The organism is Paraburkholderia sp. RL17-373-BIF-A, assembly GCF_046030175.1.
In the GTDB taxonomy this organism is placed as follows: Bacteria; Pseudomonadota; Gammaproteobacteria; order Burkholderiales; family Burkholderiaceae; genus Paraburkholderia.
On the sequence record NZ_JARESO010000020.1, the window covers coordinates 55308 to 112978 of the forward strand.

A 57671-nucleotide genomic window follows, 5' to 3' on the forward strand; every position below is an offset into this window, starting at 1 on the left:
ACGACGACGCGCCCGATGAAATCGCGCAGTTCTTCGTCAGCGAATTGCATCCCGAGCGGTTCTCGGCAGAATTTCAGCAGGCCGTGACCAACGTGATCGGCGCGTCGCGCGATCCGTTGACGCCGCGCGCCATCGGCCAGTTGTGGGAGCTCGAGCGCGACGGCGTGCTGCCGCTCGACGCGGCGTATGAATTGCTGCCGGTGATCGTCGGCGCGTTCGCGCGGCAGCACGACATGCCACGCGAAGCCGATTACGAAGTATTGTTGAAGGAATCGGCGGAGATGGCATGGATCGCCACCGAAGGTAACGCGTTCAATCACGCCACCGATCGCGTCGCCGATGTCTTTCAACTCTCCGACGACGAGAAGGCCAAGGGTCGTCCGATGAAACCGGAAGTGGAGCGTTCGCGCTCGGGCCGCGTGTTTCAGACGGCGTATCGCGCGGACCTCGTTCAGCGCGAGTTCCGCGCGGCTGACGGCGGCATCGTGACGCGTGAAGTGCCGGGCTCGTTTTACGAGTTCATCACGCGCAAGCGGACTTTCGATCAGGACGCGCGTCGTTGGGAAACGGACCTGCGTTTCGACGCGGGCAACGCACAGGGCATCTTCAAGATGACCGCGAGCCAGGCTGCCTGAGCGCGAATCGGCAGCATCGGCACGAGAAACGGGGAGCGCAGTGGGAACGTCATTTGATGAAGAACAAGGCGCAAGCGTCGATGAGTTGGACGGTGCCGGCCGCCGCGCGTTGAAGAAGACACCGCGCATCGCCACGCCTTTTGCGGGCAGCGCCGCTGTGATGCAGGCGCTCGAAGCCGATCTGCGCAGCCACGTGCGTGGCGAAGTGCGCTTCGACCAAGGCTCGAAAGCGCTGTATGCGGCGGACGCGTCGAACTATCGACAAGTGCCGCTCGCCGTCGTCGTGCCGGCGGATGTCGACGATCTGTTGGCCACGCTCGCCGCCTGCCGCCGCAACGACGTGCCGTTTCTGGCGCGTGGCGGCGGCACGTCGCAGAACGGGCAGTGCGTCAACGTCGCGGTAGTCGCCGACGCGAGCAAGTATGTGAACCGTGTCGTGTCGGTCGATCCGGTCGAGCGTGTTGCGATCGTCGAACCTGGTGTGGTCTGCGATACCTTGCGCGATGCGGCGGAGCGGCATGGCCTCACTTTCGCACCCGACCCGGCGACGCATAGCCGCTGCACGCTCGGCGGCATGATCGCCAACAACTCGTGCGGCGCGCATTCGGTGATGGCCGGCAAGACGGTCGAAAACGTCGAAGCGCTGGAAATCGCGACTTTCGACGGCGCGCGTTTCTGGGTCGGTCCGACATCCGATCAGGAACTCGAACGCATCATCGCGGCAGGTGGCCGTCAGGGTGAGATCTACGCCGCGCTGAAGCAACTGCGCGACGCCTACGCCGAGCAGATTCGCGCGAAATTCCCGCAGATCAAGCGGCGTGTGTCGGGCTTCAATCTCGATCAACTGCTGCCGGAAAACGGCTTTAACGTCGCACGTGCATTGGTCGGCACCGAAGGGACCTGCGCGCTCACCTTGCAGGCGAAAGTGCGTCTCGTGAAGAGCCCGGCCGAGCGCGTGATCGTCGTGGTCGGCTTCACGGATATCTACGCGGCCGCAGATGCCGTGCCGCATTTCATGCGCTGCGGGCCGATCGCTATCGAAGGACTCGACCGCGCGATCATTCGCGGCTTGCAGGCGCGCGGTTTGAAAAAGGACGAGATCGCGTTGCTGCCCGAAGGCGATGCGTGGGTCGTGCTCGAATTCGGCGCGGACACGCAAGACGATGTGATGCGCGAAGCGCAAGCCGCCGTCGCTTACTTTGCCTCGGGCGAAGCAGGGCCGAATGTGTCGGCGATGCTCGTCGAAGATCGCGCGTTGCAGGCGAAGGTGTGGTCGATTCGTGAGACCGGCGCGTCGGCGGTGGCGTTATCGGTCGATTCCGGCACGCCGGACCCGGTGGTCGGCTGGGAAGATGCGGCGGTCGATCCGTTGCGTCTCGGCGACTATCTGCGCGCGTTCCAGGCGCTGGTGGATCGCTACGGTTACGAGACGAGTCTCTACGGCCATTTCGGCGATGGCTGCGTGCACGCGCGCATTACCTTCGATCTGCGCAGCGCGGAAGGTGTCGCGACGTGGCGCAAGTTTCTGCGCGAAGCGGCCGAACTGGTGGTCGAATTCGGCGGCTCGCTGTCGGGCGAACACGGCGACGGCCAGGCGAAGGCCGAGTTTCTGCCGATCATGTACGGCCCTGAACTGATGCAGGCGATGGAGCAGTTCAAGGCGATCTGGGATCCGGCCAATCGTCTGAATCCGGGCAAGGTCGTGCACGCATATCGCGTCGACGAGAACCTGCGCATGGGGCCCGCTTACAAGCCGGTCACGCTGCAAACCCGACTGACGTTCGCGAGCCAGGAAGGCGATGGCTTTCAGCGCGAGATCGAGCGATGCATCGGCATGGGCAAATGCCGCTCGCTCGAAGGCGGCACGATGTGCCCGAGTTATCGCGCGACGCGTGAAGAAAAATATTCGACGCGTGGCCGCGCGCATCTGTTCTGGGAAATGCTGCAAGGCGATGTGATCGCGGACGGCTGGCAAAGCCGCGAAGTGAAGGAAGCGCTCGATACGTGCCTCGCGTGCAAGGGCTGCAAATCCGATTGCCCGACGCATACGGACATGGCTTCGTACAAGGCGGAATTTCTTTCGCATTACTACGAGACGAATCGCAGGCCACGGCAGGCGCTGTTCATGGGACGGATCGGCGAATGGGCGCCGTGGGCGGCGCGTTTGCCACGTCTGACGAACTTCATGACGTCGGCGCCGGGTTTGTCTTCGTTCGGTAAGTGGCTGGCCGGCGCCGCGCAAACGCGTGAATTGCCTCGATTCGCGGATGCCACGTACAGGCAGATCGCGCAGCGTTCGCCGCAAACGGCGCGTGATGCTCGCGGCGAGGTGAAGAAAGTCATCCTATGGGTGGATACGTTCAACGATCATTTCACGCCCGAGATCGCGCAGGCCGCTGCCGATGTTTTAAAGCAACTGGGCTGGCACGTCATGTTGCCGAAGAACCGTTTGTGCTGCGGGCGTCCGCTGTATGACTTTGGCCTGCTCGAACGCGCGCGCGAACTGCTCACGCACATTCTCGACGACCTCGCGGACGATATCGCCGCCGGCGTGCCGCTCGTCGGTCTCGAACCCGGTTGTTTGTCGGTGTTTAAGGACGAATTGCTGAAGCAACTGCCCGGCCATCCGCTAGCGAAGAAACTGTCGGCGCAGACTTTCCTGTTCTCCGATTTCGTCGCGCGTCAGCCGTTCGATTGGCCGACGCTTGACGCGGACGTTATCGTGCACGGACATTGTCATCAGAAGGCGCTGTTCGGCATGCAGGGCGATACCGCGTTGCTGAACAAGCTCGGCGTGAAATGGAAGCTGCTCGATACGGGATGCTGCGGCATGGCCGGATCGTTTGGTTTTAACGCGGAGCATCACGCGCTGTCCACGAAGATCGGCGAAGACAAGTTGTTTCCCGCGGTGCGTGCGGCGGACGCGGAGACGATCGTGCTGACCAACGGGTTCAGTTGCCGCGAGCAGATCGAGCAGGGCACGGGGCGTCACGCAATGCATATTGCGCAACTCGTGCAGCGGGCGTTGGCGGCGCGCTAAAGCGCATTCATGCGCACGGAGGTGCTTGCGTTACTTCTTCGTCGATTCAATGGCGACCGGCGCTTGCGGAATGTCGGCGCTGGTCGCCATCCACAACACTTCGGCGTCTTCTTCGCTCGTGGAGACCGCCGCGTGACCGGTGCGGCTGTCGAAGTAGAGGCTGTCGCCGGCGTTCAGATGCGTCGGCGCATACAACTCCGAATAGAGGCACACGCTGCCGCTGATCACATACAGAAATTCCTCGCCTTCGTGACGACCCCAGTCGTCGAATGCGTCGAGTGTGTGCGCGGAGATGCGGATGCGAAACGGCAGCATCGCTTTGTGCGCGAGGTCGGTGGCGAGCAGTTCCATCTGGTAGCCGCGATACGCGTGGCGTTGGCCTTCGTTTTTGCGGGTCAGCGCGCGACGCCCGCTGGCGCTGACTTTCGGTGTCGAGCCGAACAGCTCGCCGATTTCGATCTTCAATCCGAGGACGATTTTCTGCAGGACGTCGAAAGTGGGGGACATCAGGCCGTTTTCGATTTTGGAGAGCGTCGAACGGGACACGCCGCACAGGCGGCTGGCGGTTTCCAGCGTCAGATCCTGCGCCTGGCGGGCGGCGCGGACACGGCGGCCGAGGTCGGTGGTGGACGGATCGGCGGGTTTGGCGAGATGGGTGTCCATGGGGCTTGATGCTTCGAATGCGCGCTTTAGGGGGACGGTGTTGTTTCCGATAATAACATTTGGGGCGAGCCGCAAGTTTCGCAGGGAGGGTTGGGTGTTGGCGGTGGGGCCATCGGTGGCGCTTTGAGCGGTCGCGCTTGGCTTACGCGGCGGAAAGGATCAGCGCGATCGAACCGTGTGGGATTTGCGCGTGTTTTTCTCATTGGAAACTTTAGTCTTTGCGTACGGCCGGCAGCGGCGGTGCTGTGGCTGGACCAACTATTAACTTAGGTTGCAAGTCTCGTTTTATATAGCGGGCTTGATAATCGCGTCGGCTTTGGACGGAAGGCATTAGTTAAGATATTGCGCTACACGCTATGCTGTCATGGCATCCGCTAGCCTTGATAACGTCATTCCCCGGTCGGCGAAGCAATCTCGGTCAACCGATTAAGGAAAGATTAAGAAAAACAGATGCTTGCCAAATATCAATAGACCGCATTGATTTAATCACAAAGCTTGTTATGCGAATGGCATATCAATAAATTATGTTAAATCGCCTTGATGGTGAATTTTTCTTTGTCGCATGCATTACGATGCTGGAATTAAAAGCAGCATCGACAAGATAAACGATCCATGTCTCAGAATCGTAAAAAACGACCAACGGGGAATCAGGCGCGCAGAAAGCCGCTTGGCAAAGCCAAGCTCTTGCCGCATAGCGCGACATACGTGCGAGAACAGTCGTTGCGCTGGCATCTCGCCTTGGCCGCATTTCAGGCGGGCAAGGGCAACGGCGAATTGCTGGCGAAACTGGTGAAGGCGCTTTACCTGGCCTGGTATCTTCAGCAGGCCGGATTCGGTGCGCTGGAGCGTGATTTATATATCGATGCCGAACGTATTCTGGATGCAGCCGCCCGTAGCGCGAGTGAAGACATCTGGCTGATCGCGGCAGCGGACTGCGCGCCGATCACCAGGCTTCTCGATTTGCACGAACAGCAACTGCAAACTGCGCCCGTGTTCGCCGTGGACGAAGCTGAGTCACGCGTCGTGCATTTTGGACGAAGCGACAAGCGATCGCCGTGGTGAGCGGATTTGAAGTGCGGCTGATTTAGCTTCGATCCCGGTCAGGCGTGACCCGAGCGTTCGCTGAATCGCCGCGTTGCAACGTGCAGCGCCGCGCTCGGACTATCGAGTGGCCGTCTTCCCTTCTGGACGAGATCGGCGGCGGGCGCCATCCACGGATGAGCGAACGCGACAACGGTCGCACCCGCCTCATACGCCTCATCCGCAGACAATGCGGTCGCTGCCAGGCATGCTTGAACGTCGCCCGCTCTGAACAGCGCCCAAACGTGGCCAACGTGAACGACCTCCACCGATGCCGCGCTTTTGCTTGCGTGCTCCGCGAAGAGCTTCCTGGTCGATTCGATTGCCGATTCAGCGGCACACAACACGACGATTTTCCCGCCCGCTTCTGCTGCCGCCGCAGCCAAAGCGACGTCCGCTCGGACGATAGGCACACGGGGACTCCTGATATCGGCCACGGCCGGCCCGAGCGTGGCGCAAGTCAGAATGACTGCATCGGAATCGGCTGCCAGCGCGAGAAGGCGCTGGTTTGTCTGGGCTCGCAACTCGTCGGAGAACGTCCCCGCTTGATCGACAGCCTCGCGAAGATCCGCCCTCACTTCATGCTGAAGATCTTCCGCCCGCAGCCCAAGCGTTTTGGCTGCCTGGTCAAACACTTGCCGGTTTCCATCCATCGTGTGCAGAAACGAAATGCGCATGGCCGTATGCCTCGGTATCAGGTGTGTCACGTCGACGCCGCTTCGTGGCTTTCGCGCCGACGGGCGGCCCAATCGGTTCGCCTGCATTGTTGCAACGTCGTTGCGGGCTAACAAGGCAAGCTCTTCTACCGGTATCGCCGCTACCTCTCTTACGCGAGCGATCCGCGACGATATAGCCGCCTTATGGGCCGTTGTTCCGTGCATTCGGGAAGTCCGTTGAGCCCTAATATCATCGGTTCGCATCCTGCTAGCTGTCATTTAGCTTGTATCCCGAACGTCGCCGGACGTCCGCAGACGTAGTAACGTATTGAAAATTTAACCTTTCGCCCCGCTACATTGATTCTTGAGGCGCATATGTCCACGGACACAGACACCATCACCGATGAGCAGATCGCTGCAATCGCCGACCGCATGGTCGAAGAAGGCAGAAGAGTGTCGCCAGTGACAATCTGGAAAGAGGTACGCGGCGGTTCACTAGTGGCGATAGTCGCGGCCTTGCAACGCTGGCGCGAAGCGCGGCAGGCAGAAACGCCGCAAGTGCAGGCCCAGCCCGGATTGCCGGAGGGCCTCGCCGAAACGGTGATCAGCGCCGCGGATCGGATCTGGGCGGCGTCTCAACACGATGCGGAGAAGGCGTTCAACCAACGTCTCGCCACGGTGAACCAGGATCTCGAAGCGGCCCTCGCGGAACGGGACGAGGCGCTCGCCGAATATCAAAAGACGATTGATGAGATCGAAACGGGGCGCAATCGACTCAGCGCGCTGACGGAGGCGCTGAGCGCGTCGGAAAGTGCCGCTCAGCGCCTCGAAGCGGAACTCGCGACCGCCAACGGCCGCGCTGAAGCGGCTGAGACCCATGTGGGCGAACTGGTTCAGCAAGCGTCCGCGCAAGATGCCAAGCTGAAGACGGTGAATGCATCGCTCGACGAGGAACGGCTCACGAGCGAAGGGTTGGCCGCCTCTCTCGCGGACAAAAGCGATGAAGTCGCTCAGATCACACGGGAACGTGATCAGGCGCGGCACGAGATCGCAACGTTGAGCGACGTCTGTCAGGCGAAAACAGAAGAAGTGACGCGATGGTCACATGAGGCGAGCGCGGCCACGTCGCGTGCTGAAGCGGCGGAGGCGCGCATTGAGGAATTCGTGCGGCGTGCGTCGGTGGACCAGGCCAAGATGGAGGAGACAAACGCGTTGCTTCAACAGGAACGCAAGGCGCATGAGGAGTCGGCCGCGCTTGTCTCGAGCAAGAATGATGAAGTAACGCGAGTCACGCAGGAACGTGATCAGACGCAGCAGGAAATCGCCACTTTGCGCGACGCCTTTCAGGTGAAGTCGCAAGAAGCGGCCCAGCTGTCGCAAGAGGCGAGCGCGGCTTCGTCACGTGCGCAAGCCGCAGAGGCGCGCGTGCTAGAACTCGCGCAACGTGTGTCGTTGCAAGATGCTAGCCTGGAAGATGCAAAGGCATCGATTGAAGAAGCACGCCAGGCACGTGAGGAATTGGCTTCGATTGTCTCCGTCACGAACGATGAAATGACGCGAGTCGCTCAAGAGCGTGATTTTGCGCAGCAGGAAATCTCAACCTTGCGCGAAGCCTATGAGGCCAAGTCGCAGGAGGCAAGCGCGGTCTCGTCGCAAGCGCAGGAAGCACAGGCGCGAGTGGACGAACTCACGCAGCGCTTGTCTTTGCAAGATGACAGCCTGAACAAGACGACGGCGCTGCTTGCATTGGAACTCAGGGCACGCGAGGAATTGGCTTCGCTTGTCTCCAGCAAGGACAATGAGTTAACGCGAGTCACTCAGGAGCACGATCAGGCGCTGCAGCAAGTCACAACGTTGGACGCCGCTTATCAGGCGAACTCGCAAGAAGTGGCACGATGGTCGCAGGAAGCGAGCGCGGCGACATCGCGCGCGCAGGCGGCAGAGGCACGTATAGAAGAACTCGAGCAGCGTGCGGCGTTGGCTCACGACAAGCTGACAGCGACGAACGCATCGCTTTCAGAGGAACGCAAAGCACGTGAAGAGTTGACCGCGGTTATCTCGGCCAGGAACGACGATGTAACGCGAGTGACTGGGGAGCACGATCAGACGCGGCAGCAGTTCGCCACTTTGCGCGACGCCCATCAGGCGAAGACTGGAGAAGCGACGCGACTGTCCGAGGAATTAAGCGCGGCTACGTCGCGTGCGCAAGCAGCCGAGGCACGTGTAGTAGAGCTCGCGCAGCACGCAGCGTTGCAAGCTGACGATCAGCAAGCCACGACGGCTTTGCTCGACGAAGAACGCAAGGCACGAGCTGCGTTGGCCGCAGAGATATCAAGCAAGAACGATGAAATAGCGCGAGCCACTGAAGAGCGCGACCGGATCCAGCAGCAGATCGCAAAGTTGAGCAGCGCCATTCAGGCCAGCCAGGAAGAAGCGGCCCGGTTGTCGGCGGAGTTGGAAGCGGCTTCGTCGCAAGCAAAAACTTTCGAGGCGCAGGCAAACGAGAACCATGCGCGGCTCACCGCACTGGAAGCTGAACTGGAGCAAGCCCGCGCTGTGCTGACAGCGGAGCGCGAGGCAGCCGAGGCGCGGGCCGAGGAAACGTCGGCCCAACTCAGCGAGTTCCAGCGCGTCACGCATGAACTGGACGAGGCGCGGGAGCAGATCAGTGCCGTGACAGAGGCGAAGACACTGGTCAGCGCCAACCTCGCTCGGCTATCACAGGATGCGTCCGCTGTGAAGGAACGCGCGGAGGCGGCCGAACAGCATGTCGCGCAGCTGGAGCAGCGCGTCGCGTCGCAAGCCGCCGCTATCGCGCAACACACTCAGCGCGCTCAGCAGTTAGCAGCCCGCGCCGAGGAGAACGACAGCTCGGAGGAAGTCGCGACGTTGCAACGTCAAGTGTCGGCGCAAGCCAAGGCTCATGCAAAGGCCATGAACGAGCTTCGCACCACGGCCGAACAGTGGGTCGTGCACGCAAAGGACCTGAAACAGCGGCTCGGTCTGGCAAGCGAGAAGATCTTGTTCATCGACGCCCGCAGCACCGGCGAAGTGGCACTCGTCCGGCGGCTTTCATCCGAACTGGAGCGGCTTAAGCCGGACCACGAATTGATCTCGAGAGAGATGCAGCAAAAACTGATCGCCGCGACGATGACGCACCAACTTGCGCAGAAGGGCTACCGTTACGATCCGGCGACGGCAGTCATGTCGAAGGTCACGACCTGACGCGTGCCGGCCGCTCGGACGCATGATGAAGAAAGGCGCGCGCCCGCAACGCGCGCCCCATGAGTCCGACGCTTACGGCGCGACCGGCTTGCCCGACGCGTCCTTCACCTTCTGTTTCCACTGCGTGCGGATTTCAGCCGTCACGGATTCGGGCAGCGAGATGTAGTCGAGATCGTCGGCCGCCTTGCCGCCGTTCTTGAATGCCCAATCGAAGAACTTCAGCGTCTCGGCGCCTTGCGGTGCTTTGTCCTGAGTCGTGTGCAACAGCACGAACGTCGCGCCGACCACGGGCCACGCATTCTTGCCCGGCTCGTTCGTCAGGATCTGGTAGAACGACTTCGACCAGTCGGCGCCGGCTGCTGCGGCCTTGAAGGTATCAGTCGCCGGCACGACCACCGTGCCCGCTGCATTTTTCAGCGCGGCATAGGTCATGTGGTTCTGCTTCGCATACGCCCATTCGACGTAGCCGATCGCGCCCGGCAGACGCTGCACGAAAGCGGCAACGCCGTCGTTACCCTTGCCGCCCGTGCCCGTCGGCCAGTTCACCGTCGCGCCTTCGCCCACTTTCGATTTCCACTCCGGGCTCACTTTGGACAGATAGTTGGTCCAGATGAAACTCGTGCCCGACCCATCGGCACGGCGGACCACGGCGATGTCGGTATCCGGCAGCTTGATTTTCGGATTCAGCGCGACGATCGCCGGATCGTTCCACTTCTTGATCTTGCCCAGATAGATGCTGCCGAGCACTTCGCCCGACAGCACCAGTTCGCCAGGCTTCACACCCGGCACGTTGATTGCCGGGACCACGCCGCCGACCACCGTCGGGAACTGGAACAGGCCGTCCTTGGCCAGTTCGTCGTCTTTGAGCGGGGCGTCCGAGCCGGCAAAATCCACGGTCTTCGCAATGATCTGCTTGATGCCGCCCGACGAGCCGATGCCCTGATAGTTGACCTTGCCGCCGCCGGTCTTTTGATAGGCGTCAGCCCATTTCGTATAGATCGGCGCGGCGAAGGTGCTGCCCGCGCCGGTGATGTCGGCGGCGTGCGCGGTGCTGGCACACAGCGCACACACAACCAGCGTAAGTTGCTTGAGATTCATGGTGAGACTCCTCATGGCGACGCGGTCGCCGTCGATGGGCTGCAACTTAAGGGTGAAATATGACGTTCTTGTGACTACTCAAGTTAAATGATCCGCTTGCCTAAGCTTAAGCATTCGCTAAGTCGACGTCGTGAAAACTAGCGGGTTAACCTTCTTTTGATCGGCCGCGATATGCTCAGGCCTTTGATTCCGGTTCAATCTGTGCGGCGCCTGAAGTTGGAATTGCGTGGCGATCGCCACGTTCTGATTTCCGCCGGCAAATTGCTGGATAGGCCAATCCCGCACGGGAAGCAAACGCTGAATGAATGACCTATGAGATCTGATCTGCTACTGCAAACCTACGGCGCGGACTCGTCCGGCATGGTCTGCGGCTTTCTGTTTTCTTCGACTCGCGCCGGACGCTCCGTCGACGCCGACGAAGTCGCCGAATGGCTCCAGGCCCACGACGCGAACGGCCCAGCGAAGGAAGGCAGCGAGTTTCTCTGGCTCCACTTCAATCTGGCGCACAGCGCCAGCGAGCGCTGGATGAGAGCCCAGCTCGACTTGCCCGAGACTTTCTTCGACGCGTTGCGCGAAGGCTCGCACTCCACACGTATCGAGCATGCGGACGGCGCGCTACGCGCAGTCGTGAACGACGTCATGTTCAATCTGGAGTTCATTCCCTCCGAGATTGCGACGCTGTGGATTTACGCGAATCAACGGATCATCGTGACCGCGCGTCTCAAGCCGCTGCGTTCGGTCGACCGATTGCGCGCATCCGTTCGGGAAGGCGAGGTATTCCGGTCTCCAGCGGAATTGCTGGTTCACCTGATGCGTGATCAGGCGGACCTGTTGGTGCAGATCGTCCGGCGAACCAGCGCCGACGTCGATCGGATCGAGGACCGGTTCCTGTCGCAGCGGCCGACGCAGAACCGGATCGATCTGGGCGCCATGCGTCGTATGCTGACGCGCTTGCAGCGCATGCTCGCGCCTGAGCCCGGCGCGATCTTCCGTCTGCTCGCAAGGCCGCCGCGCTGGCTGCATTCGGAGGACGTGCAGGACCTGCGCGAGTCGACGGAAGAGTTCTCCGTGGTGCTCTCGGATGTGGCCGGGTTGATCGAACGGGTCAGGCTGTTGCAGGAGGAGATCATTTCCCGCCTCGAAGAGCAGAACAACCGCACGCTGTTCACGCTCACACTGGTGACGGTTCTGGCGATGCCGATCAATATCGTCGCGGGTTTTTTCGGCATGAATGTGGGCGGTATTCCGCTCGCTGAAAACCGGCATGGCTTCTGGGTGATGGTGTTGCTCGTCGCCGGTTTTACGGGCCTCGCGGGATGGTGGGCATTTCGTCGGCGCAGGGAACGGTAGTGGCGAGGTGTTGCGTCCGACCTCAGCAATAACGGCTGCGCATGCGATACCGTCAGCGCATGCCGGCGTCGGGACACTCGCCGGCAAACGCGTCGCTGAACGCGCGTAACAGTGCGTCGGCACGTTGCATGTGGTCGCCTTTGCGATGCCTCAAATGTGCTATCGCATCTTCTACAACGCCGCGCCCACCAAGCTGAGTTGTATGCTCAAGGAGCAGCGCTTCACTGGAAACGATGTCGTTGAGTTTTCCCAACTCGTCCTGCAATTGCGTGAGCTCTACGACGCCGATCTCGTTCCCGCTTTCGAGTAGAGGCGCGAAAAACTCCAGCAGATAGCGCATCTTTTTCCCTGCGATTCGGACTGCGTGGACCTCTGCGTATACGGCGTCGGGATTCCTAAGCACACGCTCCATCCGTTTTCGCAGCGCGCGCTTCGCCTTCGCAACACGGTTCGCGGCGAATACCGCAAGCGGTTCGTCAAACGAGCAGGCGTCGAGTTGCAGCATCACGCCCGCTATTCGTTGCGCGAGCATGGCTTCGACGTTTGCCGCGGCGATCGTTGCGCGACTGCGCAAAAGCGCTTCGCCGCGCAAGAGATCGACTCTTTCGATGAGCACCGCAAAAGAGTGCGGCGTCGGCGCGTCTTCCGCCAGTAAGTGTTTCAGGATATCCCAGTCACGCGTCTGCCCGGCGGAATCGGCGAGCGCCTTGAATTCGCGCCGCTGCCATCTTGCCTGCGATCTGTCGATAAGCGGATCGTAGGCCCACCACAGCGAACGCAGTCGACGCAGCGCAACACGTAGTTTGTGCAGACTTTCCGGGTCGGCACTGACGCACAGGGTGCCGATGCGTTGCGCCACTTGCGCGACCATTGGCGCGGCCAGCGTCGAGAACGCCACGGCCGGCGACATGTCCGGCGAAGCCGTGCCGGCGCGTTTGCCGGGATTATCCGGGGTCCGCTCTTGTGCAGATGCAGATGCGGTATCACGCGTATGAGGTGTGGAGTTCATCGGCTCGAGTTGCGTGAGTTCCCAAAGCGGACGGAAGTGAGGTGAACGTAAGGTACTGCGTGCCACGTCACTTAGCAAACTGCGATACCCATACTACAACGTAAAAATTTCGAGGGCCATGCCGGCACTGTGCTCGAAGCGAGTTCCACGCGACTATCCAACGAACTTTCGCTTGAACGGAGAGGTTGGGCTGTTCAACATGGCGAATCGGAATGACGAGTCATTTCCATGCCGTGGTGATAGAGCGATTCAATTTGCCTCCTGACCTTCACCGTCCTGTAATGAGGAGAGTTAGTTTTTCAGCGCCGCGGTTGTCCTATTTTCAGTTGGCACACCGCAGCGCGACGACAAACCGGTGGAAATAGAAAGTTTAAAAGAGCCCGCCAGACAATAGTTTCTTCAGGCCACGCGTCGTTACCCGGCGAGCTTCACTTCATGAGCTTTGACAACAATTCCGAGTGAGGTCTTTCGTGAGCTATACACAAACATTGTTGGCCGGTATGGCCGGCGCTTTGTTGACGGTCGCCGCGCACAGCGCCGACATCACCGGCGCCGGCAGCACCTTTGCCGCGCCGATTTATACGACATGGGCCAACGCCTACCAGCGTGCGGGCGGCGGGACGGTGAGCTATCGCGGTGTCGGGTCGACGGAAGGGTTAAAGCAAATCATGGTCAGCCAGGTGGATTTCGCCGGGTCGGACGCACCGTTGAGCGACGACGAGCTGGCGAAGAATGGCCTGCTCCAGTTTCCAACGGTGATCGGCGGTATCGTGCCGGTCATCAATCTGCCTGGTATCAAGCCCGGCGAACTGATTCTCTCCGGGCGTGTGCTGGGAGATATCTATTTGGGCAAAATCATCAGTTGGAATGCTCCGGCCATTGCCGCCATCAATCCCACGATCAAGCTGCCCGACACGCCTATCGCTGTGGTCCGTCGGCTCGACGGTTCAGGTACGACGCTGATCTGGACGCACTTTCTCGCGCAGGTCAGCCCTGAATGGAAGAGCAAAGTCGGCGAGGGGACTTCAGTGCGCTGGCCGCGCGGAATAGGCGGAAGAGGCAACGAAGGAGTGGCCACCTTCGTGCAGCATCTGCCCGGCGCGATCGGCTACGTTGCGTGGGATTTTACGAAGCAGAATCATATGTCGTACGCGGCCATGGAAAATGCCTCGGGTGCCGTGGTTCAGCCTGGACCGGAAACATTCAAGGCCGCCGCCGCGAGTGCCGACTGGTCCAAATCGCTCTTTCCGATCTTGACCAACGAGTCGGGCGCGAACGCGTGGCCTGTCGTCGGCGCGACCTATATATTGGTTCACAGTACGCAGGCCAAACCGGATCGCGGCGAGGAAACACTGAGGTTCCTCAACTGGGCGCTGACGAACGGCAATCAGGCGGCGGAGGACCTGGACTATATTCCGCTGCCGCCGGCGGTCGCGAGCGAGATTCGCACTCAATTGCACGCGAGGGTGAAGAATCCGTCGGGTAAAACCGTCGCGGGCCAATGACGAGGACTGTCTCTTCGCTCAAGCAACCGCTTGCTGACGAGTCCGCGCCCACTGCGCGAGCGCGGCGCACGCCACCAGCAACGAGCCCGTGACGAAGAACACGGAATGCAGCCCGAGATGGACAGCGATCACGCCGCCGATAATCGGACCGACGACCTGTCCGCTGAATTGCGCCGACTGCAGGTAACCGAGCATCTGACCGGTCTTGTGCTCTTCGACCGCATGCCGGGCCAGTTTGGCAATTGCAGGCAGGAGACCGGCCAGCGTCATGCCCATCAGCGCGCGTAATCCCGCCAGTTGCCACCACGCGTGAACGAACGCTTGCGGAATCATCACCAGACCGGTCAACACCAGGCAAGCGACGATCACGTTCCAGCTGCCGATCCGATCGGCCAAGGCGCCGAGGCGCGCCGCCGTGAGCATGCTGCCGAACGCCGAACAGGCCATCACGATACCCGCCACGCGCGCCAGATGAAGCGACGGCACGCCGAGACTGCCGACATAGACCGTGATGACGGGCTCGATCGACATGTTGGCGAGCAGCACCATCATCGCAGTGACGAGCAACGCGGCGATCACCGGATAGTTGCTGCGATGCGTGCTCGCCGGTGCGTGCTCGGCGGGACGTCGGCTGGAATGAGTGGCCGGGTCGAAATCTTCCTTGACGACGAAAATCGTGAGCAACGCGGCCACCGCGATCATGGCGCCGCCGGCGAAGAACGTGCCGCGAATGCCGAGCCAGCCCGGCAAGAATCCGCCGACGAGCGGCCCGATCAGATTACCGGCCAGCGCGCCCGTCGACAGCACGCCCAGCGCCCAGCCCGCGCGTTCCTTCGGCGCCTGTGTGCCGACCATCACCGTCGACGCCGACGAGTAGCCGCCTACCAGGCCCGCGAGCAAGCGCAGGGCGACGAGCTGATGCACGTTGTGCGCAATGCCGATCAAGGACATCACCACCGCCATGCCGACGGCCGCGCGCACCAGCATCGGCTTGCGGCCATAACGATCGGCAAGCCGTCCCCATACGGGCGCGGTGATCGCAGTTCCAAAAAACGTGGCGCCGAACGCGATTCCCGACCACTGGATGACGGCGGACTGCGACTGCACACCGAGTTGCTGGACGTAGATGGGCAAGAACGGCAGCAGCATGCTCAGGCTGACGAGCGTGGTGAACGAGCCGAATACGCACACGGCCAGATTGCGGCGCCAGTAACGCTCATGTCGCGCGGAATAATCGAGACCGCGCGTTGCCTGAGCGGACGGCAGGGAAGCTTGTTGAGGGGTGTTCATATCGTCGTCCCGGCAAATGACTGCGAGCGTGACCGGCCCTCTGCTTCGGCAAGTTCGCTCACCAATGTGGCAACCAGCTCCGCCGCAGGCAATGCTCTTGCGAGCGGCGCGCCCTGGCCGGCCCATTGGACGGCAAATTCGGTGCTGCCCTTTGCGCGGGCCGCGGCGTTCAGCGCCTTGGCGGCGTCATATGCAATCGGATAGTCCGGCAGCGGCGGCGCGTCCGGCGAGTCGACGTCGGTAAACAACCGGTTGCTCAGCCCACGTGCCGGGCGGCCGGAGATCGCGGCCGTCACGGCCGTCCGGTACGCGCGTTGGGTGGTCAGTGCGCTCCGGTAGGCGGCATCCGCGCCCGATTCGGGACACAGCACGAACGCGGTGCCCATCTGCACTGCGCGAGCGCCGAGGAGCAGTGCGCCGGCAATGCTTTGACCGTCCATGATGCCGCCCGCGGCGATGACCGGCAGCGTCGACTGTTTTGCGATCAGCCTGACCAGTGCCAGGGTGCCGATCATCGCGTCATCGTCCGGATTGAAAACGCCGCGGTGACCGCCTGCTTCCGCACCTTGTGCGACGATCGCATCGAGTCCGGCTTGCTCGATCTGCATGGCCTCGTGCGGCGTGGTCGCGCAACCGAACAGCAGAATGCCGGCGCGATGCAGTTCATTGATCCATTCGCGCGATGGCAGCCCGAAATGGAAACTGACGATAGCGGGACGCTCTTCGATCAGCACTTGCAGCAGCGCCTCGTCGACTACAAAGCTCGTGTAAATCTCCTTGAGCGCAGCGGGTGTTCTGGCGCCGAACTCGGCGAACAGCGGCTGCAAATGCGCAAGCCAGGTCGCTTCGCGAAGCGGATCGCTGTACGCCGGCCGATGGCAGAACACGTTGACATTGAACGGCTTGCTCGTGAGCGCGCGTGTCGCGACGATCAGTTCACGCGCTTGCTGCGCGGTGCTCGCACCCACGGCGATCGAGCCGAGCGCGCCGGCATTGGAAACCGCGGCGGCCAGTGCGGGCGTCGAGATGCCTGCCATCGGCGCCTGAATGATGGGATGTTGCACGCCAAGTGCTTGCAGAAAGCGGATATCGGAGGTCATGGGGTTCTCACAGTTCGAGTAGTGGATAGAAACGCCTGGAGCGGAGTGGCTAGGCTTGCTTCGAACCGAAGCGAAGCGCCGCGAACAGATCCACCGCCAGAGCAAGCGCCAAAGACGCCGCGCCGATCACGAACAGCGTCGCGTAGTTGCCGCCGTCGTGCGCGAACAGAAACGACAAGCCGTACGCCGCGACGGCCTGCAAGACGGCGAAACTGGTGGTCGCCGCGCTCCAGGCGCCTTTCTGGGCAGCCGGATGATGCGCGAGCAATTCATTGACCCTGCCGAGCACGAGCGCGACGATGCCCGGCACGAACGCGCCGACTACGACGCTCGACACGATCAGTGCCGCAGGTCCGCGCACGACGGCCGGCAGCGCGACCGCGACGATCTGCAGGAGATAGGCCACGCGCAGCGCCGGACCGAACCCGGTACGGTCAGCCAGATGACCACTCAGCAACGGGCCCACAATCGCGCCGAGTCCAAACAGCACCCAATATTGCGCGCCGGCATCGAGGCCCTTGCCGAGGCCGCGTGCCACGAAATCGACCAGAAAGATCATGTGCGGAACGAGCCCCACGGCGTTCAACGCATACTCGGTGTAGAGCGCGCGCATCGATGCAGCCGGATAAGACCGGCCATGCCCTCGGTGATGCGCCGTGTGCTGCACGGCGGATTCGCCTCGTCCGGGCCACCCGTTCCACGCGACGGCCGTCAGCGCGAGGGAGATCGCGGCAAGTCCCAGCCACGTTTGAATCAAGCCCTGACGCAGCAGTATCGGCACGATCGTCCCGGATGCCGCGATGCCAAGACCAATGCCGCTGAAGATCGCACCGCTCGCAAAGCCCTTGCGCGATGGGGTGACGTGCGCGAGGACCGTCGGCGCGGCCAGCACCATCAGCGCGCCGCCCGCCAGGCCGGATGCGAAGCGCCAGCCGAAGAACCAGAGAAACGAAACCGGAAACGCGCAGGCGACGAACGCGGCGGTCACGAGCAGCATCATCGCGCGCAGAACGAACGTGGCGTCGAAACGCCGTGCCAGCCAACCGCCTGCGAGCGCGCCCGCCAGATAGCCGCCGAGATTGGCTGCGCCGAGATAGGCAGCGGTCGACGCCGGAAACCAATGCGCGCTGACGATCGCCGGCAATAACGGGGTATAAGCAAAGCGCGCGAGGCCGATACCGACAAGGCTCGCGCTGGCTCCTGCCAGCGTGCCGCGCCAGACATTGAATGCCGGCGGGATCGGTTCGTTGACGACTGCACGTTGCATCACTGCCTCCACTGTTCGGTTGCGTGCCGACTCGTCTTGCTGGCGGGCTCGACACGATAGGTACGAAGGTCACGGCTCGCAATGCCTCTCATGAGGATTGCAAACTGAATGCGGGATGCCTCGCAATGGGACGAGCGATGCCTGGAGCGCCGGCGCTGTGGCCGCCGTCCGCGTGTGGGATGTTTGCCCGTTGCGAAGATTGCCGATTCGAGTCGAGCGTGGCGTCGGTCGCGTCAGTGAACTGGCCGGGACGGCCGACCGCTTGCGCTAGGTGATCTCGATGGGACTAAGTCTAGATTGAACCGATTGAAGAGAGAATCCACGCGGCACGGTAGACATTCTTCCGCGAAACGATTCAATTTCGCGTGGTAATCCGCTGGGATTGGGTGAAATGCTGGCGCAGGCGCGGCGCAGCGAAGTCGACGAACGCGCGCACCTTGGGCACGGCAAGGCGCCCGTGCGGCGTCAGCAGGTGGACCGGCAGCGGAGCGGGCTCGTTGTCGCTCAGGACGATCTTGAGCGAGCCGTCCTTGACCTGTTCGGCGACGTGATAGGAAAACATGCGAGTGACGCCGTGTCCCGCGACCGCCGAGGCCACGGCCGCCTGAATACTGTTGACGATAAAGCGGGGCGTGAATTGCACGACGCGCGGAATCGTCGAGCCGTTCGGCGGCGGAAAGCTCCACGAATCCAGGCCGAAGTGGGTCATGGAGATGATCTGATGCTGGGCCAGATCGGCAGGTTCGGTGATTGGCGGGTGCTTCGCCAGGTAGCGAGGCGACGCGGCAACGACCCGCCGCACTTCGCCGACGGGGATCGCCACCAGCGTCGAATCGGGCAGATGGGCGATGCGCAACGCCAGATCCATCCCTTCGTCAATCAGGCTCACCGGGCGGTCGAGCATATTCAGGCGCACCGAGACCGCCGGATAGCGGTCGACGAATTCGTCGATGATCGGCTGCAGCATGTCCTGGCCGGCGGCCACCGGTGCGGTGATCGTGAGCAGCCCGCGCGGCGCGGAGCGCTCGCCGGCGATCAGCAGATCGGCCTCTTCGAGATCGGTGAGAATGCGCCGGCAGGCGGCGGCATATCGCTCGCCGGCTTCGCTCAGTTTGATGGTCCGCGTCGTGCGATGCAGCAGGGCCGTGCCGACATGTTCTTCCAGGAACGCAATGGCGCGGCTAACCGCGGCGGGCGAGCGGCCGAGCCGACGGCTCGCGCCGGCCAGGCTCCCTTCGTCGAGCGTGGCGACGAACACCTTCATTGCGTCGATGCGGTCCATGTTGCCTGATCCGGTGTGATTGAAAACGCGATCTGGCAGAGTCTACAGCGACGGACGGCAAGACGACGGCGGGAACGGCGAAGGACCGGGGCAACAACGCGCTCACGCGCCGGCGGATGCCTCCAGTTCGGCAAGCCGCTTGCGCAGCAGGCGATCCTCCTGGAAGCGGCTGGTTTCGTCGCGGATCACTGCGACGATGCCGGTGAGTTCGTTTGTGGGCGAGTGCAGCAAGGCGACCGTGAAGGCAATCGACAGCGAGCGCCCGTCCTTGTGCACGGCGGGGACGCGCAGCACTTCGTTGCCATAGCGGGTCTCGCCTGTTGCCATGGTCTTCTGATAGCCGTCCCAATGGCGGCCGCGCAGACGTTCCGGGATGATCAGGTCCAGCGAGTTGCCGAGCGCCTCGCTTTGCGTGAAGCCGAACATGCGTTCAGCCGCGGGGTTCCAGAATGTGATGCTGCCGCGGGCGTCTGAAATGATGATCGCGTCGCCGATTGCGTTGGCAAGTTGCTGGAAGTCGATGGCTTGCTGCATGGCGCTCCCCCAATGTGAAAACACGAATGCTCAATAGAATACGGCGCCGCCAGGGACGCCGCATCGGCAAGGCCGGGCTTATACCCGGCCTTGCATAGCACCATTTAAACCGCTTTTACTTCGCGCAGGTTGAAAATGTCCTGCTTGCTGTAGCCGAGGCTCGCGAGCACTTCTTCCGTGTGTTCGCCCAGCAGCGGCGAGGCGGTGATTTCCGGCTTCATATCCGAAAACTTGATCGGGCTGCCGACAGTCAGATACGAGCCGCGTTTCTTGTGCGGCACTTCGACAATCGTGCCGCTCGCGCGCAGCGACGGATCGTTGGCCAGTTCCTTCATCGTCAGCACCGGTGCGCACGGAATGTCGAACTTGCGCAGGATGTCGACCGCTTCGAACTTGGTCTTGTCGGCAAGCCAGCCTTCGATCGTTTTGAAGATGTCGAAGATATGCGGTTGACGTGCTTCCGCCGTCTTATAGGCCGGGTCATCGATCCACTCGGGCTTGCCGAGCGCTTTGCAGATCGGTTCCCACGCGTGGCCCTGGATCGTGAAGTAGATGTAAGCGTTCGGATCCGTTTCCCAGCCCTTGCACTTGAGCACCCAACCCGGCTGGCCGCCTCCGCCCGCATTGCCGCCGCGCGGCACGACATCGCTGAATTCGCCGTGCGGATACTGCGGATATTCCTCGAGGTAACCAACGCGTTCCAGCCGCTGCTGATCGCGCAGTTTCACGCGGCACAGGTTGAGCACGCTGTCCTGCATCGACACGGCGACTTTCTGGCCCTTGCCGGTTTTGTCGCGTCCCAGCAATGCAGTCAGAATGCCGATGGCCAGATGCATGCCGGTGTTGCTATCGCCGAGCGCCGCCGCGCTGATGGTCGGCGGGCCGTCCCAGAAGCCGGTGGTGGAGGCCGCGCCGCCTGCGCATTGCGCGACGTTTTCGTAGACCTTCAGGTCGTCGTAGTGGTGGCCGTCGCTGAAGCCCTTCACCGAGGCGACGATCATCTTCGGGTTGAGTTCGTTGAGCCGTTCCCACGAAAAACCCATCCGGTCCAACGCGCCCGGGCCGAAATTCTCGACCAGCACATCCGATTCGCGGATCAGCTTTTCGAGCACCTCTTTGCCTTCGGGTTTTTTCGTGTCCAGCGTGAGCGACTTCTTGTTGCTGTTGAGCATCGTGAAGTACAGCGCGTCCGCATCGGGGATATCGCGTAACTGATTGCGCGTCACGTCGCCGGAACCCGGCCGTTCAACCTTGATGACGTCCGCGCCGAACCAGGCGAGCAACTGCGTGCATGCGGGGCCCGCCTGAACGTGCGTGAAGTCGATGATCCTGATGCCTTCGAGAGGTTTGCTCATGTTGAAATCTCCGTGGTTGCCCAGACTACTTTTTCATTGCCGCGCTTTGCGGATTCAAATTGGTCAGTCGGCCGCTTTCGGTGCCGGCCGCTTCGTCGATGACGGCATTGATCAGGCTCGGCTTGCCCGAAGCGATCGATTCGAGCAGCGCCTTCGTCAACTCTTCGGGCGTGGTCGCGTGATAGCCGATGCCGCCGAATGCCTCGATCATCTTGTCGTAGCGCGCACCCTTCACGAACACGGTCGGCGCGACGTCCTTGCCGCCGGTCGGGTTCACGTCGGTGCCGCGATACACGCCGTTGTTGTTGAAGACGATCGTGCAGACCGGCAGGTCGTATCGGCAGATGGTTTCGAGTTCCATGCCGCTGAAGCCGAACGCGCTGTCGCCTTCGATCGCTACAACCGGTTTGCCGCTCGTCACCGCCGCGCCGATCGCGAAGCCCATGCCGATGCCCATGATTCCCCACGTGCCCGAATCGAAGCGCTTGCGCGGCTCGTACATGTCGATGATGCTGCGCGCGTAGTCGAGCGTGTTCGCGCCTTCATTGACGACGTTGATGTCCGGGCGCGTCTTCAGCACGTCGCGGATCGCACGCAACGCGCTGTGGAAATTCATCGGCGACGGATTCTTGTCGAGCGTCGCGGCCATCTTGGCGAGGTTCTTGTTCTTGCGCTCGGCGATCGCGCCGGTCCACTCGGCGCTCGGCTTCGTGTAGCTCGCATCGATGCCTTCGCGCAGCGCCGCCACGCACGAGCCGATATCGCCGATCACCGGCGCGGCAATCGCGACGTTGCTGTCGATTTCCGTCGGCGAGATGTCGATCTGGACGAACTTCTTCGGCTCGGCGCCCCACGTTTTGCCCTTGCCATGCGAGAGCAACCAGTTCAGACGCGCGCCGATCAACACGACGACATCGGCTTCCTGCAGCACGAACGAACGAGCCGCCGACGCCGACTGCTCGTGCGTATCGGGCAGCAGGCCCTTGGCCATCGACATCGGCAGATACGGAATGCCGCTTTGTTCGACGAACGCGCGAATCTCCGCGTCGGCCTGCGCGTACGCCGCGCCCTTGCCAAGCAGGATCAGCGGACGCTTGGCGCTCTTCAGCACATCGATTGCGCGCTTGACCGAATCCGGTGCGGGCAACTGACGCGGCGCGGCGTCGATCACGCGCACCAGCGATTGCTGCGCTTTCACGGCGTCCAGCGTTTGCGCGAGCAGCTTGGCAGGCAAGTCCAGATACACGCCGCCCGGGCGGCCCGACACCGCAGCCCGGATTGCCCGCGCCACGCCGATACCGATATCTTCCGCATGCAGCACGCGATACGCGGCCTTCGCGTACGGCTTGGCCGCATTCAACTGATCCATCTCTTCGTAGTCGCCCTGCTGCAGGTCGACGATTTCGCGCTCGCTCGAACCGCTGATCAGGATCATCGGGAAGCAGTTGGTGGTCGCGTTGGCGAGTGCGGTCAGTCCATTCAGAAAGCCGGGTGCCGACACCGTCAGGCAGATGCCCGGCTTCTTCGTCATGTAACCGGAAACGGCCGCCGCATTGCCCGCGTGCTGCTCATGGCGAAAGCCGATGAAACGCATGCCTTCGGCTTGGGCAAGCCGCGCCAGGTCGGTGATCGGGATGCCGACCAGGCCAAAGATGGTGTTGATGTCGTTCAGTTTCAGCGCGTCGATGACGAGATGGAATCCGTCGGTCGTCTCGGTCGCCTGTTGTGTCGACGTTTCGTCTGTTGTGGGCTGGTCGGCTTCTGCCATGACATCTCTCCTTGGTGGCGGGGCGTTGTGTGGTTTGTTGCGAGCGGTGCGCTCACGTGGTCAGTCAATCAGGCGTGCCGCCGGACGACGGCTGCAGCCTTGCCTCAGCGATGACCACGCTGGTCGGCGCGCCTGAGTTTTCGATCCAGCGCTTTCTCATGGGGGCGAGGATGAACTTTGCGGACACGGCTGCCGCGATCGACACCACGGCGGCCGAGATGAACACCGTGCTCCATCCGCCGTTCACCGACAGCACCGATGCAAGCGGTACCAGCATCGATGCCGTGCCCTTCGCGGTGTAAAGCGTTCCCGCGTTGGCTGCGGCGTATTTGCTGCCGAACGTGTCCGCGCAGGTCGCGGGGAAGATCGAGAAGATTTCGCCCCAGCACAGGAACACGGCGGCCGCGAAGAACATGAAGGCGTACGGGTTATGGCCGAACTGCATGAGTCCTAGCAGTGCGACGCCTTCGCCGAGAAAGATCATGAACATCGTGTTTTCCCGGCCGATGCGGTCCGACAGAAAGCCGCACAAGGGACGGGTGAAGCCGTTGCACAGGTTGTCGATAGACAGTGTCATCGTGAGGAGCGGCAGCGTGATGCCCATCAGATTCACAGGCAGCTTGGCAAAGCCGTATTCCTTCGCAATCGGCCCGAGCTGCGCGGTCGCGATGATGCCGCCGGCCGCGACGAATACGAACATCAGATACAGCACCCAGAAGAGCGGCGAACGGATCATCTCGCCTGGCGTGTAGTCGATCTTGCTAGCGACGATGCGTTTAGCGGCCACAGCGGTTGCGGGCGGCTTCGGCCGGATCAGCATGGTGGCGAGCAGGAGAATGCAGACGCCCTGGAAAATGCCGAAGAACATGAACGTGTGCTGGTAGCCGGAACGCTGGATCATGTCGGCGATCGGAATCACGGTGACGGCCGCGCCGGCGCCAAAACCCGCTGCGGTCAAACCAGCCGCGAGACCGCGCTTGTCCGGAAACCATTTGAGCGCCGTGCCGACGCAGGTGCCGTACACGCAGCCCGCGCCGATCCCGGCGATGACTGCCGCGACATACAGCGCGGCGAGACTGCTCGCATGCGCGTCGATGATCCAGCCGAGCGCCGCGCACAGCGAGCCGCCGATTACGACCGGGCGCGGCCCGAACTTATCGACGAGCCAGCCTTCGACGGGCACGAGCCAGGTTTCGGTGACGATGAAGATCGTGAACGCGGTCTGGATCGCCGCTTGTCCCCAATGGTGGGCGTTGTCCATCGGTACGACGAACAGCGTCCACGCATATTGCAGGTTCGCGACGAGTCCCATGCACACAATGCCGATCGCGAGTTGCACCCAGCGGTGATGCGTGAATGCAGTACGGCCTCTTTCCGATGCACTGGAATAGCCCATGTCTCCGTCTCCTGTATATTCCGTCGCGCTCAAGCGGCGCGTTGGACCTACGTGATCGAACCGCTCCATCGCCGCTAAGTTTGCGGGCAACGAGGCGCCAATGGTCGGCCAGAGGGAGCTGCACTAACGAAAACCCTTACCCGTCAAACGCAAAACCGCCGGATGAGAGGCAATAGGTCGTGCAGCGCGTCTGAGGGGATGCTGCGCGAGAACAGTAATAAGTAAAAGTTAAAACATTTTATGGTTTGCATTAGGTATTCCTAATGGATCGACTGCCGCCCTTAGCCATGGCTTGATTGAGGGCGACGCCCCACTGTTTAAGTGCGCAGATCTGGCTCCTGAGGCTACTTGGGGTAAACCAATATATAAACAAAACACTATCGTTTTTCGAAAAAACTTTAACTATTGTTTATTCATGGGCTCTTCTACTCTTTGGTCATGCCAACTGCCTGATGGAGACGACCATGAACCCCTTGCAATTCGACGCTGGCGACAGCGTGCACCATGCCGAAATCCAGGCGCAGTTGTGCGCCTATAACGCCGCTTTCGACGAACTCGGCCTGCGCTTTCGTTGGGATGCGCAGACGCTGGCGTTACTGGCCATGATCGAAGGCGAACAGGCGCAGATTGCCGCTTATATCGAAGCGCATCATGCGCACTTGTTGAATGCCTACAGCGCTGAGTTTTTGAGCCAGGCCATTCTGGAGAAGAAACGTGCGCGTTATCCGGCGCCATTGCCGAGACGTGTCGAAAGCGCGCCGCGTCAGAGTCGCGTGGTTCATCAGCCAGAGATGAGTAGCTGGCGCGAACGCGTTTCGTATGAGGTGGATCTGCCGGCGCTGGCTGGTGTGTAGATGCGGTGGACGGCATGCGCGAGAGCTTGCGCATGCCGCCGAGCCTTGTTGACGTTCATTGATCCGAGTCGGGCCGCAGCGGTGCAGAAGAAACGACCGTTTCGATATGGTCTGTCTTTACATCGTAGACGAGGCCGGTGACCGAGCCACCCGTCTGGCGGGCCGCGCATTTGTCGACTTCATCGCGGCTGAACTGCAAAAGGAGCCGCTGGACTTTGTTGCCGCGACCTAGGCCCGGCGTATGCGGAGGCGCAGTTTCGGAAGATCGGAGCGGGCGTGACAGCCGTCCGGTGCACTGCCGTCAGCCTATTAGCGTCCTATAGCGGGGCCGATTGGTCAATAGAGAGGTGTGCTCTGTTGATCAATAACAACTCCCATCAGATACTCGAAGCATCGTCCCTACGCTCGCGGATCATGGCCACGTCGGCGGTGCGAGCGGACCGATTCTTCGCCGCCCACGTCCGCTTCGTGCGTGGGACGGTTTAAAAAATCGAGCGGGGCCGCCGTATTCTGATAGATGGCGTGCCGGCATGGTCCAGCAAATGGCGGGCGAGGCACGCGCGAGACTAGAGGAGGCCTGAAATGGCGCATGCGGATCTGGCGATACTTGGGGGCGTCGGGATTCTCGCGGTGGCCTGCCTGGTCGTGTGCGGTATTTACCTGTACTGGAGCAGCGACAGATACCGCGACCGGCAGCAGCGTTTGGAGACGCCAATCAGCGGGACCCAGGCGGCGGAGCAAAACGACGAACAGTTTTCGGAACCGGGGGCAACCATGGGCACGCAACTGAGCCATCGCTGCAAAACCTCGCTGTATCGGGCGGTATTCAACAACGCGCACGACGAAAGCATCGTGTTCCTGTTTGCCGGTGGCCGCGACGATGCTCGAAAGCGGGCGACCGGCGCGCTGGGTGCTATCCACGGCATTGCGGCCCATGAGGTGTCGCTGTCCAACCTCGCCTCGTTCGGCGAACTGGTCGACGTCGGCGTCAGCGAGGATGAGGAGTTGCGGATATTCGAAATGGCCTGGAAAGGTGCGGATGTCAGCGCCTGGGCCGAACACCCGCTTTTCCTGACCGATGATCCCAGTTTGATAGGCAAGTGGGCCGAACTGTACGCGGACCTTGCGCGGGAGTTGGCTGTCAGCGCGATCGACAGGGCGCGAGACTAACGAGCGGATCGGCTGTCACGGCTCGCCAATCGAAGACGGCCGCTTGGCCGTCCAAGATTGGCTCGTGCCGCGCACCCCCGTCAAAACGTGCCGGAGAACGCCTGTTGGACTTTGGCGGGATTGGTTGTACCGTTCGCGATCAGCAACTGGGTGAGCAAGCGCGCCTTTTGTGGATTCAGATCGAGCGAGACGACGAAACCACGCTTGTCGTCCTCGACTTCCACGTTTCTGTTGACGAACCCCGACATCACGCGCGTCGAGCGGACAACCACGATGCCCTTTTTCGCCGCCCGGTCGAGAGCAGCCAGCGCCTCCTTGGATGCATCGCCATCGCCTTCGCCCGCCAGCACGATACCTTTGGCTCCATCGGCAATAGCGTGATCGATCTGCGCTCCGTCCATGTTGCTGTGCGCATAGACGATTTCCACACGCGGTAGACGGCCATTTGCCGGCAAGCCAAGGGTATCGCGTGTCGAGGCAAGAGCAGGCGCGGGCGCGACGAAACGAATGCTGGCCGGATCTACATAGCCGATTACACCCGCGTTCGGCGAAGCAAAAGTCTGCACGGCTGTCGTGTTGGTCTTGGTAATCCAGCGCGGCCCGTGGATCTGATCATTCATGACCACCATCACACCTCGACCTCGCGCTTTCGGACTCGCTGCTACTTCCACGGCTTCGTAGAGATTGTTGGGGCCATCCGCGCTCGTCGATCCGCCGGGCCGCATCGACCCCACCAGAATCACCGGCTTATCCGAGCGCACGACGTTTTGCAGGAAGAATGCCGTTTCTTCCATCGTATCCGTGCCGTGGGTGATCACGATCCCATCCGCTTCATTTCGATCGAAGGCCTCCTGGATGCGGCGCGCGAGCCGGAACCAGATCTCGTCGTTCATATCCTGCGATCCGACATTGGATATCTGCTCAGAGGTGATGCTCCCGAGTTTCTCAATGCCTGGAACCGCCTGAACCAGTTCCTGACCTTTGACGTTGCCCGAGTTGTAACCAATGGCCGAACGCGGGTCGGCTGTGCCGGCAATCGTGCCGCCGGTCGCCAAAACGAGAATCCGCGGCGAGGCGGCGGCCGGGCTTGCCGCATCGGTAGCGGCCGCGTTTTCAGAGGTGGTGTCCGCAGCCCAAACGCTGGTGCCGTACAAGGAACCGGCGCATACCAGAAGCACAGCGGCTAGCGTTGTGCTCGACTTACGCAGACAGGCAGCCTGTTGAAGGGTAGTCTTGGTGTTCATGTCCAGTGTCCTATAAGGATTTAACAGCGCAAAGAAAGACGTCGCATGTCGACGTCATCAGGCAGTACTACTGTGTTCGTTGGTATGTCGCGTTAGTCAGCGAATTTGACCGGGTTGGTGTTCCGATCGGGTAGTGGGCCGTTCCGCGGCCGCCGTTGCCAGGGCCACGCATTGCTGTGCCAGGACATCGGTCGGGTCGACCAGACTGACGCGCATGCCGGTCGTGCCGACGAAACTCTTCTGCGGCAATAAAAGCGGCAACTCGGTGCATCCCAGGATGATCACTTCGACGCCTTCCGCAATGAGCCCGTCAATGGCGGCGCAGACATCGTCCAGGCACTGTCCGGTGGTAAATCCCGCCTTCACGCCTTCCTTGCCGTAGATCGCTTCCATCACCCGCGCCTGCAAATCCGCGCGAGGCACGATTTGCTGCAATCCTCCTGATTCAAGAGCCTTCTCGTAGACGCCGCTTGCGATCGTGCCCGAAGTTGCCAGCACGCCGACGGAACGAAGCAGCGGAAACGTCTCGCGGAGATGGCGGACCGTCACCGTCAACATATTGACGATTGGTATGCCGAGATACGGCTGAATGCGTTCGACAAATGCATGCGCGGTGTTACACGGAATAGCGATGAGGTCCGCGTCGCCCGACTCGAGCTTCTTGCAGGTCGCGTAAAGCGAAATAGTCGGGTCGGGCCCGTCACCGATCAGGTTTTCCGTGCGATCGGGAATCTGGGGATTCTGTTCAATCAGAAGCCTGATATGGTCCTGGTCGCGATTCGCCGGCGTGTTGCGTACGATCTTCTGCATGAAGTCCACCGTAGCCGCGGGCCCAACCCCACCCACCACTCCCACCTTGAAGATTGATTCGGGCGAACCGTAATCGCCCGCTATCACGTACTGCGCATAGGCAAGATTCGAATCGATCAGTGGCACTCGGAAAGCACCCATTTCCTCGGCCACGAGTGCGATCTCGGTCATGCCCGGCACAATGATATTGGCGCCTTGCGCAATGAGGTCCTCGCACGCCTCGCGCAGAAGCGCAACGGGCCGGCCGGACAGGTTTCCGCTCTTGACGCCGTTCGCGCCGTAGACCGCTTCGGTGATGAGGTCGACGCCGTCACGTGGACGGGGATGAATGATTTCAAATTCCGGTGCCGCGAAATACTTCTCAAACAATCCTTTTCGACGGGTGTAGTCCGAGGTCAGCACGCCGATTCGCCGCGCAGTCGGAAATTTTCTGCGAACATGGCTGCGCACGGCTTCGACCATGTCGACAATCTGCAGGGGCGAGTTAGCCTTCAACTCATCGATGAACGTATGACTGAGAAAGCACGGGAGTACGACGGTCGTCACGCCTCGCTTCTCGAAACTGCTGATCATGTCGAAGATGTACAGCTTGCGCTGAGTCGTCGCTTCGCTACCCGTGACCGCGCCGCCGAAGGGATGCTGTTCGAAAATGACGTCGACGTGTTCCGCATCGCTCGACGCGGGCGTCGATTTGACGAGCTTGAAAAAGACGTCGGCACTCGCCAGTGGACCCAGGCCGCCCACCACGCCGAACTTCTTCCCGCTCAGCACGCTTGCGCTGATCATTTCGTCTCGCCTTGCAGTTGGCCCAAGGCAACGCTGTCACCATCGGCGAACTGCTTGACGGCCCGCTTCGCTTCCCACTTCGCAATAACGGCCGTCGCGATGCTGTTGCCAATCACGTTCGTGGCGGTTCGCCCCATATCGAGAATCTGATCGATAGCGAGGATCAGCACCACGCCGGACGGGGGCAGGTGAAACATCGGCGCAACAGCGGCGACCACCACCACGGAACCTCTTGCGACGCCGGCCATTCCCTTGCTGCTCAACATCAGGACCAGCAACATCATGATTTGCGCGCTGAGCGGCATGTCGATGCCGAACGCCTGCGCAATGAAAATCGCGGCAAACGCCTGGTACATCATCGAGCCATCGAGATTGAACGCATAGCCAAGCGGCAACGTAAAGCCGACGACTTTCTTGTCGATACCGAACGCTTCGAGCTTCTCGGTCAGACGCGGATAAGCGGCCTCGCTGCTCGCAGTCGAGAAGGCGAGCATGGCGGGTTCCCGGACGGCTTTTAGCAACTTCCAGATCGACTTGCCCAGAAAGACATGACCGACGAGGATGAGGACGATCCACAGCGTGACAAGACCGAGATAGAAGCTGCCGACGAGCTTGCCGTACGTGGCCAGCACATCCAGGCCGTTCACCGTAATCGCGGATGCCAGGGCGCCGAAAACACCGATGGGTGCGAGCCGCATCACATAGTCGGTCAACTTCAGCATGGTAGGTACGAGCGCATCGATGGCGGCGATCAGCGGTGTGACACGCGGGTCCTTTTTGATGGCGCTCAGGACGACGCCGAACAGGACCGAAAAGACGAGGATTTGCAGGATGTCATTTCGAGCCATCGCATCGATGATGCTGGAGGGAAACGCATGCGTGACGAAGTCCTTGAAGTTCAGACCCGCGGTGTTGAGGCCCGTGGCCACATCGGAACTGGTCTGCGTCATATGCAGTCCCGCGCCGGGTTGCAGCGCGTTCGCAAGGACGAGGCCGAGCGCGAGCGAGAACAGTGAGGCGCACACGAACCATCCCACCGACCTGAGCCCGATTCTGCGCACGTCGCTCGTCCCTTCCATGCCGGCGAGACCGGACACCAGCGTGGCGAAGACGAGCGGCGCGATGATCATCTTCACGAGCCGCAAGAAGATATCGGTGATGATCGAGAAGTAACCGGCGATGGTCTTCGCTTCCGCAGCACCGGCGGCGCTCCGGTGGCACACGTAGCCGACAATCACGCCGAGCGCCATGCCGACCACAATATAGAAAGTTAGGCGGTTTTTCATTTCCATCAGTCCGAGGGATGCGCACAAGGGTCAGACGTGACCGCAGTACGCTGGCAGGAGGCAAAAACGTCGTTAGCGACGCGGCGTTTCTGTGTATTGACGGATGATAGAGATGATCGAAAAAGACTCGATGCGGGTCCTGCATGGGGATATGCGAAACTCGCATAACGCGGGATAACCCCTAATCGACCGCAGGTGACGCGGCGCGAAGGTGGCGCCAGAGCGTGTCGAGAAACTCATTGCGATTCGACGCATCACGGTAGGCGCGAAGTTCGACTTCAAGATTCCATGTGTCGCGGCCCGCGAGCACCAGCTCGCCCGAGTCGAGTTCGGTGACGATCGAGCTTTTGGGAAGCCACGCGACTCCTTCGCCTTCCAGGACCAGTTTCTTGAGGACCTCCGCCATATCGGACTCGTAGTGAGGCCGCAATGCCGGCGTCGTGTCGACCCGGCTCAAAAGCAGTGCAAGGCAGCGGCCGAAATAGCTGGTTTCTGTATACGAAATCAACGGCAATGGACGGGCCGCTGTTCCCGGCAACCGGAAGACGGGCGCACCACGTGGATTTGGCCGGCAGACTGGCAGCAGTACATCGACGCCGACGGTGACATGCTCATACCTGATCGGGTCGAGATGAAGGGGAAGCTCCGGGTGATGATAGGCGAACATCAGTTCGCAGTTGCCGTTCACGAGCATCAGAATGGAGTCGTGGACATTAGTGGGTATCACGCGGGCACGGACCTCACCGAAACGTGCCGTCAGCGCCTTCAACCAGGCCGGCAGGAAACTCAGCGCGATCGTATGGCCCGCTGCAATCTGCAAGCCTTTGCCGGCCATGCGTTGATCGATGCGAATGATGGCTCGCGTATCGAACAGCTTGCCCAATATGTCGACCGCGGCCTCACGAAACAGTTGCCCGGCTGGCGTCAGCGTCGGAGGGAAACTGCTGCGGTCGATCAGGTCCGCGCCCACCCACTGCTCAAGCGACTGAATGCGCCTGCTGAATCCTGACTGCGTGACATTCCGGAACTCCGCCGCGCGCGAGAAGCTTTGATACTGGGAGAGTGCGATGAAGTCCTCGATCCACTTGATTTCCATGTCGGATCCGTTTTGTGTGTAATAGGGAGCGAGTTTTTTGAAGTGAGTGTGTGATTCTACGCTGGCAGATGTGTCCGATAAGTCATGAGGCACACGCGGAAAATCCCGGCGCTGAATTGATATGGAATCCTTTAATTGACGACGGTCGTACTCCCCGTAACTGCTTCATGTCGTCCGCCGCTCTCGAGAGCGTGCATGACAACCCGGCAATGCCAACTGCGACAGCGCACGCTTTTTGCTTGAATGGAGTGCTTATCGGGAGAGCGACGCGCGGTTAAGCCGCAAAGCGGCCACAGCTCTCCGGCCGGTTAGGGAGACGCTGCGATGCATGGAATAAATGACAAGGTACGCGCTGCAATTTTTGCCGTGGCGATCTCACTGCTCGCGGCGTGTGGCGGGCACGGAGGCGACTCGAATAATAGCGGCAGCGCAGCCACACCGGCAGGCGGCATCAATCTGCAAATCGTCTCGTTCGGCGACAGTCTTTCCGACGTCGGCACCTACGCGCCGCTCGCAAGCGCGGTCGGCGGCGGGCGTTTCACGACGAATCCTGGACAAGTGTGGACTCAGAATGTCGCGCAGTACTACGGCGACACGCTAAAGGCCGCATACACGATCGACATTACGCATAAGCTCAGTGCGCAGGGCGGCCTCGGTTATGCGGAAGGCGGTGCCACGGTTGCGACGCCGGCAAACCAATCCGATTTTCTGACTGCGGTGATCGGCAACGTCGAAATGCCTGTCAATCAGCAGGTTTCGAGCTATCTGGCCGCGCACAGCAGCTTTAACGCCAATCAACTGGTGCTCGTCTGGGCGGGCGCGAACGACGTGCTTCGCGCCGGGCCGCTGCCGGCTGCGGCGCCGACCGTGCAGACCGCGGCCAACACCCTCGCTCAGATAATCGGGCAGATCGTCCAGAACGGCGGTGTGCACGTCGTGGTTGTCAATCTTCCGAATGTCGGACTCTCGCCGGACGGCATCACGTCGTCCGATGGCGGGGCCAACTTGACCCAGTTATCGCAACTGTTCAACGATACCCTGAACACCGCGTTGCAGACCGGTGGCCTGCAAGCGAAAGTCATCCAGATCGATGCTTATACGTGGTTGAACGGGATCATTGCGAACTTTCAGGCCAATGGCTTTACCGTGTCGAACACGGCGCAGGCCTGCGACCCCAAGAAAACGCCCGATAATACGTCCTTGCTGTGCTCGCCGCCTACGTACGTGAGCTCTAACGCGGACCAGACGTACATGTTCGCCGACGACCTTCACCCGACGACACATTTGCATTCACTGTTTGCCCAGTTCGTGGAGCAGCAACTCGCCAAGAGCGGTCTGGGTCACTGAGTTCGGGAGCTTGTGTACGGCGCCTGGAAAAAAAGCCGATCAGGTCGATATCGTCTTCGCGCGCGCACGAGACGCACACGCCGATTACATGACGTTCAGCCGCGAGTCGAGTAAGCTTGGGAGCATCGTACCCGCTTACTTCCGCGCGCCGCAGTAGCGACTTCCGCGTAGAGTGACGGCCCCTGGCGAGGAGCGCCTCATGCTGACGCTTTATTCGTATCCCGACCTGTTTGGCGTCGCCGACAACAATCCCTTCGGTCTCAAGGTATTCGCGTTCATGCGTCTGTGCGGGATGGATTTCGAGCATCGTCACATCCTCGACACGAGCCTTGCACCGCGCGGACAGTTGCCGTATCTGGTCGACGGTGAAGAAACGATTGGCGATAGCGACCGGATCATCGTGCATTTAAAGCGTCGATACGATCTAGGCATCGACCACGCGCTCTCGCCGGGGCAATTGAATCTCGACTTTCTGGTCCGGCGAACGCTCGACGACCTGTACTGGCCGATGAGCTTTTCACGCTGGCGCGACGACCGCTTCTGGCCGTCTTTCCGCGACGCCATTCTCGCAACGCACGCAGACGTGAGCGCGAGCGATCTCGAAGCCGCGCGCGAATACAACCGGTTGCGGTATCACTATCAAGGCATTGGCCGCTATGAGCCGGAGCAGGTCTATGCGAGAGGTATCGACGATCTGCGTGTCGTGGCGGATCTGCTCGGCGACGACGGATTTGTTTTTGGACCCGAGCCTGCCGCCGTCGACGCGGCGATCTATGGCTTTGTCGCCAACATCTACTTCTAAGAGATCGACACGCCGCTGAAACAGTACGTGCTCTCGCGTCCCGCGCTCGTTCGTCATTGCGAGGCCATTCATGAGCGGATCAACATCGAGCTACGCGTGCGGGTATCCCCTTGAGGTGGGCGAATGGGCAACTCGGCAAAATGATCGATTGAGGTTTATTGATTCGCTGGAGCGCTTACATACGGCACCGACATGATTCATCGGCAATGCGTTGCCGCCGTAGAACGCATCGGGAGCGAGAGACAATGGACACTCAACCGATCGAAACCGACTACCTCGTCATCGGCGCGGGCGCGACTGCCATGGCCTTCGTCGACACGCTGCTCAGCGAGACCGATGCCCACGTGGTGATGGTTGACAGACACCATCGTCCCGGCGGTCACTGGAACGACGCCTATCCATTCGTCGGTCTGCACCAGCCGTCCGCCTTTTACGGCGTGAACTCGCGCGAGCTGAGCACCTGGACCAAAGACGAGACTGGCCTGAACATAGGCATGTACGAGTTGGCGAGCGGCGCGGAAGTGCTGAGCCATTTCGACCAGGTGATGCGGCAGCGCTTCTTGCCCTCGGGCCGCGTTCAATGGTTTCCAATGAGCGAATACAGCGCGGGCGTAGGCGGCACGCATCACTTCAAGTCGTTGATGAATGGCGACGAACGGCAAGTCGTTGCGCGCAGGAAACTCGTGAACGCCACTCATGCGCGGACAGAAGTGCCGTCGACGCATCCTCCCAAGTACACGGTTGCAGCAGACGTGAATTGCATTCCGTTGAACCGGCTACCCGACATACAAGGTCCGCATGCCTGCTATACGGTGGTCGGTTCCGGTAAAACCGGAATGGATGCCTGCCTCTGGCTGCTGCAAAACGGAGTGGCGCCGCCACGTATCCGCTGGATCATGCCGCGCGATGCGTGGCTGCTGGACCGCGCCAACACGCAGCCCGGTGCGGAGAAGCTGGAGCGGACGATCGGCAGCACCATCGGTCAGTTCGAAGCCATTGCCGAGGCGACTTCGATCCCCGATCTATTTGCCAGGCTGGAGCAGCGCGGCCTGCTCGTGCGCATCGACAAGGCAGTCGAACCCAGCATGTACCGATGCGCCATCATTTCTCAAGCGGAATTGGAACAACTCCGGCGCATTGAAGACATTGTGCGTCTCGGTCATCTGCAATCGGTGCAGTCGACGCAGATCACGCTCGATGGAGGCTCGCTACCTGCCGATCCCGATACGCTCTACATCGACTGCTCCGCCCGCGCGATCCAGATGCCGCCCGCGCTGCCTATATTCGACGGCGACCAGATCAATCTGCTGATGGTGCGCTGGTGCCAACCGGTGTTCAGCGCCGCGCTGATCGCGTATGTCGAGAGCCATGTCGCGGATACGGCCGAGCAGAACGCGCTGTGCCGCCTCGTGCCCAGCCCCGAGCATCCGATAGACTGGCTACGCATGTGGGCGGTGACCCTTGCCAACATGACGAGCTGGCGGCAGAACGCGGGTTTGAACGCCTGGCTGTCGCAATGCCGGCTGAACAGCCAGAACGCGATCATGCGTGGCATGCGGCCCGACGACACCGCCAAGCTCGACTTGTTGCAGGAGAGCGGGGCCAAGGCCGCGGCGGCGGCCGCCAGGCTGCCAGCGTTGCTTGCTACTCTAAACTGACCTCATGGAGCAGACCTTGGACGAACTTCGCCTCGAGACGCTGCAGGTGGGCGCACTGCGCATGCGTGTAGCCAGCCAGGGCCGCGGCCCGCTTGTGCTGCTATGTCATGGCTTTCCGGAGTCCTGGTACTCCTGGCGACACCAGTTGGCGGCGCTCGCCGCCGCGGGGTTCCGTGCCGTCGCGCCGGATATGCGCGGCTATGGCGGCACCGATGCGCCGCCGGATGCGGACTCGTACACCATGCTGCATCTCGTCGGCGACATGGTCGAACTCGTCAACGTGTTGGGTGAGAGCGAGGCGGTGATCGTCGGCCATGATTGGGGTGCGCCGGTGGCCTGGAACGCGGCGATGATGCGGCCGGATCTGTTCCGTGCCGTTGTCGGCATGAGCGTGCCGTTTTATCCGCCTGCGCCGGAGGATTTGCTCAGTGCACTGGATCGTCAAGGAATACGAACATTCTATATGCAGTATTTTCAGACGCCCGGTGTGGCCGAGAGCGAGTTCGAGGCCGACCCCGAAGCCGCGATTCGACGGATCACGTTCAGCATGTCGGGCGATGGACCCGAGCGCGTTGTGGCAGGGATACTGGCGCCCGGTGCAGGTTTTCTCGACAGCACGGTTGACCCCGAGACGCTGCCAGGCTGGCTGACCAGCGAAGAGATCGCATACTTAGCGGGCGAGTTCGCGCGCACCGGCTTTAGAGGCGGACTGAACTGGTACCGCGGCATTCGACGCTCGTCGGAACTGATGGCCGCATGGCGAGGGGCCGTGATCCGGCAGCCTTCGATGTTCGTGGCGGGCGCGAGAGACGATGTTCTCAAGTTTCCGGGCTCGCAGGCTCGCATCGAGAATCTGACGCGCGTGCTGCCCGGATTGCGTGGTTCCCATATTCTCGATGGAGCGGGCCACTGGATTCAGCGCGAACGGTCGGCCGAAGTGAATGACCTGCTAGTTGCGTTCTTGAGAGGACTGTAAATCGGCATGGTCCCAGAGAATTGCTGCCGGGTTGGCCAGCGCCCTCGCAGCTGCGGCGAAAGACACTGGTCAGAAGCCCCTTGCGCTCTCGAAGACAATCAACCGATTCTGTAGCGCGGGGCCGGCTTGCCGACCTGCGTTGCGGCAAACAATGCCGAGCGCGCAGTGTCGTAGGTATCCCACAGGCTCGCGTCGGCCACTGATGGCCACGTGACGGTTTCGCCCTGATCGAATCCGGACAAAGCCGCATCGACCAGGTTCTCTGTCGTCATCACTGACTCTTTCTGCAGCGCCGAAAGTGGGATGCCGGATTCGTCCCAGATTTCGGTTGCGGTCGATGCCGGAAGGACGAGCTGCACCTTCACGCCAGTCTCCGCGAGTTCCTGCTGGAGTCCACGGCTGTATTGCAGAACGAACGCTTTGGTACCGCTATAGACGGCGCTGACGGGCATTGAGTGGATCGCCAGCACGGAAGCGATATTGACGATGACGCCCTCGTTTCGCGACACGAATGCCGGCACGGCGGCCTGCGTCAGCCGGGTGAGGGCCGTGATGTTGAGCGCGATCTGCGAGCGCGTGTCCTCCGCGGAGGATTGCCCGACCGGCCGCAGTCGCGCGAGACCTGCGTTGTTGATCAGAACGCGCACGGCCGGATCGGTGGCGAGAACTTTCTCGACCCGCGCCAGATCAGCGTCATTCGTCAGGTCCGCAACAATTGACTCGACCTTGGCACCGTGCGCTGCGGATACCTTCGCAGCGAGCGCTTCCAGGCGATCGGCGCGCCGTGCGACAAGGACGAGATCATAGCCGCGAGCGGCAAGGCGGTCGGCGTAGACAGCACCAATACCGGACGACGCTCCGGTGACAACAGCAACTTTCCGTGAACTGGTCATGTGTGACTCCATTAGTTTGGTACTCAACTATAATGATTGAGGGCTCAAGTATATAACCGGACGTCGCCCTCTTGTCAACAGTGCAGTACTCAACCATCCTATGCGTATGGGAAAGAAAATTGATTCACTGGCGAACCCAGACGATCTGGATCGGCCAGCTACTGATGAGCGGGATATCCTCGGCGAACTCGCGTGCACGAACACGGCGTTGCGGCGCGCCGCGCGCAGACTGGGCCAGTTATATGACGAGGCGCTGGCGCCGCTCGACCTCAAAGCCACCCAGATCGGCCTGATAGCGGAAATTGAACGCTTCTCCGCCAGCGGCAGTGAACAGGGACCGACCTTGCAGGACCTGGCGGCTCGGCTGGCCATCCAGATTTCGGCTCTAACGCATGCGCTAAGGCCGCTGGTGCGGGATGGACTGGTGGAATTGCGTCAGGACGCCGAAGACAGGCGGACAAAGCACGGCGTGCTTACCCGCCTTGGCAAGAAGCGCCTCTCGGAGGCATTGGTGCTGTGGGCTGAAGCGAATAATCGCGTGGAAGACGTGCTGGGCCGCGACTCGGCCGCAACGCTGCGGGCGCTCGCGGACGAGGTGGCGTCCGACGAGTTTCTCGCGTCCTATCACGGGGAATAGCTTCCCGGCCGGTGTCGACTACCGGCCGGTGCTGATCCTTCGGCGCTACGCCGCCGAGCGGCCGCCCAAGTGCTGCGCGAGGAAGGCTTCCATGGCTTCGTAGAACTCGAACTGATTCTCTTCGTTTCGGAAGCCGTGCCCTTCGTTGTCTTTGAGCATGTACTTGACGTCGATCCCACGCTCGCGCAGCGCGTGCACGATCTGGTCGCTTTCGGCTTGTTTGACTCGCGGATCGTTCGCACCTTGCGCGACGAATAGCGGCGTCACGATTCGCTCCACAAAGAATAGCGGCGATGCATCGTGCAGCGCCTGCTTGCCCGTTTCGGTTTGCGGGTTGCCGATCATCTCGTACATCATGTCGAGCATCGGCTTCCAATACGGTGGCAACGATTCGAGTAGCGTGAACAGATTCGAGACGCCGACATAGTCGACGGCAGCCGCATAGCGATCGGGTGTGAATGCGACGCCGGCGAGCACGGCATAGCCGCCGTAGCTCGCGCCATAGATGCCCACGCGCGCGGGGTCGGCCAGACCTTGCGCGACGAGCCAGTCGATACCGTCGTCGATGTCGTTTTGCATCGACTTGCCCCATTGACCGAAGCTCGCCTCCCAGAACGTGCGTCCATAGCCCGTCGAGCCGCGGAAGTTCAGCTGCAAGACCGCATACCCGCGATTGGCGAGCAATTGCGCTTCGGAGTTGAAGCCCCACGAATCGCGCGCCCAAGGTCCGCCGTGCGGATTGACGATCAATGGGAGCGGGCTTTTCGGCTTTTGCCCGAGTTCGATGCCTGCCGGCAATGTCAAATATCCGTTGATCTGCAGACCGTCGCGCGCGACGAAGCGGATCGGTTCCATGCGCGCCATGTCCGCGGTGTCGAGCCAGGGCATGAGCTCAGTGAGCCTGGAAAGATGACGGCTGGCGATGTCGTATGTCCAGATCGAGCCCGGCGAAAGGTCGCTCGAAGCGTGCACGATCGCGCGCGACTCGTCGCGTGTGATGCTCGTGACCGCGATTTCCTGACCGGGCAACTGACGACCCAGGTCCTCGTGGATCGAGCGAGCCCATTCGTCGAAGAAGTGCCGATGCATGCGGTCATCGACATACCACGCGGCCGTCAACACGCGCCGGTGTTTTGAATAAGCCAGTCCGCTCACATCCACGTGTTCGGTTTCGAACAGCAGTTCGCCTTCCTGCGCGGTTTGCGGGTCGAACTCGAAGATGGCCGTCCTGTCCCGGCCTCGATTGGAGAGCACGTACAAACGCTGATCGTCGAAGGTGAAGAACAGCGGCGACACCGTTTCGCGAAAGTTCGTCGTCAGGATCGGGCGGAACGGTTCGGTCTCGGTATCGCGATAGAGCAGGGTCGTGTTGACGCCGTCGGAGGCGGTCGCGACGCGCAGGCACCCGGCGTGATCGGTCATCCAACCCATGATGTTGCCGGGGTTTTCAGCGATCGGGGTGAACGCGCCGGTGACGACGTCGACGCGGAACACGTCGAACACCTGCGGATCGCGCCGGTTCATCTGAATCAGGATATGGCGGTCATCGTCCCTGAGATCGTCGACGATGCTCGCTTTGACGCCGTCGAACGGGGTCAGGTCGACCGGCTCGCCGCCGTGGATCGGCACCGACAGCACGTGAAAGTTTTCGTCGCCGCCAAAGTCCTTGACGAACAGAATGCGGTCGTTGCCTTTCCAGGCGTGCCCCGGCACGTCGCGTTCGGATTCGTTGGTCAGCGCCTGCGCATCCCCAAGCGGCGAGCCATCGAGGCCGATTTCCTGAACGAAGATGTTCTGACGGCCCGCGTGCCGAGTCAGAAACGAGAGATGTCGGCCGTCCGGCGAAATCGTGAACTGGTGTTTCTCGGGCCTGCGGAAAAAGTCGCGTACTGAATAGAGCTTGACGGTCCGGTCACCAGCTTCCTGATCGTTGACGGCACTCATGCATTTCTCCCCAAAAGCCCCATTTGACCATGCGCATCAAACCTGCGTCTTATTCGCGCGGCGCAAGCAGGCAATCCGTCAGACTGATTGCCATTCTGTTACGCTGACACCCAGATTACGATTGGTGTGAAATAAAATATTCAACGAAAGCAATCGTTCTCGATACGGTAAACGCCAGAGAACTTCATTGTCGACCGATTGTATGGTTAACACCGATTTAAACGTAAACGAACAAAAAGGAACATCGAATCTGTTGTTTTGATTTCCTTTCAGAAAAAGGGGCGCGCTTTGCCGTTCGCCCCAAGACGTACAAAAAGGCACCCGCAGCACCGGAGACGCACTAGAACAAAGGAGAGCGATTTGGTCTTGGAACTGGAGCGGGTGACAGTCGTTTCGGGCGCTCAGACGCACCTGTACGGCGTCGATCTGCGGCTTGTCCCCGGCGCGATCAACGTGTTGCTTGGACCGACGCAAGCAGGCAAGACCACCCTGATGCGCGTGATGGCCGGACTCGACCGCCCGGCTTCGGGCCGGGTGTTGGCCGACGGCAACGACGTGACCGGCGTCAGCGTCAGGCAGCGCAACCTCGCAATGGTCTATCAGCAGTTCATCAACTATCCGGCCATGACGGTGTTCGACAACATCGCGTCGCCGCTGAAGCTGCAAAAGACGGCCGCCGACGAAGTCAAAAGGCGCGTCCACGAAGTCGCCGCCAAACTCCATATCGATCACCTGCTGCAACGGCGCCCGGGCGAACTGTCTGGCGGCCAGCAGCAGCGTTGCGCGCTGGCGCGGGCGCTGGTCAAGCGCTCGTCGCTGGTGTTGCTGGACGAACCGCTCGTCAATCTCGACTACAAGCTGCGCGAGGAATTGCGCGTCGAACTGGCGACGTTGTTCGCGGACGGCAAAACCACCGTCGTCTATGCGACGACCGAACCGCTCGAAGCGCTGCTGCTCGGCGGCTACACGGCGATCGTCGACAAGGGGCGCGTGCTGCAGCACGGCCCGACGCTCGATGTGTACAACGCGCCCGCCAATATCGACGTCGCGGCCGTCTTCAACGACCCGCCGATGAACATGCTCGCCAGCGATCTCACCCCCGAGGGCACCGCGCGCCTGCCGATCGGCATCGACGTGCCGCTCGGTCGGGCCAGCGCGCGCGCTGTCAGCGCGAACGAAACGTTCCGCATCGGCGTGCGGCCCGGCCATCTGCGACTCGCGCCTCGGACGCAGCGCTCCGTTGCCGTGCCATGCCGGCTCGAACTGGCCGAATTGAGCGGCTCTGAAACCTACCTGCATCTGCACACTCGGCAAGGCGGCATCGATCTGGTCGCGCAACTGCAAGGGGTGCATCAGATCGATCTCGGTACGGAACTCGACGTGTACATCGACCCCGACGAACTGTTTGTGTTCGGCGCGGACACGACGCTGGTGTCTGGCCCGGAGGCCGCTCATGGCGCGCATTGAGTTCCAGAATCTCGCGCACGCTTACGCCCCCAACCCCGCCACGCTCGACGACTACGCGTTGCAACCGATGAGCATGGTCTGGGAAGACGGCGGCGCGTATGCGTTGCTCGGGCCGTCGGGTTGCGGCAAGTCCACGCTGTTGAACATCGTATCCGGGCTCGTGACGCCGTCGGAAGGGAAGGTGTTGTTCGACGGAAGCGACATCACAGCGAAGAGCCCGCGCGAGCGCAACATCGCGCAAGTGTTCCAGTTCCCGGTGATCTACGACACGATGAGCGTGTTCGACAACCTCGCGTTCCCGCTGCGCAACCGGAAAATGTCGGCACGCGACGTGAAACAGCGCGTTCACGAAGTTGCGGAAATTCTCGACATGACGCGTGAATTGCCGCGCAAGGCGAACAATCTGTCGGCGGATGCGAAGCAGAAAATCTCGCTGGGACGCGGCCTCGTGCGCAAGGACGTCGCCGCGATCCTGTTTGATGAACCGCTGACCGTCATCGATCCGCATATGAAGTGGATCCTCCGTCGCCAGTTGAAGAAGATTCATCAGCAACTGAAGCTGACGTTGATCTACGTGACGCACGATCAGGTCGAGGCGCTGACCTTCGCGGATGAAGTCGTGGTGATGACGAACGGCCGCGTTGTGCAGAAGGGTGATCCGGGTGCGTTGTTTTTGCGACCCGATCATGCGTTCGTCGGCTACTTCATCGGCAGTCCGGGGATGAATCTCTGCCCGATCGAGCTGAACGCCGACGGCATCAAGATCGGCACGCAGCACTTGCGACTCGACTCGCCCACCCTCGAAACGCTGAAGCACGCCAACGGCACGCTGACGCTCGGCATTCGCCCGGAGTTCGTGCGTGTGGTGAGCGATGGTGAACCCGGTGCGGTGAAAGCACACCTGCTGCGTGTGCAGCAACTCGGCAATTACCAACTGGTCACCGCGCAATGCGATGGCCACGTCTTCAGGGCCAAGGTCGAACCGCATCTACGCGTCGACGAAGGCGCGGTCTGGTTGAAGCTCGCCACAGCGGAAACCGTGTTCTTCAGCAACGATGAAAGGATCACGCGATGAACAAGCCCGTCAACCAGAAGGCTTGGCTGCTGGTCGTACCGGTGTTCATCTGCGTCGCGTTTTCCGCCATCTTGCCGCTCATGACGGTGGTCAACTATTCGGTGCAGGACATCATCAGCCCGACGCAGCATGTGTTCGTCGGCACCGAATGGTTTCGCGCAATCATCAACGACGACGACCTGCGCGGCGCGCTCGGGCGGCAGATTATCTTCTCCGCCTGCGTGCTGCTGTTCGAGATTCCGCTCGGCGTCGGCCTTGCGCTGGCGATGCCCGCGTCCGGTTGGCGCGCGTCGGCGTCGCTGGTCGTGCTGGCCATGCCGCTGCTGATTCCGTGGAATGTGGTCGGCACGATCTGGCAGATTTTCGGGCGGCCGGATATCGGTCTACTCGGTTATGCCCTCAATCACGCGGGCATCGAATATAACTACACGGCCAGTCCGGGTGCCGCGTGGATCACGGTGCTCGTGATGGACATCTGGCATTGGACACCGCTCGTCGCGCTGCTCTGTTATGCAGGCTTGCGCGCGATTCCAGACGCGTTCTATCAGGCCGCCGAAATCGACGGCGCAAGCCGCTTCGCCGTATTCCGCTATATCGAGCTGCCGAAGATGCGCGGCGTGTTGATGATCGCCGTGCTGCTGCGTTTCATGGACAGCTTCATGATCTATACCGAGCCGTTCGTGCTGACGGGCGGCGGCCCAGGCGATTCGACCACGTTCCTGTCGCAGTACCTGACGCAAAAAGCGGTCGGCCAATTCGACCTCGGCCCGGCGGCGGCGTTTTCGCTGATCTACTTCCTGATCATCCTGTTGCTGTGTTTCATTCTCTACAACTGGATGGAGCGCGTGGGTAAAGGCGGCCCGGCAACCACGGGAGACGACTATGCGCAATAACCGCTGGATGCGCGTCGTCGTGCTGACGGTGTACATCCTGTTCGCGCTGATTCCGCTCTACTGGATGCTGTCGATCTCGCTGCGCACGAACGAAGAGACGATGTCGGCGTTCGCGATCTGGCCGCATCACGTGACGCTCGACAACTACAAGGTCATCTTCACCGATTCGTCCTGGTACTGGGGCTATATCAACTCGATCATCTACGTGCTGATGAACACGGTGATGTCGGTGCTGGTCGCACTGCCCGCCGCGTACGCGTTCTCGCGTTATCGGTTTCTCGGCGACAAGCACATGTTCTTCTGGCTGCTCACCAACCGGATGACGCCGCCCGCGGTGTTCCTGCTGCCGTTCTTCCAGCTGTATTCGAGCGTGGGTTTGATGGACACGTATATCGCGGTCGCGCTCGCGCACATGCTGTTCAACGTGCCGCTCGCGGTGTGGATTCTCGAAGGTTTCATGTCGGGCGTGCCGCGCGAAATCGACGAAACCGCCTACATCGACGGCTATACGTTCCCGGCCTTCTTCATCAAGATTTTCCTGCCGCTGATCAAGTCGGGAGTGGGCGTGACCGCGTTCTTCTGCTTCATGTTCAGCTGGGTCGAACTCCTGCTCGCGCGTACGCTCACCACCGTCAACGCCAAGCCGATTGCCGCCGTGATGACGCGCACGGTATCGGCGGCGGGGATGGATTGGGGCGTGCTGTCGGCGGCGGGCGTGCTGACCATCGTGCCCGGCGCGCTCGTCATCTATTTCGTGCGGAACTACATCGCGAAGGGCTTTGCGATGGGGAGAGTCTGATGCTGACGTGGATGTATTGGACACCGGAAGTGGCGGTCTTTTTCGGCTGCGTCGTGGTGATGCTGGCGGGTATGACTGTGTGGGAAATCCGCTCGCCCACGGTCGAACGCAAAGGCTTTCTGCCGATCGGCACCACGCGTGGCGACCGGCTCTTTATCGGACTGCTGATTGCGGCGTACATCAATCTCGCGTGGATAGGCATCAGCGCGGAACGCGCGAGCGCGTGGCCCGGTTTCGCGGCATCGATGCTCGTGCTGCTGATCGTTATGTGGAAAGGATGAACAGCGTTGCGTCCTGAAGGTTTGCGTATCTGGACAGACCGGTTCCGTTGATGCCCCGGGCGGACCTCGGCAGTTGATCCAAGGGGTGCGGAGACACAGGAGAAAGCCATGCAACAGAGGAGACGAATCGTCACGCTCGCCGTGGCAGGGGTCGTCGCGACTGGCTTGACGAGCCACGCAGCGATCGCCGGCACGCCCGAAGCGCAGAAGTGGGTCGACAGCGAGTTCCAGCCGAGCACGCTGTCGAAGCAGCAGCAGATGGACGAGATGAAGTGGTTCATCGATACCGCAGCGACGCTGAAGTCGGCCGGCGTCAAAGAGGTGCATGTGGTGTCCGAAACACTCGACACGCACATGTATGAATCGAAAACGCTTGCCAAGGCGTTCACCGAAATCACCGGCATTTCCGTCAAGCACGACATCATCCAGGAAGGCGACGTCGTCGAAAAACTGCAGACCTCGATGCAATCCGGTCAGAGCATTTACGACGGCTGGATTTCCGATTCCGATTTGATCGGCACGCATTACCGCTATGGCGTGATCATGCCGCTGTCCGACTATATGGCCGGCGAAGGCAAGCAGTACACGAACCCCGGTCTCGACATCAAGGACTTCATCGGCACCAGTTTCACGACCGCGCCGGACAAGAAGCTCTATCAGTTGCCCGACCAGCAGTTCGCCAATCTTTATTGGTTCCGCGCCGACTGGTTCGCGCGCAAGGATCTGCAGGACAAGTTCAAGGCGAAGTACGGATACGATCTCGGCGTGCCGGTGAACTGGTCCGCGTATGAAGACATTGCCGAATTCTTCACGAACGACGTCAAGAACATTGACGGCGAAAAAGTCTATGGGCACATGGACTACGGCAAGAAAGACCCGTCGTTGGGATGGCGCTTTACCGATGCGTGGCTGTCGATGGCGGGCGAAGCCGACAAGGGCATTCCGAACGGCATGCCGGTCGACGAATGGGGCGTGCGTGTCACGCCGGACGGCTGCCATGCGGTGGGCGCGTCGGTCTCGCGCGGCGGCGGCACGAATAGTCCAGCCGCGGTGTTCGCGACCACCAAATACATCGACTGGCTGAAGAAGTTCGCGCCGCCCGAAGCCTCGGGGATGACGTTCAACGAAGCGGGACCGGTACCGGCGCAAGGCAAGATCGCCCAGCAGATCTTCTGGTACAGCGCATTTACCGCTTCGATGCTGAAACCCGGCAACGTGACCAACGCGGACGGCACGCCGAAGTGGCGGATGGCGCCATCGCCGCACGGTCCGTACTGGAAGGACGGCATGCAGAACGGCTACCAGGACGTCGGTTCGTGGACCTTCTTCAAGTCGACGCCGCCGAACCAGCGTGCCGCCGCGTGGTTATACGCGCAGTTCGTCACGTCCAAAACCGTCTCGCTGAAGAAGTCGATTACCGGTCTCACGTTCATCCGCGATTCCGATATTCATAGCGACTACTTTACGAAGAACGCGGACAAGTACGGCGGACTGATCGAGTTCTATAGAAGTCCGGCGCGCGTCGCCTGGACGCCGACCGGCAACAATGTGCCCGATTATCCGAAGATGGCACAACTGTGGTGGAAGAACGTCGCGACGGCCGTCGCCGGCGAAAAGACGCCGCAAGCCGCAATGGACAATCTGGCGAAGGAAATGGACCAGGTGCTGGCCCGTTTGCAGCGCGCGGGGATGAAGGTTTGCGCGCCGGAGTTGAATCCGGAAAGCGATCCGGCGAAATGGCTGTCGGATCAGCACGCACCGTGGAAGAAGCTGGCGAACGAGAAGCCGAAAGGCGAGACAGTCAAGTACGACCAACTGCTGACTGCGTGGAAACAGGGGAAGGTGCGGTAAAGGTGGCGATGCGGTAACACGAGAGGGTTTGATGCGGGCGGCCTGTTCAGGTCGCCCGCATCGTTTCAGGAGGCGTACATCTCACCGTTTCGACCAGGGCGCCATCGCTTCGAACACACCGTCACGTCTCACTAGCGCATGCAGAAGCGCCGCCGCCAGGTGCAGCACGATCAGCGCGAAGAAGCACAGCGCGAGCGTCCTATGCGCGTTCCACAGCAGCGTGTGCAAACCGTTGCTATGCGGCAGGATGGACGGCAAATGCATTCCGAACACCACGACCGGATAATCCGCGGCCGACAGCATGCCCCAGCCGATCAGCGGAAGCCCGATCATCAGTAAGTAGAACGCGAGGTGGGACAGGCGCGCGGCGAGTTTCATCGGTTCCGGCATCGACGCTGGCAGCGGCGGGGCGCCCCGAGTTAACCTCACCACCAGCCGAATCAGCGCCAGCACGAGAATCACGATGCCCAGCGGCTTGTGGATGGACACCAGAGAAAGATAATCCGGGCGAACAGTGGACACCATCCCGACGCCGATGAACAGCATCGCCAGAATGCAAATCGCCATGAGCCAGTGAAGCGCGCGTTGCAGCGGTGTGAAGCGATCGTGAATCGGGCTCATGGCGTGGCTCCTCCCGGATGGCGCGGATAGTCCTTATCCTCGGCGGTCCGCCGGTTGAACGATACGGAATAGGCGGCTGAGCGCGCGGCCGGAAACGGATCGTCCGAGACGTGCATGCCCGACGGCAGGACGGTGGGATCGAAGTTGAGATCGCGACACGGCCCGTTGGCCTCGGGCTCGATGGCGTTGACCACCAGCGTCCCCGCGTCTACCTTGCGCCGATCTTCCGGCCAGGCTTTGCTGGGGTCAGCGGTCGGGTCGCCGGGATTGGCGACGGTGACGACCAAAGTCCAGCGTTGCGGCGCGCTTTGCACCCGCTGCGTGATATCCGCGGCGAGGAAGTCGGCGCCTTTCGTCTTCAACTGGTCAGGCGATACCGCCTCGGGCTGCGCGGTGGGCACGAAGGACCAGCGCACGGCCTGGTCTTCTCCCGCGGCATTGGTGAAGATGAAGCTATTGAGGCTGTTGTACCGGTCCTGCGCGTACGAGGCCGTCCACGGCGCGCTGCCGGCCCACCCGACAAACGTGCCGAACTCCGGGTGTGCGGCGATAAAATTCTTCATGGCGTTCGGATCGCTCTCGTTGGCCGAGGCCTGAAGCAGACTGTAGAACGCCTGCGGCGTGGCGACCGGGAAGAAGGGAGCGTCGATCATCGCCGTGCGCCATTCGCTTCCATTCGGCGCGACGATGCGCAGGCTGAGGCCCCGCACCCGGACCGTGGCGTCCGGCGCTTTGGGATCCGCCGTAGCGAGGTTGAAACGTCCCGTGACCGGGTACGAGCCAGGCGCGAACATCGGCGCCTTGGACAGGGCCGCAGCTCCGCCATTCGATTCGAAGCTGCCAGTAAAGCAGATGCCCTTGGCGTGATTGCGCCGGAAGCCGAGCGCTGCGCCGCCCGGCGGCGCCAGACCGTTGACGATCTTCGCCGGCGTCAGGCGCCCCGGCGAGAGCCAGCCGGCCGTAAAGGCGAAGGCCGCGACCAGCGCGATCACGACGATTGCAATCAGGACTAGCGAACGGAATGTGGAGGCGTTGGAAGTCGGTCTGTCGGCCATCGAACTCTCCCGATCAATGATTCGGCTGAGTAGAAATCTAGCAGGGTGGGGGCAATAGTGCCATTGGTTGGTGGAGTGTGCTTGGTGGGCGGAGGGCGGAGGGCGGAGGGCGGGGTTCGGTCGGCACCAGGTTGGCGCGTGCATCAACCGAACGCTCACCGAAGAACACTATTCGGCGTCGTGCTGAACGACATGAACCGCGCGATGGACCACCTGCCATCCGGTTGCCGCTTAAAAATATCCATCCCTGCCTCGTGCGTCACGCTTTGCTCAGCACCCTTGCGTGCTGTCAGCGTCCAGAACAGCCGCACTACGGCGATATCCCCGGAAACGATGATCTCGCGGATGTCCGGGCTATCGTAGTGAAGAGTCAACTCGGGCTTCGCCAGCAGCGCGGCGAGCTTCGTGCAGAGCGTATCCCGGTTACCATCGAGCACTTCAGGGACTGTTGAAACCAGGTCAGGCGCGAACACATCGCAGACGCCCGCTGCATTGCGGGCGTTGAATGCCTCTGCCCAGCCTCGCAGCCGTTCCGTGATGGCGGCCTTGTCGGAACCTGCGTCAGCGCGAGCCGGAGTCGCCATGACAACGCCCGCTAATACCGCGGTAATCGTAAGCAGCCGTCTGATCATCGGAATTCTCCAAACCGATAGAATCCGCTTCCACTCAAAAAATAACAACCATCCCCTCAAGAACTGCAGCGCATTGCCGATATTGCGAGAAGAGCGCCTACGGTTTGAATGTTCCGCTGTCCCGGCCGGACAGGTGTATGCTGGCCAGTCCGCAAAAAAATGGCATCTAATTAGCCGCATTCAAAAGTGACCCAATAGCAGGACCGCGTCGCCGGCGTCATTGCTGGGAAAATTGAATGTGGTACTCAAGTCATCTTCGTACGACGGAGACACTGTGATTCGACATTGCCTCGGGGGTTTGCTACTGGCGCTAAGCTGCATGGGTAGCGCTATGGCCGCGGGTCCCGAATGTTCGCGTTCGTTTACGCTAGCTTTACACGATCACGGTCTGCTCTATTCCGTCGACACGGACACCGGGATCGACAAAGACTTCGCTGACGAGTTGATCCGCCGCAGCGGTTGCCAGATCAGAGTCAGCCTGATGTCGCGGGCCCGGATCTGGAAGCTGATTGAATCCGGCGGACTGGATTTCAGCCTGTCGGGCATTGCCAACGACGAGCGTAATGAGTACGCGGATTTCGCCTGGTACTTCAGCAACAAGTACTATCTGTTGGTGCGCAAGGACGCTGGAATCCATCGTTTATCCGATTTCGAGCACAACGACCAGTTTCAGCTCGGCGTGATCCGCAGCTTCCGCTACAGTGAGTCGGCCAACCGTCTGGTCGACAAGTTGTCGGCCGAAAACCGCGTCAGCCAGGCCGGCGGTCTGGATCCGCTGTATCAGGCGCTCATTCTCCGGCGCATTCAAGGCATGATCATCGAGCCTTTCGATTACCCTGCGATCGATGAAAAGAAAATCCGCGACGTGACCACCATCGTGGAATTCGACGACCCCGCCGTTCGTCACGGCCTCATCATGTCGAAGAAGGCACTGCCGCCGGCCGAGCGCGAAAAGTGGCGCGCCCTGGTGAATGAGATGCGCGCGGACGGCACGGTTCGGCGCATCTTCGAGAAATATTTCAAACCTGACCTCGCCGATTCGATGGTCGATTTCAAGACGCAGCCGTGAACTGGGCGCGCCTCGTCCTGCTTCCGCTATTGGTCCTGTCCGCGGCGCTCAGCGTGACGTGGATGCTTTGGGACCATGAGCGGGAAGCCGCCCGTCATGAACTGCTATCCCAGTTCAACTATTCCATGGGCGATGCGGTCAGCCGGATCGAGCAGCGCATGGGCACGTATGAACTCCTGCTACGCGGCGTGCAAAGCCTGTTCGCCGCTAGTGGAGAGATCGACCGCGATCAGTTCCGCGACTACGTCGGCACGCTCAATCTCGACGCCAACTTCTCCGGTATCCAGGCCATCGGCATCGTCGCATGGGTGCCGGCGACGCAGAAGGTCGAGCATATTGCGGCTCTCCGCCGGCAAGGGTTGCCCGACTACGCGATCGAGCCCAAAGGCTCGCGCGAGAACTACGCGCCCATCATCCAGCGCGAGCCGTCCGTCGGCATCAATCGGGCGGCGCCCGGTTTCGATGCATGGGCCGATCCTGTGCGGCGGCGCGCCATGGAACAGGCGCGCGATTCCGGCATGGCGACCCTTTCCGGGAAAGTCCGTCTGTCGGTGGACGCCGGCAATGCTCGCCCCGGATTCATCATGTACCTGCCGATCTACGCACGAGGCCAGCCGCAAGATAGCGTCGCCCAGCGCCGCGCGCACCTGGTCGGCTGGGTCTATGCCTCGTTCCGCATGCACGATGTCATTGCCAGCCTGTACGGCGAGCAACCGCCCGGCCTCACGATCGCTATATACGATGGCGTCGAAACGTCGGCCGCCGCGCTGTTGCACAAAACGCCTGAGGCGCCCGGTCATCATCTGGCTGCGGATATGTCGGCCAACGAATATCTGGTTGTCGGCGGACATGACTGGACACTGTCGATGAGCGCCCAGGACGACTTCAAGGCTCGCTTCGGCCGCAACGCCGCGCTCCCGATTGCCAGCACCGGCACAGGCCTCAGCCTGTTGCTGGCGCTGCTCACCTGGCTGATGATGACCGGCCGCGGCCGCGCGATGCGGCTTGCCTCGGCAATGACAAAAGAATTGCGCGAGAACGAAGAGAAATTCCGCGCGATTGCCGACTGTACGGTCAACTGGGAAATCTGGTGGGGACCCGACGGCAAGCCGCGCTGGATCAATTCGGCGGTGGAGGCGTACATCGGATATACCGTCGACGAGTGCATGACAATGCCGGACTTTGCCGGCACCGTGATTTGTCCCGAGGACATTCCCCGCGTTGCACCCGAGTTTCAGAAGGCACTACAAGGCTTGCGCGGCGACGACCTCGAGTTTCGCTGCGTTCGCAAGGACGGCTCGCTCATGTGGCTGTCCGCGTCCTGGGTTCCGATTACCGATTCCAAGGGCAAGTTCATCGGCTTTCGCACGAGCGGCCGCGACATTACCGAGCGCAAACAGGTCGAGGCTGAACTGCGAATTGCCGCTGTCGCCTTCGACTCGATGGAGCCGATGATGATCACCGACGCGAGCGCCACCATTCTGCGCGTGAACTCGGCTTTCACCGAATGCACCGGCTATACGGCCGAGGAAATCGTGGGCCAGACACCGCGCGTGCTGCGCTCCGGCCGCCATGACGCCGCATTCTTCCAGGAGATGTGGGAAGCGATTCATCGCGCCGGTGGGTGGCAAGGGGAAATCTGGGATCGCCGCAAGAACGGCGAGGTGTATCCGAAATGGCTCACGATCTCCGCCGTGATGAGCGACGACGGAATCGTCAGTCACTATGTCGGCACGCATCACGACATTACCGAACGCAAGATCGCGGAAGAGCGAATCAAGGAATTGGCCTTCTTCGATGCGCTGACCCGGTTGCCCAATCGCACCCTGTTGCTGGATCGCCTGAGGCAGGCAATCACGGCCAGCGCGCGGAACGAAGCGTGCGGCGCCTTGCTGTTCATCGACCTGGATCACTTCAAGACGTTGAACGATACCTTGGGTCACGACAAAGGCGATCTACTGCTGCAGCAAGTCGCGCAGCGTCTGGCGGACAGCGTGCTCGAGAGCGACACCGTGGCCAGAGTGGGCGGCGACGAGTTCGTGGTGGTGCTCGGCAACCTGCACAAGAACCGGCAGGAGGCGGCCAACCAGACGGAGGCCGTGGGCGAAAGAATTCTCGCCGTTCTGGGTAGTCCCTATCATCTTGGCAAAATCGAATACCGCACTAGCGCGAGCATCGGCGCCACCGTGTTCAGAGGGCATCAGGCGTCGATCGACGAGCTTCTCAAGCAGGCCGACCTCGCAATGTACAAGTCCAAGGAAAGAGGACGCAATGCCGTGCGTTTCTTCGATCCGGACATGCAAACCGTCGTGGTGCAGCGCGCCGCGCTGGAAGCGGGGTTGCGCAATGCAATCGAGGACAATCAGTTTCTGCTCCATTATCAGGCGCAGGTCGTCGGTACTCGTGTAACCGGCGCGGAAGCACTGGTGCGCTGGCAGCATCCGCAGCGCGGTGTCGTGCCGCCTGCCGAGTTCATTCCGCTGGCTGAAGAAACCGGATTGATCCTTGCGCTGGGAAGCTGGGTGCTGGAGGCTGCCTGCGCGCAACTGGCGCAATGGGCTGCGCGGCCGGATATGGCGCATCTCACGATTGCGGTCAACGTCAGCGCACAGCAGTTCCGCGAAGCTGACTTCGTGGACAACGTATTGACGATCATCGCTCGAACCGGCGCGCGGCCCGACAGGTTGAAACTGGAACTGACGGAAAGCGTCTTGGTCGACAACGTGCAGGACATCATCGAGAAGATGGGCGCGCTGAAAGCGAAAGGCATTGTCTTCGCACTGGACGACTTTGGCATCGGCTATTCGTCGCTGTCCTATTTGAAGCGCCTGCCGTTGGACCAGTTGAAAATCGACCGCTCATTCGTGCGAGACGTGCTCGTCGATCCCAACGACGCTGTGATTGCCAGGACCATCGTGGCACTGGCGCGCAGCCTCGGTTTGGGCGTGATCGCCGAAGGAGTCGAAACGGAGGCTCAGCGGGATTTCCTCGCGGCAGCGGGATGCTACGCGTATCAGGGCTATTATTTCTGCCGCCCGATTCCCATCGAGGGTTTTGAAGCGATTTTGAGCAGCGTCGAGACGCGTCAGTGCGTGGCGGAGTGAGTGAGAGATAAATGACGCGTCATCAGTAGCGCAACGTTGACGCAAGCGCTCGTAGAAACATAGCCTCGGCGTCTGGGCGATCCATACACTTCGTGCGGTTTTCGCCCTCTACATACCTCGGCGTCTTCCTACAAGCGCTTGCGGCAACCGTCTACGAAACCTCGCTCGGTGTCACCTCGAGATTCTGTCATCAACCGTATAACGAACGTATATAACCGCAGGGTGAATGCTGTTAATACGGCGTATCGAAACGCGCGACGAGTCCCGGATGCAGCCAGGTCAATCTGTGGCGCATGTCTCGCTGTTTCGCTCAACCAGCATGCCTTCTTTATCAAGAAGCTCGTGCTTTATACAAGGGATTTAGGTACAGGCCGATATCATCGCTCCGCTTGATGCCACTGCTTTAAAGCCAGGCGTCATTCTTGGGAGAAAAATCATGTTTGATATTGGAAAAGAGTATTCTCGGGAAGATATTCATCGGGTGACGGGAGGATGCAAACAGGCATTCTTGCCCGTGAAGGGCGGCAAGGTCGTCGCTGCGCGATTGCGTCAGGATCTCAACCCGTATGCACCGGATGTGATCGTCTGCGATGGCAGCGCCGCTGCACGAGCGGCAGGCCGAACGCTCGCGCGACAGACCGACCCACTGCCTGTTTTTGTCCGAACAGCGACTGACCGATTCCGTTACATGGGCGAGTACGTCACCGAGGAATCGTTTACTGCTCCGATCGACTACGCCAAGTACGTGCAGAACACGGGCTTTACGCTTGGTCAGATTTCGCGAGTGATCAAGATGAAGCGCCGTTGATCTCAACGGAAACTTCGATTCGGAATCGTCTCTTCGTCGGTTGGGTTGTAGCTCGTGCCCAACCGGCGATCATCAATCACACGTTTGAATGCGCGCGCCGTACCAATGTCGTACGACGCGACACGTTTTACAGATAGCTGCAGACGTAGTCGAGTGTTTCGATCACGTCGATATCGAAGCGGCTTTTCCCGGGCACCGAAAACGACTCGCCCGCACCATACGTCTTCCACTCGTCACTGCCTTCGAGGCGGATGCGGCATTGGCCGGCCTGCACTTCCATGAGTTCCGGCGCATCAGTGCCGAAGTTCAGCGCGCCGGGCAGGATCACGCCAAGCGTTTTGCGCGTACCGTCGGCAAAGAGAACGGTGTGCGAGACACACTTGCCGTCGAAGTAGACGTTGGCTCGTTTAACAATGGAAACCTGATCGAATTGCGTTGCGGCCGTCATGCCAATCTTCCTCTGGGTTGTCGTGGGTGGATGCGTTTGCGCGGACTTCAGGTCGGACGCAAGCCCGCCATGATACAGGCGGCGCGCGCGCCAGTCGTCGATCGCGCCGCAAGAGGTGGAGAGCAGCCGGCGGCCGTCAACCACCGTCTAGCCGATGATCTTCAGATGCTCAGCCAGGATAGTGCTGCCAATACCGATCAGCACGACGCCACCCGCCAACTCCGCACGCCTGCCGGCCACATGCCCGATGACACGGCCGAGCATCACGCCGATCGTGACCATCGTCATGGTGGCGAGCCCGATCGCGGCGGCAGTGGAATAGATGTTGACGTCCACGAAGGCGAGGCCCGCACCGACCGCCATGGCATCGATACTCGTGGCAAAGCCGGTCAGCGCCAGCAACCAGAACGAATGAGTCGACGGTTTCGCCGCCTCGATTTCCTTGGCGACAAAGCTATTGAAAACCATGCGGGCGCCGAGGACCAACAACAGCGCAAACGCGATCCAGTGATCCCATGCGGAGACGTATTGCGCTGCAGCTTTGCCGAGGAACCATCCGACCAGGGGTGTCAGCGCTTCGATGACGCCGAAGATGAGTCCCGTCCTGACAGCCTCACGCCAGTGAGGACGTTTGAGCGTGGCGCCTTTGCCGATTGCGGCCGCAAAGGCGTCGGTGGACATGGCGAAAGCAAGGAACAGCGTTGCGACAGGATTCATGAGAGGAGGGCTCGAGGTCGGGCGGAAAACCGCGACACACCTCCGCGCCCGACCGGTCGCGTGGTGTGTCGATGGTCTTGCCAACCAAAGGGCTACCTGCACCACGGTCTGCGCGACCGAGAATGTTGACGCAGGCGCTTCTGGGTAGAAGCCGGCTACTCCCCAAAGACAGGGGCGAGCATATCACATCGAAAGCTTTATGTAATACGGATCGCACCTCGCGTATGTGGAGACGAAATAAATCTGTCGCCACTTCATGTATCAGTAGCGTGGCAATCGGCCGATGGTATATGTTGAATTAGTGGCACACCGTCCTTCAGGAAAAGAGACAGGTCACGTTCGCGGAAGGCAGGTACGCAAAACATCAGAACAATACGAATGCGCGTCCGGCGATAGGGCAACGGGACGCCCGTTCCTCGTACGGAGGTTGCTTCGGCGACGCTGACTGTTGCGTGGGGACGCAGGCGACTCCTCGAAAAAAACGAGGCCTCACAAAAGCATGAATCGGTTCCGCACGTGCATCGGCCTATGCCAATTGTTGCACCGCGAGAACGCGAAACTGGAGCGAGACATGAGCCAGTCAGTATCCGCCGCGCCCGATGCGGGCCATTCCGGCGGGCGCGGGCATCAGCGGCCGGCGATGCCCGCACTCGCGCTTGCAGCATTGGGTGTGGTGTATGGCGATATCGGCACCAGTCCACTCTATACGCTGCAGACGGTGTTCGATCCAGTCAACGGACTGTCGCTCAACGCGCTGAATGTGGTCGGCATTGTCTCGCTGATCGTCTGGTCGCTGATCATCGTCGTCTCGCTCAAATACGTCACGTTGATTCTGCGCGCGAACAATCACGGCGAAGGTGGGATCATGGCGCTGCTGGCGCTGGCTGCGTCGTCGGTTGCCACGCGGCCGCGCTTGCGCCATATGTTGCTGGGTGTCGGCATCATGGGTGCAGCACTCTTTTACGGCGACAGTGTGATCACGCCGGCGATCTCGGTGTTGAGCGCGGTCGAAGGTCTTCAGGTCGCCGCGCCGTTTCTCAAGACCTGTGTGATTCCCGTGACGCTGGTTGCGCTGGTCACATTGTTCCTGATGCAGAAGCGCGGAACGGCCGGTATCGGCATCGTGTTCGGACCGGTGATGGTGCTCTGGTTCATCGTGCTTGCCGTGGTGGGCGTCATCAACTTGATGCGCGCGCCCGCGATTCTCGTCGCGCTCAATCCGCTCGCGGGGCTGGCGTTTTGCCTGCATCATCGGTGGCTGGCGTTCGTTGCTTTGGGTGCGGTCGTTCTGTCCTTGACCGGCGCGGAAGCGCTCTATGCGGACATGGGACATTTCGGCGCGAGGCCGATCCGGCTGACGTGGTTCGGCCTCGTGTTTCCCGCGCTTGCGTTGAACTATCTGGGGCAGGGCGCGTTGCTGCTTGCCGATCCGGGCGCGCTGCAAAATCCGTTCTACAAACTGTTTCCGCAATGGGCGCTGTATCCGATGATCGTGCTGTCGACGATCGCGACCGTAATCGCGTCGCAAGCCGTTATCTCCGGCACGTATTCGATGACGAAGCAGGCGATGCAACTCGGCTTTCTGCCGCGCATGAATGTCGTCTACACGTCGGAAAGGGAAATGGGGCAAATCTACGTGCCAGGCATCAACTGGACGTTATTGGCCGCCGTCGTGGCGGCTGTGCTCGGCTTCGGTTCATCCACGGCGCTCGGCTCCGCGTACGGTATCGCTGTCACCGGCACGATGCTGATTACGACGATCCTGACGTTCTTCGTCATTCGCTACGCGTGGCATTACAACTGGCTGCTATGCGTGTTTGCGACCGGTTTTTTCTTCGTGATCGACGCGGCGTTCTTCTCCGCGAACCTGCTGAAGCTCATGCAGGGCGGCTGGTTCCCGCTCCTCGTCGGGCTGATCATCTACACGATCATGGCGACCTGGGGACGAGGCTGGGAGATGATGCGCGCCGAAGCGCGCGTGAGGGCCGGGACGATGCCGCTCAAGCCCTATCTGGCCACGTTGTTGAAGGACTCGCCGATGCGATGCGGTGGCACGGCAATCTTTCTATCGCCCGATCCTGATGGCGTGCCGCATTCGTTGATCAACAATTTGATGCATAACCGCGTGCTGCACAAACGTGTCGTTTTCGTGACGGTGAACAATGAGGAGATACCGTGGGTGCCTACGAGTGAGCGCGTGAGTGTGCACCCGCTAGATTCGGACTGCTACCAGGTCACGATCACGTATGGTTTCATGGACGAGGTCGACTTGCCGCGCGCGCTTGAAATTTGTAAGTCGCAAGGTTTGACATTCGAGCCGGCGGAGACTTCCTACTTCCTTAGCCGTGCGACCTTGGTGCCCACTCGTGATAGCGGCATGGCGATGTGGCGAGAGCGTTTGTTCTCAGTCATGTTGCATAACGTGGGTAACGTTGCGGCTTATCTGAAGCTGCCGGCTAATCGAGTGATTGAGTTGGGGGCACGCGTGGAGATTTGAGGAATGCATAAGAACGCGAACAAAAGCCTCGTCCGCAGGCGTGAGAGAATCAAATATTCACTTTACTTTTAATTCGGAATACACTGAATTTTCTATTTCTCTTTTCTTTACCCGCTAGTCTTCAGTAACAGATGTTTTTGTCGTGCTCCGCGAGCCGAAGCAAACCGAGTCGGCTCGTGCCCAACACCATTTGAACGGGACGACTCATCATGGCTGATACGAGCTACATGGCACGAAAATCCGTCGCCGATATTGTAGGAAGCGCCGACGCGGAAGAAGGCCACGCACTATCGAAAACACTCGGCGCAACCAGCATCACGGCGATGGGCATTGGCGCGATCATCGGCGCCGGCATCTTCGTTCTCACCGGCACCGCCGCGGCGCAATTCGCCGGCCCGAGCATCATCCTGTCATTCGTACTCGGTGGCATTGCGTGCGCGTTCGTCGGCCTCTGCTATTCGGAGCTGGCAGCGATGTTGCCCGTATGCGGCAGCAGTTACACCTACACGTATGCCACGCTGGGTGAAATTTTCGCGTGGATCATCGGCTGGGACTTGATCCTCGAATATGCGATGGGCGCCGCCACTGTCGCGGTCGG

At 61.0% G+C, this 57671-nt stretch carries 46 protein-coding genes, 1 pseudogene and 1 riboswitch (2 of these 48 cut by a window edge); of the genes and pseudogenes, 24 read left to right on the plus strand and 23 right to left on the minus strand.

Translation table 11 applies throughout. The features are described from left to right. Together P0D80_RS24285 and P0D80_RS24290 are read left to right on the plus strand one after the other, a co-directional pair. A protein-coding gene (locus P0D80_RS24285) for a DUF1338 domain-containing protein (protein ID WP_408287056.1) crosses the window boundary here: on the plus strand, positions 1 to 635 show its 3' portion. It extends 403 nt beyond the left edge of the window; 635 of the gene's 1038 nt are visible here — the last part of the coding sequence; its start codon lies off the left edge, out of view; the stop codon is at positions 633 to 635. A 40-nt stretch (positions 636 to 675) separates the two neighbouring features. Continuing rightward, complete coding sequence (locus P0D80_RS24290) at positions 676 to 3675, plus strand: FAD-binding and (Fe-S)-binding domain-containing protein (RefSeq protein ID WP_408287057.1); 3000 nt, start codon at positions 676 to 678, stop codon at positions 3673 to 3675. A 30-nt stretch (positions 3676 to 3705) separates the two neighbouring features. On the opposite strand, the gene P0D80_RS24295 is transcribed toward P0D80_RS24290, so the two are convergent. Continuing rightward, complete coding sequence (locus tag P0D80_RS24295; RefSeq protein ID WP_408287059.1) at positions 3706 to 4338, minus strand: helix-turn-helix domain-containing protein; 633 nt, start codon at positions 4336 to 4338, stop codon at positions 3706 to 3708. Positions 4339 to 5112: 774 nt separating this feature from the next. On the opposite strand from P0D80_RS24295, the gene P0D80_RS24300 reads away from it, so the two are divergent. Next, the gene (locus tag P0D80_RS24300) at positions 5113 to 5400 is read left to right on the plus strand and encodes a hypothetical protein (RefSeq protein WP_408178520.1); all 288 of its coding nucleotides are present in this window, start codon (positions 5113 to 5115) and stop codon (positions 5398 to 5400) included. A gap of 38 nt (positions 5401 to 5438) precedes the next feature. Here the strand turns inward: P0D80_RS24300 and P0D80_RS24305 are convergent, their stop codons facing one another. Then, positions 5439 to 6095, minus strand: a complete 657-nt coding sequence (locus P0D80_RS24305) for an arylsulfatase (RefSeq protein WP_408287061.1) — start codon at positions 6093 to 6095, stop codon at positions 5439 to 5441. A gap of 354 nt (positions 6096 to 6449) precedes the next feature. Here P0D80_RS24305 and P0D80_RS24310 point away from each other — a divergent pair, with 354 nt between their 5' ends. After that, positions 6450 to 9299, plus strand: coding sequence for a DNA-binding protein (locus tag P0D80_RS24310; RefSeq protein ID WP_408287063.1), 2850 nt, complete (start codon positions 6450 to 6452; stop codon positions 9297 to 9299). A gap of 72 nt (positions 9300 to 9371) precedes the next feature. On the opposite strand, the gene pstS (P0D80_RS24315) is transcribed toward P0D80_RS24310, so the two are convergent. Next, on the minus strand, positions 9372 to 10397 hold the full coding sequence (gene pstS / locus P0D80_RS24315; protein WP_408287064.1) for a phosphate ABC transporter substrate-binding protein PstS: 1026 nt from the start codon (positions 10395 to 10397) through the stop codon (positions 9372 to 9374). Between the two features lie 312 nt (positions 10398 to 10709). Between pstS (P0D80_RS24315) and P0D80_RS24320 the strand changes: the two genes are divergently transcribed. After that, positions 10710 to 11747: a transporter gene (locus tag P0D80_RS24320; protein ID WP_408287066.1), complete on the plus strand. Its 1038-nt coding sequence runs from the start codon at positions 10710 to 10712 to the stop codon at positions 11745 to 11747. A 52-nt stretch (positions 11748 to 11799) separates the two neighbouring features. On the opposite strand, the gene P0D80_RS24325 is transcribed toward P0D80_RS24320, so the two are convergent. Next, entirely contained in the window at positions 11800 to 12756 is a 957-nt protein-coding gene (locus tag P0D80_RS24325; RefSeq protein ID WP_408287068.1) for a CHAD domain-containing protein, read from the minus strand. A gap of 500 nt (positions 12757 to 13256) precedes the next feature. On the opposite strand from P0D80_RS24325, the gene pstS (P0D80_RS24330) reads away from it, so the two are divergent. Next, on the plus strand, positions 13257 to 14261 hold the full coding sequence (pstS, locus tag P0D80_RS24330; protein ID WP_408287158.1) for a phosphate ABC transporter substrate-binding protein PstS: 1005 nt from the start codon (positions 13257 to 13259) through the stop codon (positions 14259 to 14261). An 18-nt stretch (positions 14262 to 14279) separates the two neighbouring features. Here pstS (P0D80_RS24330) and P0D80_RS24335 read toward each other — a convergent pair whose 3' ends face one another. The 8 genes from P0D80_RS24335 to oxlT all read right to left on the minus strand — a co-directional run bounded on the left by P0D80_RS24335 (position 14280) and on the right by oxlT (position 24253). Further along, positions 14280 to 15551 carry an MFS transporter gene (locus tag P0D80_RS24335; RefSeq protein WP_408287070.1) on the minus strand — a complete coding sequence of 424 codons (1272 nt, stop codon included), beginning with the start codon at positions 15549 to 15551 and terminating at the stop codon, positions 14280 to 14282. Beyond that, positions 15548 to 16651 (minus strand): NAD(P)H-dependent flavin oxidoreductase, encoded by a 1104-nt coding sequence (locus P0D80_RS24340; protein ID WP_408178527.1) that lies wholly within the window; start codon positions 16649 to 16651, stop codon positions 15548 to 15550. The genes P0D80_RS24335 and P0D80_RS24340 overlap by 4 nt, the downstream gene beginning before the upstream one ends. Before the next feature lie 49 nt (positions 16652 to 16700). Beyond that, positions 16701 to 17918, minus strand: a complete 1218-nt coding sequence (locus P0D80_RS24345; protein WP_408287072.1) for a YbfB/YjiJ family MFS transporter — start codon at positions 17916 to 17918, stop codon at positions 16701 to 16703. A gap of 355 nt (positions 17919 to 18273) precedes the next feature. Continuing rightward, positions 18274 to 19200, minus strand: a complete 927-nt coding sequence (locus P0D80_RS24350; RefSeq protein ID WP_132383799.1) for a LysR family transcriptional regulator — start codon at positions 19198 to 19200, stop codon at positions 18274 to 18276. A gap of 102 nt (positions 19201 to 19302) precedes the next feature. Further along, positions 19303 to 19734 carry a PAS domain-containing protein gene (locus P0D80_RS24355; RefSeq protein ID WP_408287074.1) on the minus strand — a complete coding sequence of 144 codons (432 nt, stop codon included), beginning with the start codon at positions 19732 to 19734 and terminating at the stop codon, positions 19303 to 19305. A 104-nt stretch (positions 19735 to 19838) separates the two neighbouring features. Further along, complete coding sequence (gene frc, locus P0D80_RS24360; protein ID WP_132383802.1) at positions 19839 to 21089, minus strand: formyl-CoA transferase; 1251 nt, start codon at positions 21087 to 21089, stop codon at positions 19839 to 19841. A 25-nt stretch (positions 21090 to 21114) separates the two neighbouring features. Beyond that, on the minus strand, positions 21115 to 22857 hold the full coding sequence (oxc, locus tag P0D80_RS24365) for an oxalyl-CoA decarboxylase (protein WP_408287075.1): 1743 nt from the start codon (positions 22855 to 22857) through the stop codon (positions 21115 to 21117). Between the two features lie 64 nt (positions 22858 to 22921). After that, positions 22922 to 24253: an oxalate/formate MFS antiporter gene (gene oxlT / locus P0D80_RS24370; protein WP_132383806.1), complete on the minus strand. Its 1332-nt coding sequence runs from the start codon at positions 24251 to 24253 to the stop codon at positions 22922 to 22924. A 464-nt stretch (positions 24254 to 24717) separates the two neighbouring features. On the opposite strand from oxlT, the gene P0D80_RS24375 reads away from it, so the two are divergent. Both P0D80_RS24375 and P0D80_RS24380 read left to right on the plus strand, forming a co-directional pair. Further along, positions 24718 to 25107 (plus strand): hypothetical protein, encoded by a 390-nt coding sequence (locus P0D80_RS24375; RefSeq protein WP_408287077.1) that lies wholly within the window; start codon positions 24718 to 24720, stop codon positions 25105 to 25107. Positions 25108 to 25689: 582 nt separating this feature from the next. Beyond that, complete coding sequence (locus tag P0D80_RS24380) at positions 25690 to 26277, plus strand: hypothetical protein (RefSeq protein WP_408178533.1); 588 nt, start codon at positions 25690 to 25692, stop codon at positions 26275 to 26277. An 80-nt stretch (positions 26278 to 26357) separates the two neighbouring features. Here the strand turns inward: P0D80_RS24380 and P0D80_RS24385 are convergent, their stop codons facing one another. The 4 genes from P0D80_RS24385 to P0D80_RS24400 form a co-directional block, all read right to left on the minus strand. Further along, positions 26358 to 27521 carry an asparaginase gene (locus P0D80_RS24385; protein WP_408287079.1) on the minus strand — a complete coding sequence of 388 codons (1164 nt, stop codon included), beginning with the start codon at positions 27519 to 27521 and terminating at the stop codon, positions 26358 to 26360. A 96-nt stretch (positions 27522 to 27617) separates the two neighbouring features. Continuing rightward, a complete protein-coding gene (cuyB, locus tag P0D80_RS24390; protein ID WP_408178535.1) occupies positions 27618 to 29117 on the minus strand; it encodes a cysteate racemase in 1500 nt (499 codons plus the stop codon). Then, complete coding sequence (locus P0D80_RS24395) at positions 29114 to 30403, minus strand: dicarboxylate/amino acid:cation symporter (RefSeq protein ID WP_408178536.1); 1290 nt, start codon at positions 30401 to 30403, stop codon at positions 29114 to 29116. The genes cuyB and P0D80_RS24395 overlap by 4 nt, the downstream gene beginning before the upstream one ends. A 181-nt stretch (positions 30404 to 30584) precedes the next feature. Further along, positions 30585 to 31499 (minus strand): LysR substrate-binding domain-containing protein, encoded by a 915-nt coding sequence (locus P0D80_RS24400; protein ID WP_408287080.1) that lies wholly within the window; start codon positions 31497 to 31499, stop codon positions 30585 to 30587. Between the two features lie 324 nt (positions 31500 to 31823). On the opposite strand from P0D80_RS24400, the gene P0D80_RS24405 reads away from it, so the two are divergent. The 4 genes and pseudogenes from P0D80_RS24405 (at position 31824) to P0D80_RS24420 (ending at position 36282) form a co-directional block, all read left to right on the plus strand. Further along, the gene (locus P0D80_RS24405) at positions 31824 to 32846 is read left to right on the plus strand and encodes an SGNH/GDSL hydrolase family protein (protein ID WP_408178537.1); all 1023 of its coding nucleotides are present in this window, start codon (positions 31824 to 31826) and stop codon (positions 32844 to 32846) included. Between the two features lie 199 nt (positions 32847 to 33045). Continuing rightward, positions 33046 to 33762: pseudogene (locus P0D80_RS24410) on the plus strand (glutathione S-transferase C-terminal domain-containing protein). A 131-nt stretch (positions 33763 to 33893) separates the two neighbouring features. Continuing rightward, positions 33894 to 35306: an NAD(P)-binding protein gene (locus tag P0D80_RS24415; protein WP_408287082.1), complete on the plus strand. Its 1413-nt coding sequence runs from the start codon at positions 33894 to 33896 to the stop codon at positions 35304 to 35306. 16 nt (positions 35307 to 35322) lie between these two features. Further along, complete coding sequence (locus tag P0D80_RS24420; RefSeq protein WP_408287084.1) at positions 35323 to 36282, plus strand: alpha/beta fold hydrolase; 960 nt, start codon at positions 35323 to 35325, stop codon at positions 36280 to 36282. Positions 36283 to 36380: 98 nt separating this feature from the next. On the opposite strand, the gene P0D80_RS24425 is transcribed toward P0D80_RS24420, so the two are convergent. Beyond that, the gene (locus P0D80_RS24425) at positions 36381 to 37175 is read right to left on the minus strand and encodes an SDR family NAD(P)-dependent oxidoreductase (RefSeq protein WP_408287085.1); all 795 of its coding nucleotides are present in this window, start codon (positions 37173 to 37175) and stop codon (positions 36381 to 36383) included. 100 nt (positions 37176 to 37275) lie between these two features. Here P0D80_RS24425 and P0D80_RS24430 point away from each other — a divergent pair, with 100 nt between their 5' ends. Then, a complete protein-coding gene (locus P0D80_RS24430) occupies positions 37276 to 37812 on the plus strand; it encodes a MarR family winged helix-turn-helix transcriptional regulator (RefSeq protein WP_408287086.1) in 537 nt (178 codons plus the stop codon). A gap of 45 nt (positions 37813 to 37857) precedes the next feature. Here the strand turns inward: P0D80_RS24430 and P0D80_RS24435 are convergent, their stop codons facing one another. After that, positions 37858 to 39756, minus strand: a complete 1899-nt coding sequence (locus P0D80_RS24435) for a S9 family peptidase (RefSeq protein ID WP_408287087.1) — start codon at positions 39754 to 39756, stop codon at positions 37858 to 37860. Between the two features lie 360 nt (positions 39757 to 40116). Here P0D80_RS24435 and P0D80_RS24440 point away from each other — a divergent pair, with 360 nt between their 5' ends. The 6 genes from P0D80_RS24440 to P0D80_RS24465 all read left to right on the plus strand — a co-directional run bounded on the left by P0D80_RS24440 (position 40117) and on the right by P0D80_RS24465 (position 46122). Further along, complete coding sequence (locus P0D80_RS24440; RefSeq protein WP_408287088.1) at positions 40117 to 41223, plus strand: ABC transporter ATP-binding protein; 1107 nt, start codon at positions 40117 to 40119, stop codon at positions 41221 to 41223. Further along, positions 41210 to 42298, plus strand: a complete 1089-nt coding sequence (locus tag P0D80_RS24445; RefSeq protein ID WP_132383823.1) for an ABC transporter ATP-binding protein — start codon at positions 41210 to 41212, stop codon at positions 42296 to 42298. The genes P0D80_RS24440 and P0D80_RS24445 overlap by 14 nt, the downstream gene beginning before the upstream one ends. Continuing rightward, positions 42295 to 43191, plus strand: coding sequence for a carbohydrate ABC transporter permease (locus P0D80_RS24450; RefSeq protein ID WP_132383825.1), 897 nt, complete (start codon positions 42295 to 42297; stop codon positions 43189 to 43191). The genes P0D80_RS24445 and P0D80_RS24450 overlap by 4 nt, the downstream gene beginning before the upstream one ends. Continuing rightward, positions 43181 to 43990: a carbohydrate ABC transporter permease gene (locus P0D80_RS24455; protein ID WP_132383827.1), complete on the plus strand. Its 810-nt coding sequence runs from the start codon at positions 43181 to 43183 to the stop codon at positions 43988 to 43990. The genes P0D80_RS24450 and P0D80_RS24455 overlap by 11 nt, the downstream gene beginning before the upstream one ends. After that, a complete protein-coding gene (locus tag P0D80_RS24460) occupies positions 43990 to 44271 on the plus strand; it encodes a DUF2160 domain-containing protein (protein ID WP_132383829.1) in 282 nt (93 codons plus the stop codon). The genes P0D80_RS24455 and P0D80_RS24460 overlap by 1 nt, the downstream gene beginning before the upstream one ends. Before the next feature lie 108 nt (positions 44272 to 44379). Further along, a complete protein-coding gene (locus P0D80_RS24465) occupies positions 44380 to 46122 on the plus strand; it encodes an ABC transporter substrate-binding protein (protein ID WP_132383831.1) in 1743 nt (580 codons plus the stop codon). An 81-nt stretch (positions 46123 to 46203) separates the two neighbouring features. Here P0D80_RS24465 and P0D80_RS24470 read toward each other — a convergent pair whose 3' ends face one another. The 3 genes from P0D80_RS24470 to P0D80_RS24480 all read right to left on the minus strand — a co-directional run bounded on the left by P0D80_RS24470 (position 46204) and on the right by P0D80_RS24480 (position 48430). Beyond that, a complete protein-coding gene (locus P0D80_RS24470) occupies positions 46204 to 46743 on the minus strand; it encodes a cytochrome b (protein ID WP_408178546.1) in 540 nt (179 codons plus the stop codon). Next, positions 46740 to 47798 carry a catalase family peroxidase gene (locus P0D80_RS24475; RefSeq protein ID WP_408178547.1) on the minus strand — a complete coding sequence of 353 codons (1059 nt, stop codon included), beginning with the start codon at positions 47796 to 47798 and terminating at the stop codon, positions 46740 to 46742. Before P0D80_RS24475 ends, P0D80_RS24470 begins: the two co-directional genes overlap by 4 nt. Before the next feature lie 155 nt (positions 47799 to 47953). Next, positions 47954 to 48430, minus strand: coding sequence for a YybH family protein (locus tag P0D80_RS24480; protein ID WP_408287092.1), 477 nt, complete (start codon positions 48428 to 48430; stop codon positions 47954 to 47956). Between the two features lie 274 nt (positions 48431 to 48704). Here P0D80_RS24480 and P0D80_RS24485 point away from each other — a divergent pair, with 274 nt between their 5' ends. The 3 genes from P0D80_RS24485 (at position 48705) to P0D80_RS24495 (ending at position 53411) form a co-directional block, all read left to right on the plus strand. Then, positions 48705 to 49499 (plus strand): substrate-binding periplasmic protein, encoded by a 795-nt coding sequence (locus tag P0D80_RS24485; RefSeq protein WP_408287093.1) that lies wholly within the window; start codon positions 48705 to 48707, stop codon positions 49497 to 49499. Then, positions 49496 to 52603: a bifunctional diguanylate cyclase/phosphodiesterase gene (locus P0D80_RS24490; protein ID WP_408287094.1), complete on the plus strand. Its 3108-nt coding sequence runs from the start codon at positions 49496 to 49498 to the stop codon at positions 52601 to 52603. Before P0D80_RS24485 ends, P0D80_RS24490 begins: the two co-directional genes overlap by 4 nt. A 436-nt stretch (positions 52604 to 53039) precedes the next feature. After that, on the plus strand, positions 53040 to 53411 hold the full coding sequence (locus tag P0D80_RS24495) for a DUF6697 family protein (protein ID WP_132383843.1): 372 nt from the start codon (positions 53040 to 53042) through the stop codon (positions 53409 to 53411). 127 nt (positions 53412 to 53538) lie between these two features. On the opposite strand, the gene ppnP is transcribed toward P0D80_RS24495, so the two are convergent. Together ppnP and mntP are read right to left on the minus strand one after the other, a co-directional pair. Continuing rightward, the gene (ppnP, locus tag P0D80_RS24500) at positions 53539 to 53859 is read right to left on the minus strand and encodes a pyrimidine/purine nucleoside phosphorylase (RefSeq protein WP_116122394.1); all 321 of its coding nucleotides are present in this window, start codon (positions 53857 to 53859) and stop codon (positions 53539 to 53541) included. Between the two features lie 147 nt (positions 53860 to 54006). Next, positions 54007 to 54576 (minus strand): manganese efflux pump MntP, encoded by a 570-nt coding sequence (gene mntP / locus P0D80_RS24505; RefSeq protein ID WP_408287096.1) that lies wholly within the window; start codon positions 54574 to 54576, stop codon positions 54007 to 54009. A gap of 9 nt (positions 54577 to 54585) precedes the next feature. After that, positions 54586 to 54752: riboswitch (yybP-ykoY riboswitch) on the minus strand. Positions 54753 to 55147: 395 nt separating this feature from the next. Here mntP and P0D80_RS24510 point away from each other — a divergent pair. Next, positions 55148 to 57073 carry a potassium transporter Kup gene (locus P0D80_RS24510; protein ID WP_408287098.1) on the plus strand — a complete coding sequence of 642 codons (1926 nt, stop codon included), beginning with the start codon at positions 55148 to 55150 and terminating at the stop codon, positions 57071 to 57073. Positions 57074 to 57282: 209 nt separating this feature from the next. Next, positions 57283 to 57671, plus strand: the start of a protein-coding gene (locus P0D80_RS24515) for an amino acid permease (RefSeq protein ID WP_408178554.1). It continues 1072 nt past the right edge of the window; the window shows 389 of its 1461 coding nt (coding positions 1-389); the start codon lies at positions 57283 to 57285; the stop codon falls past the right edge of the window.

Bases quoted from the DNA above. Each gene is read 5' to 3' on its own strand.
- P0D80_RS24470 (WP_408178546.1), bottom strand. From the start codon at position 46,743: ATGAGCCCGATTCACGATCGCTTCACACCGCTGCAACGCGCGCTTCAC.
- P0D80_RS24305 (WP_408287061.1), bottom strand. From the start codon at position 6,095: ATGCGCATTTCGTTTCTGCACACGATGGATGGAAACCGGCAAGTGTTT.
- P0D80_RS24450 (WP_132383825.1), top strand. From the start codon at position 42,295: ATGAACAAGCCCGTCAACCAGAAGGCTTGGCTGCTGGTCGTACCGGTG.
- P0D80_RS24325 (WP_408287068.1), bottom strand. From the start codon at position 12,756: ATGAACTCCACACCTCATACGCGTGATACCGCATCTGCATCTGCACAA.
- oxlT (WP_132383806.1), bottom strand. From the start codon at position 24,253: ATGGGCTATTCCAGTGCATCGGAAAGAGGCCGTACTGCATTCACGCAT.
- pstS (WP_408287158.1), top strand. From the start codon at position 13,257: ATGGCCGGCGCTTTGTTGACGGTCGCCGCGCACAGCGCCGACATCACC.
- P0D80_RS24475 (WP_408178547.1), bottom strand. From the start codon at position 47,798: ATGGCCGACAGACCGACTTCCAACGCCTCCACATTCCGTTCGCTAGTC.
- P0D80_RS24400 (WP_408287080.1), bottom strand. From the start codon at position 31,499: ATGGAAATCAAGTGGATCGAGGACTTCATCGCACTCTCCCAGTATCAA.
- P0D80_RS24310 (WP_408287063.1), top strand. From the start codon at position 6,450: ATGTCCACGGACACAGACACCATCACCGATGAGCAGATCGCTGCAATC.
- P0D80_RS24435 (WP_408287087.1), bottom strand. From the start codon at position 39,756: ATGAGTGCCGTCAACGATCAGGAAGCTGGTGACCGGACCGTCAAGCTC.
- P0D80_RS24395 (WP_408178536.1), bottom strand. From the start codon at position 30,403: ATGAAAAACCGCCTAACTTTCTATATTGTGGTCGGCATGGCGCTCGGC.
- P0D80_RS24350 (WP_132383799.1), bottom strand. From the start codon at position 19,200: ATGGACCGCATCGACGCAATGAAGGTGTTCGTCGCCACGCTCGACGAA.
- P0D80_RS24340 (WP_408178527.1), bottom strand. From the start codon at position 16,651: ATGACCTCCGATATCCGCTTTCTGCAAGCACTTGGCGTGCAACATCCC.
- P0D80_RS24385 (WP_408287079.1), bottom strand. From the start codon at position 27,521: ATGAACACCAAGACTACCCTTCAACAGGCTGCCTGTCTGCGTAAGTCG.
- pstS (WP_408287064.1), bottom strand. From the start codon at position 10,397: ATGAATCTCAAGCAACTTACGCTGGTTGTGTGTGCGCTGTGTGCCAGC.
- P0D80_RS24355 (WP_408287074.1), bottom strand. From the start codon at position 19,734: ATGCAGCAAGCCATCGACTTCCAGCAACTTGCCAACGCAATCGGCGAC.
- P0D80_RS24295 (WP_408287059.1), bottom strand. From the start codon at position 4,338: ATGGACACCCATCTCGCCAAACCCGCCGATCCGTCCACCACCGACCTC.
- P0D80_RS24375 (WP_408287077.1), top strand. From the start codon at position 24,718: ATGAACCCCTTGCAATTCGACGCTGGCGACAGCGTGCACCATGCCGAA.
- P0D80_RS24445 (WP_132383823.1), top strand. From the start codon at position 41,210: ATGGCGCGCATTGAGTTCCAGAATCTCGCGCACGCTTACGCCCCCAAC.
- P0D80_RS24510 (WP_408287098.1), top strand. From the start codon at position 55,148: ATGAGCCAGTCAGTATCCGCCGCGCCCGATGCGGGCCATTCCGGCGGG.
- P0D80_RS24460 (WP_132383829.1), top strand. From the start codon at position 43,990: ATGCTGACGTGGATGTATTGGACACCGGAAGTGGCGGTCTTTTTCGGC.
- ppnP (WP_116122394.1), bottom strand. From the start codon at position 53,859: ATGACGGCCGCAACGCAATTCGATCAGGTTTCCATTGTTAAACGAGCC.
- P0D80_RS24425 (WP_408287085.1), bottom strand. From the start codon at position 37,175: ATGACCAGTTCACGGAAAGTTGCTGTTGTCACCGGAGCGTCGTCCGGT.
- frc (WP_132383802.1), bottom strand. From the start codon at position 21,089: ATGAGCAAACCTCTCGAAGGCATCAGGATCATCGACTTCACGCACGTT.
- P0D80_RS24465 (WP_132383831.1), top strand. From the start codon at position 44,380: ATGCAACAGAGGAGACGAATCGTCACGCTCGCCGTGGCAGGGGTCGTC.
- P0D80_RS24380 (WP_408178533.1), top strand. From the start codon at position 25,690: ATGGCGCATGCGGATCTGGCGATACTTGGGGGCGTCGGGATTCTCGCG.
- P0D80_RS24345 (WP_408287072.1), bottom strand. From the start codon at position 17,918: ATGCAACGTGCAGTCGTCAACGAACCGATCCCGCCGGCATTCAATGTC.
- P0D80_RS24480 (WP_408287092.1), bottom strand. From the start codon at position 48,430: ATGATCAGACGGCTGCTTACGATTACCGCGGTATTAGCGGGCGTTGTC.
- P0D80_RS24495 (WP_132383843.1), top strand. From the start codon at position 53,040: ATGTTTGATATTGGAAAAGAGTATTCTCGGGAAGATATTCATCGGGTG.
- cuyB (WP_408178535.1), bottom strand. From the start codon at position 29,117: ATGATCAGCGCAAGCGTGCTGAGCGGGAAGAAGTTCGGCGTGGTGGGC.
- P0D80_RS24335 (WP_408287070.1), bottom strand. From the start codon at position 15,551: ATGAACACCCCTCAACAAGCTTCCCTGCCGTCCGCTCAGGCAACGCGC.
- P0D80_RS24455 (WP_132383827.1), top strand. From the start codon at position 43,181: ATGCGCAATAACCGCTGGATGCGCGTCGTCGTGCTGACGGTGTACATC.
- P0D80_RS24415 (WP_408287082.1), top strand. From the start codon at position 33,894: ATGGACACTCAACCGATCGAAACCGACTACCTCGTCATCGGCGCGGGC.
- P0D80_RS24320 (WP_408287066.1), top strand. From the start codon at position 10,710: ATGAGATCTGATCTGCTACTGCAAACCTACGGCGCGGACTCGTCCGGC.
- P0D80_RS24405 (WP_408178537.1), top strand. From the start codon at position 31,824: ATGCATGGAATAAATGACAAGGTACGCGCTGCAATTTTTGCCGTGGCG.
- P0D80_RS24430 (WP_408287086.1), top strand. From the start codon at position 37,276: ATGCGTATGGGAAAGAAAATTGATTCACTGGCGAACCCAGACGATCTG.
- mntP (WP_408287096.1), bottom strand. From the start codon at position 54,576: ATGAATCCTGTCGCAACGCTGTTCCTTGCTTTCGCCATGTCCACCGAC.
- oxc (WP_408287075.1), bottom strand. From the start codon at position 22,857: ATGGCAGAAGCCGACCAGCCCACAACAGACGAAACGTCGACACAACAG.